Origin of the sequence: Bacillus sp. MMSF_3353, assembly GCF_030733445.1 — a bacterium.
Lineage (GTDB): Bacteria > Bacillota > Bacilli > Bacillales > Bacillaceae_G > Bacillus_A > Bacillus_A wiedmannii.
The window spans coordinates 1-57,671 of the sequence record NZ_JASHJA010000011.1 but is presented as its reverse complement, the minus strand read 5'-3'; the positions used below and the strand labels follow the sequence as shown (position 1 = coordinate 57,671).

Annotated in this window: 46 protein-coding genes, 4 pseudogenes and 1 riboswitch (1 of these 51 running past the window's edge); of the genes and pseudogenes, 40 read left to right on the top strand and 10 right to left on the bottom strand. The window is 33.8% G+C overall.

All coding sequences use genetic code 11. The annotated features are described in order from the left end of the window. The 5 genes in view from ilvB to ilvA are tightly spaced (at most 46 nt apart) and all read left to right on the top strand, a layout consistent with a single transcriptional unit that may run on beyond the window. Positions 1–539 carry the final stretch of an acetolactate synthase large subunit gene (gene ilvB / locus RBB48_RS20615; protein ID WP_087983032.1) on the top strand. The gene continues 1,174 nt to the left of window position 1, outside the view, so 539 of the gene's 1,713 nt are visible here — the last part of the coding sequence; its start codon lies beyond the left edge, outside the window; the stop codon is at positions 537–539. Then, complete coding sequence (locus RBB48_RS20610; RefSeq protein ID WP_000019914.1) at positions 536–766, top strand: ACT domain-containing protein; 231 nt, start codon at positions 536–538, stop codon at positions 764–766. Before ilvB ends, RBB48_RS20610 begins: the two co-directional genes overlap by 4 nt. A gap of 14 nt (positions 767–780) precedes the next feature. Continuing rightward, positions 781–1,788, top strand: a complete 1,008-nt coding sequence (gene ilvC / locus RBB48_RS20605; RefSeq protein ID WP_088062991.1) for a ketol-acid reductoisomerase — start codon at positions 781–783, stop codon at positions 1,786–1,788. 46 nt (positions 1,789–1,834) lie between these two features. Further along, entirely contained in the window at positions 1,835–3,508 is a 1,674-nt protein-coding gene (ilvD, locus tag RBB48_RS20600; protein WP_046959077.1) for a dihydroxy-acid dehydratase, read from the top strand. Positions 3,509–3,539: 31 nt separating this feature from the next. Then, entirely contained in the window at positions 3,540–4,802 is a 1,263-nt protein-coding gene (gene ilvA / locus RBB48_RS20595; protein ID WP_046959078.1) for a threonine ammonia-lyase IlvA, read from the top strand. 79 nt (positions 4,803–4,881) lie between these two features. Here the strand turns inward: ilvA and RBB48_RS20590 are convergent, their stop codons facing one another. Together RBB48_RS20590 and RBB48_RS20585 are read right to left on the bottom strand one after the other, a co-directional pair. Then, positions 4,882–5,109, bottom strand: coding sequence for a hypothetical protein (locus RBB48_RS20590; protein ID WP_088062992.1), 228 nt, complete (start codon positions 5,107–5,109; stop codon positions 4,882–4,884). 52 nt (positions 5,110–5,161) lie between these two features. Beyond that, positions 5,162–6,265 carry a CapA family protein gene (locus RBB48_RS20585; protein WP_088062993.1) on the bottom strand — a complete coding sequence of 368 codons (1,104 nt, stop codon included), beginning with the start codon at positions 6,263–6,265 and terminating at the stop codon, positions 5,162–5,164. Between the two features lie 211 nt (positions 6,266–6,476). Between RBB48_RS20585 and RBB48_RS20580 the strand changes: the two genes are divergently transcribed. The 3 genes from RBB48_RS20580 (at position 6,477) to RBB48_RS20570 (ending at position 9,445) form a co-directional block, all read left to right on the top strand. Beyond that, the gene (locus tag RBB48_RS20580) at positions 6,477–7,193 is read left to right on the top strand and encodes a DUF554 domain-containing protein (RefSeq protein WP_046955070.1); all 717 of its coding nucleotides are present in this window, start codon (positions 6,477–6,479) and stop codon (positions 7,191–7,193) included. Positions 7,194–7,211: 18 nt separating this feature from the next. Further along, the gene (locus tag RBB48_RS20575) at positions 7,212–8,063 is read left to right on the top strand and encodes a GNAT family N-acetyltransferase (protein ID WP_098133632.1); all 852 of its coding nucleotides are present in this window, start codon (positions 7,212–7,214) and stop codon (positions 8,061–8,063) included. Positions 8,064–8,230: 167 nt separating this feature from the next. After that, positions 8,231–9,445 (top strand): multidrug efflux MFS transporter, encoded by a 1,215-nt coding sequence (locus RBB48_RS20570; RefSeq protein WP_060489966.1) that lies wholly within the window; start codon positions 8,231–8,233, stop codon positions 9,443–9,445. A gap of 53 nt (positions 9,446–9,498) precedes the next feature. Here RBB48_RS20570 and RBB48_RS20565 read toward each other — a convergent pair whose 3' ends face one another. Then, a complete protein-coding gene (locus RBB48_RS20565) occupies positions 9,499–10,260 on the bottom strand; it encodes a DODA-type extradiol aromatic ring-opening family dioxygenase (protein WP_306008006.1) in 762 nt (253 codons plus the stop codon). A 204-nt stretch (positions 10,261–10,464) separates the two neighbouring features. Between RBB48_RS20565 and RBB48_RS20560 the strand changes: the two genes are divergently transcribed. From RBB48_RS20560 to RBB48_RS20505, 12 genes and pseudogenes are all read left to right on the top strand, one after another. Beyond that, a complete protein-coding gene (locus RBB48_RS20560; protein WP_088062995.1) occupies positions 10,465–11,388 on the top strand; it encodes an alpha/beta hydrolase in 924 nt (307 codons plus the stop codon). 55 nt (positions 11,389–11,443) lie between these two features. Then, positions 11,444–12,049, top strand: coding sequence for a pentapeptide repeat-containing protein (locus RBB48_RS20555; RefSeq protein ID WP_088062996.1), 606 nt, complete (start codon positions 11,444–11,446; stop codon positions 12,047–12,049). 81 nt (positions 12,050–12,130) lie between these two features. Continuing rightward, on the top strand, positions 12,131–12,775 hold the full coding sequence (locus tag RBB48_RS20550; protein ID WP_000389701.1) for a LytTR family DNA-binding domain-containing protein: 645 nt from the start codon (positions 12,131–12,133) through the stop codon (positions 12,773–12,775). Between the two features lie 127 nt (positions 12,776–12,902). Then, positions 12,903–14,417, top strand: coding sequence for a succinyl-CoA:acetate CoA-transferase ScpC (scpC, locus tag RBB48_RS20545; RefSeq protein WP_088062997.1), 1,515 nt, complete (start codon positions 12,903–12,905; stop codon positions 14,415–14,417). A gap of 211 nt (positions 14,418–14,628) precedes the next feature. Continuing rightward, positions 14,629–15,072, top strand: coding sequence for a GNAT family N-acetyltransferase (locus RBB48_RS20540; protein WP_088062998.1), 444 nt, complete (start codon positions 14,629–14,631; stop codon positions 15,070–15,072). A 27-nt stretch (positions 15,073–15,099) separates the two neighbouring features. Continuing rightward, positions 15,100–15,459, top strand: a complete 360-nt coding sequence (locus RBB48_RS20535; RefSeq protein WP_088062999.1) for a YunG family protein — start codon at positions 15,100–15,102, stop codon at positions 15,457–15,459. Positions 15,460–15,512: 53 nt separating this feature from the next. Continuing rightward, positions 15,513–16,838: a bifunctional S-methyl-5'-thioadenosine deaminase/S-adenosylhomocysteine deaminase gene (locus RBB48_RS20530; RefSeq protein WP_141542720.1), complete on the top strand. Its 1,326-nt coding sequence runs from the start codon at positions 15,513–15,515 to the stop codon at positions 16,836–16,838. Between the two features lie 154 nt (positions 16,839–16,992). Next, positions 16,993–18,621, top strand: a complete 1,629-nt coding sequence (locus tag RBB48_RS20525) for a peptide ABC transporter substrate-binding protein (RefSeq protein WP_088063001.1) — start codon at positions 16,993–16,995, stop codon at positions 18,619–18,621. A 428-nt stretch (positions 18,622–19,049) separates the two neighbouring features. After that, a complete protein-coding gene (locus tag RBB48_RS20520) occupies positions 19,050–19,259 on the top strand; it encodes a hypothetical protein (RefSeq protein ID WP_087983012.1) in 210 nt (69 codons plus the stop codon). 59 nt (positions 19,260–19,318) lie between these two features. Continuing rightward, the gene (locus RBB48_RS20515; protein ID WP_088063002.1) at positions 19,319–19,699 is read left to right on the top strand and encodes a BA_1872 family lipoprotein; all 381 of its coding nucleotides are present in this window, start codon (positions 19,319–19,321) and stop codon (positions 19,697–19,699) included. Positions 19,700–20,007: 308 nt separating this feature from the next. Further along, positions 20,008–22,053: pseudogene (locus RBB48_RS20510) on the top strand (class I SAM-dependent methyltransferase). A 79-nt stretch (positions 22,054–22,132) separates the two neighbouring features. After that, positions 22,133–22,537, top strand: a pseudogene (locus RBB48_RS20505) (SPASM domain-containing protein); the annotation flags it as partial. Between the two features lie 160 nt (positions 22,538–22,697). Here the strand turns inward: RBB48_RS20505 and RBB48_RS20500 are convergent. Continuing rightward, a complete protein-coding gene (locus RBB48_RS20500; RefSeq protein ID WP_087983009.1) occupies positions 22,698–23,228 on the bottom strand; it encodes a GNAT family N-acetyltransferase in 531 nt (176 codons plus the stop codon). 142 nt (positions 23,229–23,370) lie between these two features. Between RBB48_RS20500 and RBB48_RS20495 the strand changes: the two genes are divergently transcribed. From RBB48_RS20495 to RBB48_RS20485, 3 genes are all read left to right on the top strand, one after another. Further along, on the top strand, positions 23,371–24,069 hold the full coding sequence (locus RBB48_RS20495) for a response regulator transcription factor (RefSeq protein ID WP_088063004.1): 699 nt from the start codon (positions 23,371–23,373) through the stop codon (positions 24,067–24,069). Next, positions 24,059–25,126, top strand: a complete 1,068-nt coding sequence (locus RBB48_RS20490) for a sensor histidine kinase (RefSeq protein ID WP_141542721.1) — start codon at positions 24,059–24,061, stop codon at positions 25,124–25,126. The genes RBB48_RS20495 and RBB48_RS20490 overlap by 11 nt, the downstream gene beginning before the upstream one ends. 82 nt (positions 25,127–25,208) lie before the next feature. Continuing rightward, entirely contained in the window at positions 25,209–26,150 is a 942-nt protein-coding gene (locus tag RBB48_RS20485) for a M23 family metallopeptidase (RefSeq protein WP_088063006.1), read from the top strand. Here RBB48_RS20485 and RBB48_RS20480 read toward each other — a convergent pair. Beyond that, positions 26,107–27,402, bottom strand: coding sequence for an Nramp family divalent metal transporter (locus RBB48_RS20480; protein ID WP_001030662.1), 1,296 nt, complete (start codon positions 27,400–27,402; stop codon positions 26,107–26,109). The two genes, RBB48_RS20485 and RBB48_RS20480, sit on opposite strands and share 44 nt — an antisense overlap. Before the next feature lie 491 nt (positions 27,403–27,893). Between RBB48_RS20480 and trhO the strand changes: the two genes are divergently transcribed. Continuing rightward, on the top strand, positions 27,894–28,853 hold the full coding sequence (trhO, locus tag RBB48_RS20475) for an oxygen-dependent tRNA uridine(34) hydroxylase TrhO (RefSeq protein ID WP_000246241.1): 960 nt from the start codon (positions 27,894–27,896) through the stop codon (positions 28,851–28,853). 208 nt (positions 28,854–29,061) lie between these two features. Here the strand turns inward: trhO and RBB48_RS20470 are convergent, their stop codons facing one another. Next, positions 29,062–30,537 (bottom strand): hypothetical protein, encoded by a 1,476-nt coding sequence (locus RBB48_RS20470; protein WP_306008005.1) that lies wholly within the window; start codon positions 30,535–30,537, stop codon positions 29,062–29,064. Positions 30,538–30,712: 175 nt separating this feature from the next. On the opposite strand from RBB48_RS20470, the gene panE reads away from it, so the two are divergent. Continuing rightward, a complete protein-coding gene (gene panE / locus RBB48_RS20465) occupies positions 30,713–31,657 on the top strand; it encodes a 2-dehydropantoate 2-reductase (RefSeq protein ID WP_088063009.1) in 945 nt (314 codons plus the stop codon). Between the two features lie 54 nt (positions 31,658–31,711). Here the strand turns inward: panE and RBB48_RS20460 are convergent, their stop codons facing one another. Then, positions 31,712–31,840: a hypothetical protein gene (locus tag RBB48_RS20460; RefSeq protein ID WP_000031869.1), complete on the bottom strand. Its 129-nt coding sequence runs from the start codon at positions 31,838–31,840 to the stop codon at positions 31,712–31,714. A gap of 139 nt (positions 31,841–31,979) precedes the next feature. Continuing rightward, positions 31,980–32,126, top strand: a riboswitch (cyclic di-AMP (ydaO/yuaA leader). Between the two features lie 144 nt (positions 32,127–32,270). Here RBB48_RS20460 and RBB48_RS20455 point away from each other — a divergent pair. From RBB48_RS20455 to nheC, 4 genes are all read left to right on the top strand, one after another. Then, a complete protein-coding gene (locus RBB48_RS20455) occupies positions 32,271–34,097 on the top strand; it encodes an APC family permease (protein WP_088082839.1) in 1,827 nt (608 codons plus the stop codon). A 593-nt stretch (positions 34,098–34,690) separates the two neighbouring features. Further along, on the top strand, positions 34,691–35,851 hold the full coding sequence (gene nheA, locus RBB48_RS20450) for a non-hemolytic enterotoxin NHE subunit A (protein ID WP_046959101.1): 1,161 nt from the start codon (positions 34,691–34,693) through the stop codon (positions 35,849–35,851). Positions 35,852–35,882: 31 nt separating this feature from the next. Continuing rightward, positions 35,883–37,091 carry a non-hemolytic enterotoxin NHE subunit B gene (nheB, locus tag RBB48_RS20445; protein WP_087982994.1) on the top strand — a complete coding sequence of 403 codons (1,209 nt, stop codon included), beginning with the start codon at positions 35,883–35,885 and terminating at the stop codon, positions 37,089–37,091. A 107-nt stretch (positions 37,092–37,198) separates the two neighbouring features. Then, positions 37,199–38,278: a non-hemolytic enterotoxin NHE subunit C gene (gene nheC / locus RBB48_RS20440; protein ID WP_061673168.1), complete on the top strand. Its 1,080-nt coding sequence runs from the start codon at positions 37,199–37,201 to the stop codon at positions 38,276–38,278. Between the two features lie 501 nt (positions 38,279–38,779). Here nheC and RBB48_RS20435 read toward each other — a convergent pair. Next, entirely contained in the window at positions 38,780–39,307 is a 528-nt protein-coding gene (locus tag RBB48_RS20435) for a hypothetical protein (RefSeq protein WP_088063012.1), read from the bottom strand. Between the two features lie 1,249 nt (positions 39,308–40,556). On the opposite strand from RBB48_RS20435, the gene RBB48_RS20430 reads away from it, so the two are divergent. From RBB48_RS20430 to RBB48_RS20420, 3 genes are all read left to right on the top strand, one after another. Next, complete coding sequence (locus RBB48_RS20430) at positions 40,557–40,691, top strand: hypothetical protein (RefSeq protein ID WP_255288423.1); 135 nt, start codon at positions 40,557–40,559, stop codon at positions 40,689–40,691. Between the two features lie 682 nt (positions 40,692–41,373). Further along, positions 41,374–42,039: an aquaporin gene (locus RBB48_RS20425; RefSeq protein ID WP_088063013.1), complete on the top strand. Its 666-nt coding sequence runs from the start codon at positions 41,374–41,376 to the stop codon at positions 42,037–42,039. A gap of 1,700 nt (positions 42,040–43,739) precedes the next feature. After that, on the top strand, positions 43,740–44,537 hold the full coding sequence (locus RBB48_RS20420; protein ID WP_088063015.1) for a cell wall hydrolase: 798 nt from the start codon (positions 43,740–43,742) through the stop codon (positions 44,535–44,537). A gap of 175 nt (positions 44,538–44,712) precedes the next feature. Here RBB48_RS20420 and RBB48_RS20415 read toward each other — a convergent pair whose 3' ends face one another. Continuing rightward, positions 44,713–46,134: an AcpB/EbpR/MafR family transcriptional regulator gene (locus tag RBB48_RS20415; protein WP_088063016.1), complete on the bottom strand. Its 1,422-nt coding sequence runs from the start codon at positions 46,132–46,134 to the stop codon at positions 44,713–44,715. Between the two features lie 620 nt (positions 46,135–46,754). Here RBB48_RS20415 and RBB48_RS31700 point away from each other — a divergent pair. From RBB48_RS31700 to RBB48_RS20370, 8 genes and pseudogenes are all read left to right on the top strand, one after another. Further along, positions 46,755–47,758: pseudogene (locus RBB48_RS31700) on the top strand (MBL fold metallo-hydrolase). Between the two features lie 151 nt (positions 47,759–47,909). After that, a pseudogene (locus tag RBB48_RS20400) lies at positions 47,910–48,146 on the top strand (sortase); the annotation flags it as partial. Between the two features lie 759 nt (positions 48,147–48,905). After that, positions 48,906–49,358 (top strand): hypothetical protein, encoded by a 453-nt coding sequence (locus tag RBB48_RS20395; RefSeq protein ID WP_088063017.1) that lies wholly within the window; start codon positions 48,906–48,908, stop codon positions 49,356–49,358. 790 nt (positions 49,359–50,148) lie between these two features. Next, a complete protein-coding gene (locus RBB48_RS20390) occupies positions 50,149–51,447 on the top strand; it encodes a hypothetical protein (protein WP_088063018.1) in 1,299 nt (432 codons plus the stop codon). A 170-nt stretch (positions 51,448–51,617) separates the two neighbouring features. Then, positions 51,618–52,805 carry a M20 family metallopeptidase gene (locus RBB48_RS20385; protein WP_088063019.1) on the top strand — a complete coding sequence of 396 codons (1,188 nt, stop codon included), beginning with the start codon at positions 51,618–51,620 and terminating at the stop codon, positions 52,803–52,805. A gap of 12 nt (positions 52,806–52,817) precedes the next feature. Further along, the gene (locus tag RBB48_RS20380) at positions 52,818–53,018 is read left to right on the top strand and encodes a DUF3311 domain-containing protein (RefSeq protein WP_088063020.1); all 201 of its coding nucleotides are present in this window, start codon (positions 52,818–52,820) and stop codon (positions 53,016–53,018) included. Next, positions 53,015–54,502, top strand: a complete 1,488-nt coding sequence (locus RBB48_RS20375) for a sodium:solute symporter family protein (protein ID WP_215559029.1) — start codon at positions 53,015–53,017, stop codon at positions 54,500–54,502. Before RBB48_RS20380 ends, RBB48_RS20375 begins: the two co-directional genes overlap by 4 nt. 938 nt (positions 54,503–55,440) lie before the next feature. Next, the gene (locus RBB48_RS20370) at positions 55,441–56,067 is read left to right on the top strand and encodes a LysE family translocator (protein WP_306008004.1); all 627 of its coding nucleotides are present in this window, start codon (positions 55,441–55,443) and stop codon (positions 56,065–56,067) included. 568 nt (positions 56,068–56,635) lie between these two features. Here the strand turns inward: RBB48_RS20370 and RBB48_RS20365 are convergent. Next, on the bottom strand, positions 56,636–57,289 hold the full coding sequence (locus tag RBB48_RS20365) for a CPBP family intramembrane glutamic endopeptidase (protein ID WP_088063023.1): 654 nt from the start codon (positions 57,287–57,289) through the stop codon (positions 56,636–56,638). Positions 57,290–57,671: the final 382 nt, after the last annotated feature.

Below are 57,671 nucleotides of genomic sequence, written 5' to 3'. Positions count from 1 at the left end.
TTACGACAGAAGTAGGACAGCATCAAATGTGGGCTGCTCATTTTTATAAAGCGAAAAACCCACGGACGTTTCTAACATCTGGCGGACTAGGAACGATGGGATTTGGTTTCCCAGCGGCAGTTGGTGCTCAGCTTGCGAAAGAAGAAGAACTCGTCATTTGTATTGCGGGCGATGCTTCTTTTCAAATGAACATTCAAGAATTACAAACAATTGCTGAAAATAATATTCCTGTAAAAGTATTTATTATAAATAATAAATTTTTAGGGATGGTAAGGCAATGGCAAGAGATGTTTTATGAAAATCGTTTATCAGAGTCAAAAATCGGATCACCAGATTTTGTGAAAGTGGCAGAAGCTTATGGAGTGAAGGGATTAAGGGCGACAAATTCAACAGAGGCGAAACAAGTGATGTTAGAAGCATTTGCTCATGATGGTCCTGTCGTAGTTGATTTTTGTGTAGAAGAAGGTGAAAACGTATTTCCGATGGTTCCGCCAAACAAAGGGAATAACGAAATGATTATGAAGAGGTGGGAAGAATGAGTCATACTTTTTCACTCGTTATTCATAACGAGCCAAGCGTCTTATTACGTATAAGTGGGATTTTTGCTCGGCGTGGTTATTATATTTCTTCTTTACATTTAAACGAAAGAGATACTAGTGGCGTTTCTGAAATGAAACTCACAGCAGTTTGTACTGAAAATGAAGCGACATTACTTGTCGGTCAGTTGAAAAAATTAATTGATGTACTGCAAGTAAATAAATTATAAGGAGTGTATGGAATATGAAAACGTATTATGAGAAAGATGCAAAATTAGAGTTATTACAAGGGAAAACAGTTGTGGTAATTGGTTATGGATCTCAAGGTCATGCGCAGGCGCAAAATTTACGTGATTCTGGTGTGGAAGTTGTAGTCGGTGTTCGACCTGGTAAGTCTTTTGAAGTAGCAAAAGCAGATGGGTTTGAAGTAATGTCTGTTTCAGAAGCGGTTCGAACCGCGCAAGTTGTACAAATGCTATTACCGGATGAACAGCAAGCACATGTGTATAGAGCAGAAGTAGAAGAGAATCTCCGTGAAGGACAAATGTTACTTTTCTCACATGGATTTAATATTCACTTCGGACAAATTAATCCGCCAAGTTACGTAGATGTAGCAATGGTCGCGCCAAAAAGTCCAGGTCATCTCGTTCGCCGTGTATTTCAAGAAGGAAATGGTGTTCCGGCATTAGTCGCTGTACATCAAGATGCAACAGGCACGGCATTAAGTGTAGCGCTTGCGTATGCAAAAGGTGTAGGTTGTACACGTGCAGGTGTAATTGAAACGACATTCCAAGAAGAAACAGAAACAGATTTGTTTGGTGAGCAAGCGGTACTTTGCGGCGGGGTAACTGCACTTGTGAAAGCTGGTTTTGAAACGTTAACAGAAGGCGGATATCGTCCTGAAATTGCATACTTTGAATGTTTGCATGAATTAAAGTTAATTGTTGATTTAATGTACGAAGGTGGTTTAACGAACATGCGCCATTCTATTTCAGATACGGCTGAGTTTGGAGATTATGTAACAGGATCGAGAATTGTTACAGATGAAACGAAGAAAGAAATGAAACGTGTTCTTACAGAAATTCAGCAAGGTGAATTCGCGAAGAAATGGATTTTAGAAAATCAAGCTGGGCGTCCAACGTATAATGCCATGAAAAAAGCAGAGAAAAATCATCAGTTAGAAAAAGTGGGGGCAGAGCTTCGTGAAATGATGAGCTGGATTCATGCACCGAAAGAATTAGTAAAGAAATAGAGAAAGAGATTGTAAGTGAAAAATACGTAAGAGGGGATTTGACAAGATGAGAAGTGACATGATTAAAAAAGGTTTTGATAAAGCACCGCACCGTAGTTTATTAAAAGCAACTGGTTTGAAAGATGAAGATTTTGATAAACCGTTTATAGCTATCTGTAATTCTTTTATTGAAATTATTCCAGGTCATAAGCACTTAAATGAGTTTGGAAAACTTGTTAAAGAAGCAGTGCGTGCAGCAGGTATGGTTCCATTTGAATTTAATACAATTGGAGTAGATGACGGTATTGCGATGGGGCATATCGGTATGCGTTATTCGCTTCCGAGTCGTGAAATCATTGCAGATTCAGTAGAAACGGTTGTAAATGCACATTGGTTTGATGGCATGATTTGTATTCCAAACTGTGACAAAATTACCCCCGGTATGATGATGGCTGCACTTCGTATTAACATTCCAACTGTTTTTGTTTCAGGTGGACCGATGGCAGCTGGGAAGACTTCTAAAGGGGAGGTTGTCGATTTAAGTTCTGTTTTCGAAGGAGTAGGAGCTTATCAATCTGGGAAAATTTCAGAAGAAGAATTAAAGGATATTGAAGATCATGGCTGTCCATCTTGTGGTTCTTGTTCTGGTATGTTTACAGCGAACTCTATGAACTGTTTATGTGAAGTATTAGGTTTAGCTCTTCCTGGTAACGGAAGTATTTTAGCTATTGATCCAAGACGTGAAGAATTAATTAAACAAGCAGCAGAGAAATTAAAGATTTTAATTGAAAGAGATATTAAACCGAGAGACATTGTAACGGAAGAAGCAATTGATGATGCGTTCGCGCTTGATATGGCGATGGGCGGTTCAACAAATACAGTGTTGCACACATTGGCGCTCGCACAAGAAGCGGGTTTAGATTACGATATGAACCGCATTGATGCCGTTTCAAGACGTGTACCACATTTATGTAAAGTAAGTCCTGCCTCCAATTGGCATATGGAGGATATTGATCGAGCAGGCGGAATTAGTGCAATTTTGAAAGAGATGAGCCGAAAAGAAGGGGTGCTTCATTTAGACCGTATTACTGCTACTGGGCAAACATTAAGAGAAAACATTGCTCATGCAGAGATTAAAGATAGGGAAGTTATTCATTCTCTCGAAAACCCTCATAGTGAAGAAGGGGGATTACGTATATTAAAAGGAAACCTTGCGAAAGATGGGGCAGTTATTAAAAGTGGGGCAACAGAAGTAAAACGATTTGAAGGACCTTGCGTTATTTTTAATTCACAAGATGAGGCACTTGCGGGCATTATGCTTGGAAAGGTTAAGAAAGGCGATGTAGTTGTTATTCGCTATGAAGGACCAAGAGGCGGTCCTGGTATGCCGGAAATGTTAGCACCAACGTCAGCGATTGCTGGTATGGGATTAGGTGCAGATGTTGCGCTATTAACGGATGGACGTTTTTCTGGAGCTTCACGTGGTATTTCGGTAGGGCATATTTCGCCAGAAGCAGCTGCGGGGGGAACGATTGCACTTCTCAAGCAAGGGGATATCGTTTGTATCGATGTTGAGGAAAGATTGTTAGAAGTAAGAGTTAGTGATGAAGAATTAGATAAGCGTAAAAAAGAATGGAAACGACCAGAACCGAAAGTGAAAACTGGCTGGCTTGGACGTTATGCGCAGATGGTAACATCGGCAAATACAGGTGCAGTTCTAAAAATCCCGGATTTTGATTGAGCCAATTTAAAAGAGATAAGGATGATATATAATGGTGCAGAAGGTAAAGGAGAGAGTGAAAATTGAAGATATCTTAATGGCACATAATTGCATGAAAGATATCGTTATTAAAACACCGTTACAACGTGATACAGTTCTATCTGAGAAATATGATTGTGACGTTTATGTAAAACGAGAAGACTTACAATTGATTCGCTCTTTCAAAATTCGTGGTGCGTACAATTTAATTCAAAGTTTATCGAAAGAACAATTACAAAACGGTGTTGTTTGTGCAAGTGCTGGTAATCATGCGCAAGGAGTTGCTTATACGTGTAATTTATTGAAGATTCCGTCGAAAATCTTCATGCCAACAACGACACCTAAACAAAAAGTATCGCAAGTACAATTTTTCGGTAGTGATTTTGCAGAAATTGTATTAGTTGGTGATACATTTGATAGCTCTTTCCAAGAAGCACAGCGCTATTGTGAAGAAAATAGAATGACGTTTGTTCATCCGTTTGATGATCCGCATGTAGTTGCTGGTCAAGGAACAGTGGCAGTTGAAATTATGCATGATATGGAGAAACCAGTGGATTATATCTTTACAGCAATTGGAGGCGGTGGGTTAGCATCAGGTGTTGGTACATATGTAAAAGGTGTTAGTCCTGCTACAAAGGTCATTGGCGTAGAGCCAATGGGAGCTGCATCTATGAAAGAGGCTTTTCTTCAAAACGAAAATGTCGCGTTAGAGAAAATAGATAGTTTTGTTGATGGGGCAGCTGTCAAAAAGGTAGGAAAGTTAACATTTGAAACTTGTAAAGATGTAATTGATGATATTGTTTTAGTACCAGAAGGAAAGGTTTGTACGACGATTTTAGAACTGTATAAGAAAAATGCAATTGTAGCTGAACCGGCTGGTGCACTATCTATTGCAGCGCTTGATTTATATAGAGATGAAATAAAAGGTAAAACAGTTGTATGTACGCTAAGTGGTGGAAATAATGATATTGATAGAATGCAAGAAATGAAAGAACGTTCGCTCATTTACGAAGGGTTAAAGCATTATTTTATCATTGAATTCCCGCAGCGTTCAGGTGCGCTAAGAGAGTTTCTTGATAAGGGATTAGGGCCAGAAGATGATATTACTCGTTTTGAATACATTAAGAAACATAATAAAGAAAATGGCCCAGCACTAGTCGGAGTAGAGTTGAAACATAAAGAAGATTATGAGCAATTAATTACTCGTTTTAAAGAAAATAATATTCAATTTATGGAGCTTAATAAAAATCCTATTTTGTTTGATTTGCTTATTTAATAGAAGGAAAGAGTTAGCATCCAAATAAAAAAGATAGATGCAAACAGCGGAAATGCTGCTTGTATCTATCTTTTTATAATTACACTATATACTTTCCATATTCAAGTAGGATAAAGCTAGTTAACCAAAAGAGTATCGCAATGCGAATGATTACATACATAATAAATTCAAAGGTAGTAAGTTTTCGTTCACGTTTTATTTTTTTTAGAAGTTTAACAGAAAAAAATGAACATAAAAGTAGAACGGCTATAGATATTTTATAAATATTCTCTAACAAACTTACATTTTCTAATAAGTCTTTCAGCATGTTCATCACCTATTCTGTAAAGTATGTTACAGAGAAATAAATCTTGCGCTGTCTAGTTTCGTTTGTTTTTTATGTTCCCTGTATCATCAATTTCTACATCAGTTGAAATCGTTTGTAAATACTGTAGAGCTTTTTTCTTTTCTTCCTCATTTACAGGGGAAACTTGGTTGTTGCGAATGATGTAAGGATTGAATGACATTTGGACATCCTTTCCTTTAAAAGTTAAAGTTAATACGCCAGTTTCGGCGCTTTTCCCGCTTACATAACTTGGGAATAAAAAGTTACCTAATGAATAAGCGATAGGAACGTTATTATAATACTCAAATCCTTGTAACCAATGCGGGTGACTCCCGACAATCGCGTCAGCTCCTGCTTCAACCATTTTAGGTACATATTGTTTTTGGTATTCTACCGGACGATTTGATTTTTCAACGCCCCAATGCATATAGATGATTAAATAGTCTGCATCTTTCTTTTGCTCTTTAATTGTTTTTGTTACAAGATTTAAATCATATCCGTTCGCAACGCCAGGTTTATTGTCACCAGCTACCCAATTCGTATCAGGCATAAATCGAACGAAGGAAAGAAATTTGAACTTTTTCCCTTTTACAGTCATTTCTCGTGCAGTATATGCATCCTTTGCATTCTTTCCGGCTCCAATGTAAGGGAACTTTAATTTTTCAACGTGAGAAATCGTGTCTAATAATCCATCTTGCCCATAATCAAGTGTATGGTTATTCCCAATATTTACGATGTCATATCCCGTGTTTTTAATAGCTTTTAGTGTAGATGGATCACTTTTAATCCAAAACAGTTGTCCAGGAGCTTTCTTTTCTCTCGTTGTAAATGCTGACTCTAAATTAACGAAAGAAATATCAGCTTTTGTTATTTCTTCTTTTACATGTTGGAATGGATAATCAGCCCCGTTTTTTTCGATTACAGGACGTAATTGCCAATCTAACATTGTATCACCAGAGAAGGTGAGTGTGATTTCCTTGTCTTCTATTTTCTTTTCACTTGTTGAAGCTGTTTTACTAGATTTGTTTTGCAAATCGGGTTTGTCTTTCGCTTTTGAAATAAAAGAGTAGTTAACTAATAAAACAATTGGTGTAATGCAAAAGGCTATTAACAGAAATCGTTTTAGTAAAGTTTTCATAAATACCTTCCCTTTTGAGTTTATACCGCAATTTGTGGGCAATAAAACTCGCGCTAGTTAAAGTTTCACTTTATGTATAACTACAAATGCAGTTTATGTAGTGAAAACATTTGTTAATATTCTCAATATTAAGTTAACATATAGATAACCTGTAAATCAATGTATAAACCAAAATATAGAAATAAAGAATTCGAAGGGTGAAGAACGAGAGATGGTTATATTAGGAGCAGTTGTAAATGGGATTTGTATTATATTTGGTACTTTACTAGGAAAATTATTTAGTAGAATTCCAGAAAGTATGAAGGGAACAATTATGCATGCAATCGGTTTAGCAGTTACTGTGCTTGGACTTCAAATGGCATTGAAAAGTGAAAATTTTCTTGTTGTCATTTTAAGTTTAGTTATTGGTACCGTCATCGGGGAATGGCTACAACTAGAGGAAAAGTTAAAGCTGTTAGGAGATTGGCTAGAAAATAAAGTTGGATCGAAAGGGAAAGGGAGCATATCAGAAGGGTTTGTAACAGCTACTTTAATTTTTGCAATTGGTGCGATGGGCATACTTGGTGCACTCGACAGTGGGATTCGCGGAAATCATGATATTTTATTTACAAAGGCGATTATCGATGGGTTTATTTCTATTATATTAACGACAACTTTAGGAATTGGCGTAGTATTTTCGGCGATTCCAGTTATTTTATATGAAGGAGGGATTGCGGTTTTTGCAACACAAATTAATAGTTTGGTCCCGAAAGAATTAATGAATCAATTTATAGTGGAAATGACAGCTACAGGTGGTATTATGATAGCCGCTATTGGATTGAACTTACTTGGTATTATTAAAATTAAAGTGGCAAATTTACTGCCAGGTATATTGGTAGTTGGAATAATTGTTTCACTTATTTACGGTTACGGTTTAATAGTAAAGTAGTAGGGGATGGATATATATATGGAGGAATTTCAATATACAAAACGTGTGCATAACATATTGAAGATTGCAGCAGAAGAGGCGGAAAATAATATTATTCAATCAATTCATCTGTTTATCGGAATGAGTAAAGAAGGCACTGGAGTTTGTAGCGAGTTGTATATGTATTTGTTTCGTAACTTGGGTACGGATTTTTTAGAAAAATTTTCAATACGAAAACAATACGATTCACCGTATCAAGAGTATAAAAAAATAGGACAATATAAGGTATCTTATAAGGTGCTAGAAATTTTACAAATAGCGAAGAAACGTATGGAACGTTTCCAGCAAGTAATAATAAATGAAGGGCATGTTATATATGCGCTATTCCGCACGGATACGTTTATTGGAAATGCACAAATACAAAAAGATATATTACGTATTATAGCTGAGCCAAGAGATTTAGCGGTCGATCTAAAATATTTTGTTCCTACTTATAATCATTTAATTTGTACTGTTAGAAAGGCTAGCCCTTCTGATTTTGAAAAATTAGCAAGTTTTGTTAATGAGGAATTTGGTGAACGTTGGTTACATTCAATAGAGTATGGATTTCGTACATATAAAGAAAATTTACCTATTTATATAGCAGAACAAGAAGAAGTGATAGTGGGTTTCGCTTGTTATGATGTAGTGAGAGGAAAGAAGGGATTGTTTGGTCCAATGGGCACAGCGAAACAAAATCGCGTGAAAGGTGTAGGTAAGGAATTGTTACATCGTTGTTTACATAGTATGAAGCAAGAAGGATATGAATACGCAATTATTGGACAAGCAGGTCCGATTGAGTTTTATGAGCGAAATTGTGATGCGTGTTTAATACCGTTAGAGAATAAGTAACCAACTCCATATATGGGAGTTGGTTTTTTTATGAAAATAATGTAGAGATGTAGTGATTTTTACTAGAAAATAGCGGGTTTTGTAGTAAATCTTACAAATAAAGCAAATTACTAAACTTTTTACAAGAAAGGGTGTAGAATGGGTATCTAAAGAAAGAAGGTGTGAAAATGGCCAACTGGAAACGAAATTTAATGATTTGTTGGCTAGGTTGTTTTACCACTGCAGCCGGTATGAGTTTAGTAATTCCTTTTTTATCTTTTTATATTGAGGAATTAGGGGTGACTGGCACTTCTAGCATTGCACAGTGGTCAGGACTTGCATTTGGTATAACATTTTTAATGGGTGCGATCGTATCACCAATATGGGGAAAGCTTGGTGATATACATGGACGGAAATTGATGTTGATTCGTGCGAGCCTTGGTATGGCGATTATTATGACGCTTATGGGGTTTGTAACGGATGTGTATCAACTAGTCGCACTAAGGTTTTTGATGGGAGCAGTATCTGGTTTCCTTTCAACGGCGATGACATTTATTGCAGCAGAAACTCCGAAAGAGCATTCAGGTTGGGCAATTTCCACAATTTCAACTGGGGGCGTGAGCGGTTCTTTACTTGGCCCGTTACTTGGAGGATACTTGTCTGAGTTAATTGGAATGCGCCATGTTTTTCTTGTTACAGGAGCTTTTTTATTCCTTTCTTTTCTCATCGTTTTTTTCTTCCTACATGAAGAGAATCACTCCGCTCAAGCAAAAAAAGCACAACCGAAAAAAGTATGGACGATGGTTCCAGCAAAGCATTTAATTATTAGTTTATTTGTAACAACATTTATTATTCAACTTGCGAACATGTCAATTCAACCTATTATTACATTGTATGTAAAGAATTTAGAAGGCCCAGGAACGGCTCATATTGAAATGATTGCAGGCGCAGTCATGTCTGCGACAGGTTTAGCTATTATTATGGCAGCTCCTAAGTTAGGGAGATTATCAGATCGTATTGGACCTCAAAAAACGTTAGTTGTGGCGTTGTTTGCGGCAGGAATTATTTTTATTCCGCAAGCATTTGTAACCTCGGCTTGGCAACTATTAATTCTTCGCTTTTTATTAGGTATTGCACAAGCAGGACTATTACCTTCCGTACAAACTCTACTAAAACAACATACACCAACCCATGTAACGGGAAGAATATTTGGGTATAATCAATCGTTTCAGTTTTTAGGAAATATGATTGGACCAGTACTTGGTGGACAAATTGCAGCACATGCGGGCTTCCAATATGTTTTCTTTTCTACTTCATCACTATTATTTATTGCGTGCATTTGGGTTTATTTTCACAATAAGAACGAAGAGGTATCAGAGAAACGACATTTGGAAGTTAGTTAACTAAGTGAATGAAAAAGAAAAAGGATGAAGCGACGATTGCTTCATCCTTTTCTTTAAAATTGAAGACAAAGATAACTTAATGTACCAAGCTCGTAACTGCGGTGAATGACTTCACCGTTATTTTCACCGCTTCCCATAGCGATAAATAAAGGAACAAAATGCTCTGCTCTTGGTACTGCTAATTGTGCATGAGGGGCATTGTTCTCCCAATTAAATAATGCATCTTTATCAGTAGTCTGCATATGTTTAATAATCCAATCATCAAATTCAATTGCCCATTGTTCGGGTGTAGTTTGATTCCATTTTAAAGCTCGTAAGTTATGAACGGTAACACCGCTCCCGATTATTAAAATATCTTCTTGTCCAAGTCCTTTAAGTGCTTCTCCAATCTTAAATTGCTCTTTTGCAGGAAGGAATGGATTGACTGAAATTTGGACGACAGGAATATTTGCTTCTGGATACATACGGTGCAAGAGTGTCCATGAGCCATGATCTAAACCTCTCGTCATATTATGATGGACTGGAATACCTTTGTTTTTAAATTTTGTTTCTAACATAGATGCAATGTTAGAAGAGCCTTTCGCACGATATTTGATTTCGTATAACTCAGGAGGAAAACCTCCAAAATCATAAATTGTTTCATATTCGTTATCTGATGAAGAAATCGTTAATACTTCGCTTTCCCAGTGAGCGGTGAAAATAACAATTGCTTTCGGTTTGTATGTTTCGCCAAGAGTTTTTAAAAACCTTGTATAGTCTGTATCTTGAATAGCAAGCATCGGTGATCCGTGTGCTAAAAATAATGATGGCATCATAATAGAAACCTCCCCAAAATATAATAATTACTTTATGTAAGTAACTATATAATTTTATTTTCTGTTCGTCAATATATTAGTTTAAGAGCTAATTGGAAAAGTGGGTCATTTGTCATAATGAAGGCAATTGCATATAATACATAATAAGAATAATGAATGGATATTCATTTTTTGATATACATAATAGAGTTGGGGGCTGACGAAATGAACGTACAAGAAAGTTTCGTTACGGCATTGGATGGATCGGAAATTTATTTACGTAAGTGGCTACCAGAAAGAGATCCGCGAGGGATTATTCAAATTGCACATGGTATGACAGAACATGCAGGTGTTTATACAGACTTTATTGCTGCGTTATTAAAAGCAGGGTATGGTGTTTATGCACATGATCATAAAGGTCATGGGAAAACAGTGAAAAGAGAAGAAGATTATGGTCATTTTAAACCAAATGTAGGTTGGAATGAGGCTGTGTCTGATGTTATTTTTGTATCAGAAACGATAAGAAAAGAGCAGACATGCCCGTTATTTTTACTTGGCCATAGCATGGGTTCTTTTTTATCAAGACGTGCTGTACAACTGAAAGGTGAATTATATGATGGATTCCTTATTTCAGGAACTGGTGGAAATCCAGGGTTATTAGGAAGTATCGGTCATAAAGTAGCGACAATTGAGATGAAATTACGCGGAGAAAAAACGAAAAGTCCTATGTTAAACTTTTTATCATTCGGAAATTTCAATTCGCACTTTAAACCAAATCGTACGAAATTTGATTGGTTATCTTCAGATAATAATCAAGTTGATAAATATATTGCGGATCCGTTATGTGGATTCATTTGTACGACGAGTTTTTATCGTGAATTGTTTTCTGGTGTATTAGAAGTAAATAAGCTAGAAGAGTTCAAAAAAACACCGAAAAACCTTCCAATACATATTTTTTCAGGAGATCGTGATCCTGTTGGGGATATGGGGAAAGGTGTAAAAGAAGTATATGAAAACTATAAAAAATGTGATGTGAAAGATGTAACACTGCGTTTATATGAAAATGGAAGACATGAAATGTTCCATGAAGTAAATCGAGATGAAGTATTTCAAGATTTGATTTCTTGGTTAGATAAGCATATTGTATGAGAAGGAACCTCACTTTTTTGAAGTGAGGTTTCTTTAAGGAGATGGAGGAGTAGTTATGTGTGAATTTGTAAATAAAGAATATGTAGAAATAGATTTTCAAGATGTTTTGATTAAAGAAGAGAAATTGAAAAATTGTACGTTCATAAAATGCCGTTTTAGAGGGATAGATGCATCGGAAGTTTCTACTGAAAATTGTAATTTCATAGAATGTGATTTTACCGGTGCTCTTTTTAACGCTTCTATCCATAAAGGAACTACATTTGCGAATTGTAAGTTTGTTGGTGCGAATTTATTCGTATCGAAGTTTGAAGAATGTAAAATGACCGGCTCTGATTTTGAAGAAGCGAATTTAGACGGAATAACTATCATATCGGGTGATTGGTCATATACGAATTTAAGGTTCGCGAACTTAAGTAAACAAATGTTAAAGGGAATACGTTTAATTGAAGCGGACCTATATGAATGTAATTTAGAAAAAGCAGATTTACGTGACGCGGATTTAACCGGTGCACAATTAGGTAAGGCGAAACTTAGTGGTGCAAATTTAAAAGGGGCGATAGTTGATAGAATTGATTTTACAAGTTTTGATTTGAAAAATGTAAAATTAGATATAACACAGGCAGTTGCAGTAGCAAGATGTTATGGGGCTAAGGTGAACTAAATAGTTTGTAAAACCGTTCAAAATGCTGAACGGTTTTTTAAATCATAATAGTAGTATAATAGTAAATGAGGTGTTCATACTATGGAAGATAAAACGTTAGGTATACTACTAGATGTAGTTGGGGAATTATTTTCAGATGAAATATCAATTGCCGTTTCGAATACGAAAGAATATATTTACTATCGGCCAAGTAAACGAATTGATTTAAAGATTAGCGCCGGGGATCCTATTAAGGAAGGGACGATTGCTCATAAAGCAATGGTAACGAAGCAAAAAGCCTCTGAGTTTATTAACCGAGATGTTTTCGGTATTCCTTATCATGGAATGGCCGTACCATTTTCAAATAATGGAAAGATTGAAGGTTGCGTGACGGCGATTTATCCCGCTTTAACGGATGGAAAGTCAGTCGTTACTTTAAAAACAACAGACGGATGGGTTCCAGTTCCTTTTTCAAAGGTCATGTATTTAGAAGCTAAAGATAAAAAGACGTATGTGAATTCAGAAGAGTTAACAGGAACACATAAGTACTCGCTACAAGAATTCGAATACTTGTTGCCGAAAGATTCCTTTATTAGATGCCACCGTTCCTTTATTGTAAATGTTAATCATATTAAAGCGATTTACCCTGATACGCATTCTACTTTTGTACTTTCTATGGATAACGGAGAGAGGGTACCAGTGAGTCAGTCATACGCTAGCTATTTTCGTAAGCTTCTAGGATTCTAAATTTTTCTGCTTTAGAACCTAGATTCGCTGTTTTGTCTGAATTTTCGGCATTGTGTAAGAAAATCCCTATTTTGATGGTGTTAATGTGTAAAATAATTATGAATATTCATTGGGAGAGGGATTACATATGGAGAATAATTTAGATAGAATTAGGGATCAACGATTAAAAGATCGAGTAGTTACACCTGAAGAAGCAGCTTCATGGATTGAAAGTGGAATGACTTTAGGATTAAGTGGATTTACACGTGCTGGTGATGTAAAAGCAGTCCCATTTGCACTTGTAAACCGAGTTAAGAATGATAAATCTTTTAAAGTAAATGTTTATACAGGGGCTTCCTTAGGTTCGGATGTAGATAAATTATTTGCTGAGGCAGGAATTTTAGGGAAAAGATTGCCTTTCCAAGCAGATGCAACTATGCGAAAAGGAATTAATAACGGAGACTTTTTATTTGTGGATCAGCACTTATCTCATACAGCAGAGTTACTTCGTGCTGACGTTATGGATATAGATTTCGCTATCTTGGAAGCGGTTGCGATTACTGAAGATGGAATGATTATTCCAACCACTTCAATTGGAAATTCCTTAGCATTCTCCTTAAATGCTAAGTCTATTATTATTGAAATGAATATGGCTCAATCTACGCAATTAGAGGGGCTACATGATTTATATGAACCAGGTAAACAAGGGGAAAGACTCCCTATTCCGCTCGTAAAAACGGATGATCGAATTGGAACAATCGGTATCCCAATTGATGCTGAAAAAGTGAAGGGAATTGTGTTTACGAATCAACTGGATTCGCCATCGACAATTGTTCCTCCAGATGAAGAAACTGTTATTATGGCACAGCATTTAATAGAGTTCCTTCGAGAAGAGGTTAAAGTAGGCCGATTAACAAATCGTTTAGCACCGTTACAATCTGGAATTGGTTCAGTTGCTAATGCAGTATTGCACGGCATGCTAGATTCGGAGTTTGAAGATTTAGAAGTATATTCTGAAGTTTTACAAGATGCGGTCTTTGATCTAATGGATGCTGGGAAAGTCAATTTTGCTTCCTGCTGCTCCATCACGCTTTCTGAAGAGAAAATGCAACAAGTATTTTCTAACTTTGAAAAATATCGTGACAAATTAATGATGCGCCCGCAAGAGATTTCTAATCATCCTGAAATCATTCGTCGCCTTGGATTAATCTCGATTAATACTGCTTTAGAATTAGATATATACGGAAATGTTAATTCTACTCATGTTTTAGGTACAAAAATGATGAATGGTATTGGTGGTTCGGGTGATTTTGCGAGAAATGCACGCCTAGCTATTTTTGTTACTAAATCGATTGCAAAAGGTGGCAACATATCAAGCATCGTTCCTTTCGTTTCTCATGTAGACCATACTGAACATGATGTAGATGTTATCGTCACTGAACAGGGGTATGCTGACTTAAGAGGGCTTGCGCCAAGAGAAAGAGTGGAACTAATTATTGAGAATTGCGTACATCCAATGTATCGTGAACAGCTACGAGCTTATTACGAGGAAGCAAGAACAAGAGGTGGACAAACTCCTCATATTTTAGAAAAAGCTTTTTCTTGGCATACAAACTATGCTAAAAATGGAACAATGCTTGAAGCGGTAGTAGAAACTGTTTAGAAGTGCAAAAATGATTCTTAATATAATATGCCATAAAGGTTAAAAGAAAAAGAACGCCAATTTTCAGGAATGGCGTTTTTTTCTTTTAAAAAATTGTTACCTATTATGAGGAATTATAAAAGTAATCTCTTATTTACGGAAATAAGAGGTTTTTTTAATTACTTTTCGAATCATTTTAATAGTTATATATCAAAGGTGAGGAGAAAGAATCATGAAGATAAGAAATGCGTTATTAAGTGAAGCAAATGAATTAAGTGAACTTGCACTACATTCAAAAGCAACGTGGAACTATAGCGAAGCATTCATACTTGCTTGTAAGGAAGAGTTAACAATTACTGATGAGTACATAAAAAATAATTTTGTATATGTTTTAGAAAACGATAATACGAAGATTGGTTTTTTCTCATTTTTACGTAATGATAACGCTCTTGATTTCTTGTACATTCATCCTCGTTACAAAGGAAAAGGGTACGGGAAAATACTTTGGGAGTATGTATTAGAAAAAGCAAATGAGCTAGGAATAAAAAGTTTTACAATTGATAGTGATCCGAATGCAAAAGGGTTTTACTTGAAGATGGGAGCAAAGTTAATAGGAGAGACACCATCAACGGTTTTTGAGGATCGTTTACTGCCTCTTTTGCAACATGATGTGTAAAACAATTAATAGTAGGAGAAGATTAGAATGGATGATGTAAAGATAAAGAGGATATATGAAGCACTAGTAAAATCATGGTCGATTGAAACAAGTTTAAAGTGGACTATTGAGAATCCGGCAAAGGGACAGTGTGGTATAACGGCTTTAGTCGTTCAAGATATATACGGAGGAAAAATCAAAAAGACAAAAGTAGGGGAGGTGTGGCATTTTTATAACTGTATAGTTGGACAAAGGTTTGATTTTACAGGGACTCAGTTCAATGGAAGATTGAATTATTTGGATGTGGAATCAAATCGAGAAGAAGCATTTGCAGATACAAATGAAAAACAATATAGCATTTTGAAGGAAAAGATAATGAAAGAATTCAAATTATCTTTTGACTCTTAATCTTTAATAAGTTACTATAATGGTGGTAACTTATTAAAGGGAACTTCATAGAGTTGAAAGGGGAAATACTTTTGAAAACAACTTATGTAAACGCTACAATCGTAACGATGAATGAACAAAATGAAGTGATAGAAAATGGATATATCATTGTAGAAAATGATCAAATTATAGATGTAAAGAGCGGAGAATTCGCTAATGATTTTGAAGTAGATGAAGTAATTGATATGAAAGGAAAGTGGGTTTTACCAGGGCTTGTAAATACACATACACATGTTGTAATGAGTCTCTTAAGAGGTATTGGCGATGATATGTTATTACAGCCATGGCTTGAGACGAGAATTTGGCCACTTGAAAGTCAGTTTACGCCAGAGCTTGCGGTCGCTAGCACGGAATTAGGATTACTTGAAATGGTGAAAAGTGGTACAACATCATTCTCTGATATGTTTAATCCAATTGGAGTAGATCAAGATGCAATTATGGAAACGGTATCAAAGAGTGGAATTCGAGCTGCAGTTTCAAGAACTTTATTTAGCTTCGGAACGAAAGAGGATGAAAAGAAAGCAATTGAAGAAGCTGAAAAATATGTGAAGCGTTACTATAATGAAAGTGGTATGTTAACCACGATGGTTGCACCGCATAGTCCATATACATGTTCCACAGAACTGTTAGAAGAATGCGCACGAATTGCAGTAGAAAATCAAACGATGGTTCATATTCATCTTTCGGAAACAGAGCGTGAAGTACGTGATATTGAAGCACAGTACGGAAAACGTCCAGTAGAATATGCAGCAAGTTGCGGGTTGTTTAAACGCCCAACAGTTATTGCACACGGTGTAGTATTAAATGAAAATGAACGTGCATTTTTAGCAGAACATGATGTTCGAGTAGCTCATAACCCGAATAGTAATTTAAAACTAGGATCTGGTATAGCGAATGTAAAAGCAATGTTAGAAGCAGGAATGAAAGTAGGAATTGCAACAGATAGTGTGGCATCTAACAACAATTTAGATATGTTTGAAGAAATGCGTATAGCAACATTATTACAAAAAGGCATTCATCAAGATGCAACAGCACTACCAGTTGAAACAGCTCTTACACTTGCGACTAAAGGAGCTGCTGAAGTAATCGGCATGAAACAAACAGGATCACTTGAGGTCGGAAAGTGTGCCGATTTTATCACAATTGATCCATCTAATAAGCCGCATTTACAACCAGCAGATGAAGTGTTATCGCACCTTGTATATGCTGCTAGTGGAAAAGATGTAAGTGATGTAATTATTAACGGAAAACGTGTCGTTTGGAATGGCGAATGTAAAACGTTAGATGAAGAGCGTATTATATTTGAAGCGAGTCGTTATAAACGAGGTTTGCAAAGATAGGTAATTATATGTAGTTGAAAAAGCTATCCTTTTTTAAAAGGATAGCTTTTTTCTTGGACGAATAAATATTCAAAAGAATGTCGCATCTTTCTGTTAGTATTTCTGCTATAATATATTACGCTTTATAATATATTATACTTAAGGAGAACAACTCATGAAGCTAAAAAAGAGCCATTTAATGGTAATGGCACTTGTTACATCTTTATTATTAACAGCTTGTAATAATAAAGCGAATAAAAGTGACACAGAGGCAAAAAAACAAGTATTACATGTAACGGTATCGGAAGAAATCCCTTCTCTTGATACTGCGAAAACGATGGATGGTACATCAGCACATGTTATGCAAAACATATTTGAAGGGTTGTATGTATTAGATGATCAAGATCAGCCTATTCCAGCAGTAGCAAAATCGTTTAAAAGAAGTGAAGATGGTAAAAAATATACATTTGATTTGCGTAAAGATGCAAAATGGTCAAATGGAGACAGTGTGACAGCAAATGATTTTATGTTTGCGTGGAAACGTGCAATTAAACCTGAAACAGCGTCTCAATATGCGTACATGCTCTTTCATGTGAAAAATGCGAAAGAGATAAATAAGGGAACAATGCCTCTTGATGAACTTGGGGTTAAAGTTATAAATGATTATAAGTTAGAAGTGGAACTCGAACAGCCAATTCCGTATTTTTTACAGTTGTTAGCACTGCCGATTTACTTGCCACAGCATGAGTCATTTTTGAAAGAACAAGGAAAGAATTATGCATTGGAACCTAGTAATCTCATATATAACGGCCCATTTGTATTAGAGAAATGGAAGCATGAACAAGAGTTTCAATTAAAGAAGAATGCTACATATTGGGATGAAAAGAAAGTGAAATTAGACGAGATAAACTTTCAAATTGTAAAGGATACAATGACCGCTGTTAATTTATACGAAGCTGGTAATTTGGATCGAGTGCCTATTAATTCTCAATTTGTAGACAAGTATAAAGGAAGTAAGGAATTACATATGTCGAGCGAACCTGCAATTGCTATGCTACGTTTTAATGAAAAAAATAGTGCGTTAGCAAATAAGAAAGTGCGTCAAGCTATTTCATTCGCGTTAAATAAAGAGGATTTCGTTGCTCATTTTATTAATAACGGAGCAAAACCTGCAAGTGTACTTGTACCAGTTGGTCATGTAAATGAAGAGACTGGTAAAGATTTTAGAAAAGAAAATGGAGATCTTTCTCCATATGATTTGCAAAATGCGAAAAAGATTTGGGAAGAAGCGAAAAAAGAGCTTGGAGTAGAACAAGTAAATCTCGAGTTTTTAACATTTGAACAAGATAATGCAAAACGTATGGCAGAATATATAAAAGGTGACTTAGAAAAGCATTTGCAGGGACTCGCAATCCAAATTAAACAACAGCCATTTAAGCAAAAATTACAGTTAGAACAAACAGGAGATTACGATATATCTATGGCAAATTGGGGACCGGATTATAAAGACCCAATTAGTTATTTAGAACTCTTTACGACGGATAATCAGAATAACAAAATGAACTATTCTAATCGACACTACGATGAATTAATAAAGAAAGCGAAAAGCGATCTAGTACTAGATCAGAAGAAAAGATGGGAAGTTCTGCAAGAGGCTGAGCGTATTCTGCTAGAGGATGCTGCAGTTGCACCGCTTTATCAAATGGGATCAGCTTACGTACAAAAGGATTATGTAAAAGGAATTGAGAAGCATCAATTTGGTGGTGTTTATACTTATAAGACTGCTTATATTGCTAATGAATAAATAAAAAAACCTTACTTTTAAAAAGTAAGGTTTTTTTAAGAGTACATGGAATAAGGGAATACAGTACAAAGAAGCATACAAACAATCTCTTGTTGTAATTATGTTTGTTTTTAATTATATAAAAAATAATAGATTATATATTTTGTCATTGATATACTTAAAAGGTAATTAAGGTATTAAGATGAATTGATAGAGATATTTGTGTAGAATTATTTGAGTATTGTAAAAAAAGAGGGTCTTAAGTGTGTGATTTGAGCGGGGCTTTTTCTAAATGAATGAATTGGTATGTATAATACTTGGGCGATATTAATTTGGGAATCTCGGGGGATTCTTTGAAGCTAGAAAAAGTAGAGTCAAATTCCATGTACTATTAGGTCCTGGTGTAGGTTTATGGGGATTTGGTTTAAGGAATAAAGGGGATAATTAGTATGAATAAGAAAGTAAAAAGATTTAAATATTTTATGGTTGTATTAGCCTGTATTGCAATTTTTGGCACAATCTTACCTAATGCATTAGATCCAAATGAAACATTAGCAGGTAAAATTTCAATTGTAGTTTTTGGTACAATGGGAGCTTGTTTACTATTCTCTATTATGTATTTTATTGTAAAAAAAGCTATTTTAAGAGGTGGGAAATAAGATGGGACAAAATTTAGAGTTAGAATTTTAATTCATGTACATAAAAAAGGAGAATTTTTATGAAATTACTACGTTTATTTATGGTTCTCACTCTTGTTGTATTGTTAAGTGCATGCAATACAGCAACACAAGTCACAAAGGTTCAAAAAAATGGCGAAACGACTTTAAAAATTGGTTCGTTGCAAGGGTATTACGATGTGCAAACGGTTAAAGCTGAAAAAGGAAAAGTGGAAATTCCTTATGAAGCAGCCGTTGAGGAAGGTACAATTTTATTGCAAGTTACAAAAGATGATAAGGTTATTTATGAAGAAGAAGTTACTTCTCAAAAAGAAGGTCTGCTTTCTTTTGAAGCGCCAAAATCCGGATCATATGATTTAATTGTACGAGTGAAGGGTGAAAAAGAGAAAGCAAAAGAAATTCAAATACATACTAAGCTATGAAAAAACGGCAAGTGGAGTGCACCCGCTTGCCGTTTCCATTTTCGGTTGATTCTATCGCAACATATGTTTATCAATGTAAGAAGTGATCCGCTGAGTCCTACTGTTTATTCCGCCGAAATTCCTGATGAAGTTACAATAAGAGATGAATAAAAGAATGTGTTACAAACCTGATAACTCTTTTTTACAAGAGCAAAAGACTGGGTTTGAAGCGTTTGTATTTGAAAGAGTTCTAGATGGTAAAGGGGGACATAGGGTGATGATCTTTTTAAAGAAGGTGTCTCAGACTTTACTACAGATATTGATTATATATGGGGGTAAATAAGTTGAAAAACATTGAGATTCTAAATAAATACATTGAAGGGTTTTCCGATACTCTCCCTACGTGGTTAAAGTATTTAATTGAGGCAGAGGAGATACATTAAAACTATGAGAATGTACAAGTACTTGAAACATTAAAAACAGATGCGGTGTTGTACTATGTACACCGTACGCTGCAAGTGTTAGATGAATTGCCTATAGATGAAGAAGCGTATCGTATTATTGAAAAGGTACTAACGTATAGTGAGCTTGCAAAGGTAGGCTCTTTAAAACAGCGGGAGCAATGGAAGAAAAACGGGATTAATCTATTCGTACATAACGAGGGTTCTGCTGATATCTTTAGTGATATTCAGTTTATTGAACGTGTGGAGACAAACTTAAACTCTACTGAGTATTTGTTTATTCGAGATTTAATTAGAACACATGGATTAATCGGGCAGTATATCCGCGGGGAGGCTCGTTTGGACTCTCATGTTGATTTAATTAACACATATAAAGAAGAATACGGAGACGTTAGGTTAAAGGAGATTCTATACTATCTTAACCAATGCATTATTGAAGGCGTATCAAAAGCTTTGTGGAGTGAAGTGAAGAACGATGTGAAGATTACAATTGATGGCCTGTTTGATGGTTATATGGAGCCATTTACTTCTCGCATACATAGACTCACGCCAAAACATAAGGAGTCAGTATTTGAAAAAGATATAATTATGGGAAGCGAGAAGAGAGACGTTCAAATATTTTTATCTAATAAGGATTTGTGGTATGTAGAACCGTCTATGCATGCTCTTAGTTTTGAGGATATTTGGACAGTTTTTATTATGTTAAAGAACGAGATAGGATCTAGAAAAGTTCAGCATATACATTTCGAGAAATTGATGCAGCAGTTGCACTATGATTTCAAAGGCGAGAAAAAGGACAACGTGTATCGTAAGCGGGTTATTGAGAAATATCTACGGGAGTACCGTGAGAACGAGAAGCCGAATACAACGCATGTTTCTTTTAAGGCTAAAGTCGATGAAGATATGAAGACTGCGTATGTGTCGTTTCAGTTTTCCGCTGTAGGTGAGGCGTTAATTACCTTCTGTGTAGAGGCAGAAAAGATAGATATGATGCATGCTCGGGCAAATGTGCTGCTGTTTGATTTCTTCGGGTTACGTAAGGATGCATATGATAGATTCCATAACGAAGAAGTGTATCTGGAGCATATGAATAGTTCGGCTGATGATAAACGAATTATTCTTGATTATATAAGGGGAGATACGATTGTAGATGTCGGAGCCGGTGGTGGTGTCATGTTAGACATGATCGAAGAAGAGACCGAGGACAAACGAATCTATGGTATCGATATTTCTGAAAATGTGATTGATACGTTGAAAAAGAAGAAGCAGAACGAGGGGCGTTCTTGGGATGTCATTAAAGGGGATGCAATCAACTTAAGCAGCTCGTTTGAAAAAGAATCGGTTGATACGATTGTATATTCTTCTATTCTTCATGAGCTGTTCTCTTATATCGAGTATGAAGGTAAGAAATTCAATCATGAAGTAATTAAAAAGGGGCTAAAGAGTGCTTACGAAGTGTTAAAGCCAGGAGGTCGTATTATCATTCGTGATGGCATCATGACCGAAGATAAAACGTTAATGCGTGTGATTCGTTTTAAAGATGCAGGCGGAATGAAGTTCTTAGAGCAGTATGTCCGTGAATTTAAGGGACGTATAATCCAGTATGAGATACTTGCAGACGATACAGTCAAAATGCCTGTTAACGATGCAATGGAGTTCTTATATACGTATACATGGGGCGAGGATTCCTTCGTTCATGAGGTGCAAGAGCAGTTTGGAATATTTACGCCAAACGAATATAAGGATTTCGTAAAGGGTATCTTTGGAGATAAAATAAACATCGTTCAAGCTATGAACTATTTACAGGATGGATATACACAACATCTTAGCGAGAAAATCGAGTTTAAAGATGAGTCTGGGAGTGCTGTTGCGCTACCGGATAGTACGTTTTTTATAGTTTTAGAAAAGAGGTAATGATGTTGAAAAACTTTAAGAATCTTTAGCTAAAGGGCGTGTTCTCTTAATTTTATACTGAGAAACAAGTCAGTTATTAAAAAATCAGGTAATTCAATATCAGGGTGTATTGATAAATGGAAATATAGGGCGAAATGATGAGCTTGGGCGTGCTCCAAAAGGGGTGAATGATGGAAACGGTTTTGTATTTATTTCTCATATTGGAGATGTATATCCAAGTGGGTTATTGCCGATTAAAACCGGGAATATTAGAACAAAATCGCTAGCTGAAATCTATCGAAACTCCCCTGTTTTTCAAAACCTTCGTAATCCTGACAATTATAAAGGAAAATGTGGTGTTTGTGAGTTTCGATATGTTTGTGGGGGATCTCGTTCTAGAACATATGCAATAACGGGAGATTATATGGAAAGCGAACCTTTCTGTGTATACATTCCAAAAGCATTGCGAAAACAGAAAAAGAACGTAAAAAAGGGATATGAGTAAGAATATGCTCATGCCCCTTTTTAAAATTATATAATTTATTGTACTTCGCATCAGTCGTATGATGATCTAAGAAATGAATAACACTCGGTTTCCCATCTTTCGTTAAAGATCCACTATCCTGATTTATTATGCTGAAACGAGTTTTTACGCATAATTTCTATTAAACCGATTTTAATAAAGAATAAAAATTCGTGTCATAGGGGATATCATCTTGATACATATAATTTTTTAGAACGCCTTCTTTTTCAAATCCTAATTTTAATAGCACTTTATTTGAAGCTTCATTTTCAAGAAATACAATTGCCCCAATACGCTTTAAGTGAATGGTATGGAAACCGTATGATATAACCTCAGAAACAGCTTCAGTCGCATATCCTTTTCCCCAGTATTCAGGGAAAAAGGCATAACTTAAATTGGCCCGTTTATGCTCAGAAGACCAATCGTGAAAACCGATGGTACCAATGAGTTCTTTCTTGTTTTTTAATTCAATTCCCCACTTTATACCGCTTCTTGCATTGTAACTCAGTTTAAAGTTATGAATGACTTGTTTCACTTGATCAACATCTTGTAATGGTTTTTGGCCATAATAGCGCAGTACGTCAGTATTAGAGAAGCATTGTAGTATACTCGGTGCATCTTCTTCGGTAAGTTCTCTTAAAATGAGTCGGTCGGTTTTCAATATAGGAAACATGCTTTCACTCCATTTCTTTTGAAACTAGAATGTATTGTTATTATATAATCTAGTCTGAAAATAAAGATTATTCAAGGGTAAAGTATGTTTTTGATTTGTGATAAAATTGATTGTGGAATATATTTCAAAAAGAGGTTTGTATATGGAGAAAAACTCAATTTTAATTGTAGATGATGATCAAGATATTGTTCGATTTGTTAACGCGAATTTAATGCAAGAAGGTTTTAAAGTTTTAAGTGCTCATAACGGAGAAGAGGCTTTAGAAATCATAAATAATAACAGTATTCAACTTGCTATTTTGGATATTATGATGCCAAAAATGGATGGGATAGAATTGTGCAGAAGGATTAGAGAGAAACATAGTTTACCAATTATGTTCTTAAGCGCAAAATCATCGGATGTAGATAAAGTAATTGGATTTAGTACTGGCGCAGATGATTATATTGTGAAACCGTTTAGTACAATTGAATTTATAGCGAGAGTGAAGGCTCAATTAAGAAGGTATACATATTTCAATCAAAATACTGTCCAAGTAATAGAAAAGAAAATAAACATTAGGGGTTTAGAAATAGATGAAGTGTCTAGAACAGTAATGTTATATGGAGAAACAATCAATCTTACGAAAACTGAATATGATATTTTGTACTTAATGGCAGCTGCAAAGAATCGTGTGTTCACTATTGAAGAAATATATGAAAGCGTTTGGAAAGAAAGAGCCTATGAAAGTAATAATACAGTAATGGTTCATATCGCAAGATTAAGAAATAAAATTGAAGAGAATCCAAAAGAACCGAAGTTTATACAGAATGTTTGGGGAGTCGGATATAAAATTGAAGATTAAATCATTACAAGGTATTAGAGCTAAGTTTTTTATCACATTCATATGTAGCATCTTATTAGCAACTGTAAGTATAATAGCGTTTCAAATTGTAATTGGAAATATATATAGTCATGTTACTGCGTTAGAAGAAAAATATTCACTTTTATATGTAATAGCTTTTTTAATTATTACTACAATATACTTTGCATTCATGACAAGAACAATGATGAAAAGGTTATCTGAAATAAATAAGAACGTGAAAGAAATAAGTAATGGTAATTTGGAGATACATATACCTATTTCAAAAAATGACGAGATTGGTGAATTAGCAGCGAATGTTAATAGAATGGCTAAAAGTTTAAAAGAGTCTATCGAAAATGAAAAAAAATCACAGGAAATGAAAACTGAAATGATTAGTAATATTTCTCATGACTTACGAACACCTGTAACATCTCTAATCGGTTACGCGGACCTGTTAGGAAGTCAGCTTCATACAAATAGAGAAGAATGTGAACAGTATGTAAGTATATTAAAGCGAAAAAGTTATGAATTAAAAAATCAAGTAGATGATTTATTAGATTATTGTCAAATAAATTATAGGGAGATTGAATTACATAAAAGTGTAGTAAATATGAAAGCGTTCAGTGAACAAATCATGATTGATTTTGTGCCACAACTAGATGATGCCGATATGAGCTTTCGTATTAAAGGTGATAACGAGTTACATGTGGAAATGGATGTGGCGCTTATGGTGAGGCTGTTCGAAAATGTAATTAGTAATAGTATTATGTACGGGAAAGACGGAAAGGAGCTTTTAATTCAAGTTTCTAAAAGCGACATGAATGTTGAAATAGAAATTAAAAATTTTGGACAATGCATTCCGAATGAGAATCTTCCTTACGTTTTTGAGAAGTTTTATCGTGGTGAAAAATCACGTAGCTCTCATACGGGTGGCAAAGGAATGGGACTTGCAATTGCGAGAAGTATAGCAGAGCTTCATAAAGGGGATATCACTGTGCGCAGTAACGAGAAAGAAACTGTTTTCACTATCGTTTTACCGCATTATAAAGAATTGTAAGAAAGTCGTAAGTATTTCTTTTATATGTCGTAATTTTCACTTCGTATCATGTAGAACAAAGATATGAGAGTGAGGATACATTATGTGGAAGAAGTATGTATTAGTAATTTTAGTTGCGTTTTTAATTATAAGTTGGAGTGTAGTTTATTTAGCTAAAGGTGTTATATCAGTCATTTTTTGGTGGAGTATACAAGTCTTTAGCATAGTATCACTCTTTATTTTGATAGGGGTAACGTTACTATTTGTGTGGAAAGGCATTTTCAGACAGCGAATAGATAGAGAGCTACTCTTCATCGTTCTTTTCTCTATAATTGGAGCTTGGCCCTTAGGGTGGTTTGCTAACATAGGGGGACTTGCTTACCCAGCAGATGTACATTCTATGAGTCCTAAGGTAGTCGTTCGTTTTCCTTTGAATGAACGAGCATTAATAGGTTGGGGCGGTGATCGGTTAGAAACAAACTATCACGTTATAAAACCAAATGAAAGGTGGGCATATGATATTCTCATTCCGCCTGCTGAAGTGAAAAGTCGTAAGTTAGGAGATTATGGAATATATGGAGCGAAAGTAATGGCACCAGCTTCTGGAACAGTTGTATCCATCAATAATGATGAAAAAGATGTAGTTCCGGGAGAGGATAATTTTGAGTCAATGGCGGGGAATCATATTTATTTGCAACTAGATGAATCAGGGACATTTTTGATTCTTGCCCATTTAAAAAAAGGATCAATTAAAGTGAGGGAAGGCCAACATGTAAATGAAGGAGATGTACTTGCTCAAGTTGGTAACTCAGGAAGTTCAAGTGAGCCGCATTTACATATTCATCATCAAAGGCAGGATCCATCCAAGGTGAGCATATTTCTTTCGGAAGGATTACCACTTTACTTTCGAACTGAAAAAGGTACGATAATGCCAGAAAGAGGTACATACATAAGTGGTAATGAAAAAAGGTATTCCAGTTTTATTGGAATACCTTTTCTCATTACCCTACAAATGTTTGATAAAGTAAGAAAATATTTAAAATGATAACAAGTGCAGCGATGATCCAAGCGATAAAGGTTGTTATGCGGTGATTAACGAGCGCACCCATAATTTTTTTATTGCTTGTAAACATAATAAGTGGCACTAATGCAAAAGCAATACCGAATGATAAGACGACTTGGCTCATGACTAGTGCGTAAGTTGGATTTACACCTAAAGCGATAATAACTAATGGTGGAATCATTGTAATGAAACGTCGTAAATATAACGGAATATGCATTCGAATGAAACCTTGCATAATAATATCACCTGACATTGTACCGACAGACGAGCTAGATAGTCCTGCTGATAAGAGCCCAATTCCAAATAAAGCAGCTGATACAGGGCCGACTAAAGTACTGAACTGGTTAAAAGCAACATCGAGATCTTCGACATGTAAGCCGTTTTTAAAGAATAGTGCAGCCGCAACAATTAACATACTTGCATTAATTGCTCCAGCGATAACCATTGCGATAATGATATCAATAAACTCGAAACGGAAAATTTTTTTCTTTTGTTCATCAGTTGTTCCGACCACGCGGCGTTGTGTCAATGCAGAATGTAAATAGATTGCATGTGGCATAACTGTCGCACCTAATATCCCTGCTGCAAGTAATATACTGTCTACACCTTGGAATTTTGGAATAAATAGTCCTGAAAGAAGGGGACTTAATTCTGGTTTTGCATAAAAAACTTGAATCCCAAATGCTATTACTACGATAAAAATCATCCCTGTAATAATAGCTTCTAGTGGGCGAAATCCTCTGCGTTGAAACTCAAGAATAATAAATGATCCGACTGCTGTAATTAAAGCAGCTGGTAACATCGGAATTCCAAATAATAAATACAATCCGAGTGCTGCCCCGATAAATTCCGCTAAATCTGTAGCCATAATAACGAGTTCACCTTGAATCCATAAGCCAATAGACACAGGTTTTGGAAAGTGTTCGCGAGCAATTTCAGGTAAATTATTTCCCGTAGCAATTCCTAATTTAGCTGATAAAGTTTGAATTAATACTGCCATTAAGTTAGACGCGAATATAACCCATAATAGTAAATATCCATATTGTGAACCAGCTGCGATATTTGTAGCAAAGTTACCAGGGTCAATATAAGCTACGGATGCGATAAAAGCGGGTCCTAAAAACGGTAACAGTCTTTTCCACCCTTTCGTTTCTCCACTTAAAGCTAAGTGTGCTGATTGAACAGTTGTACTTTGAGAAGGGACTTGTTCATCTTTTGATATATCTTTATTCATAGTAGTTTTCCCCTTTGAAATGTTAACTTGATGAAATTATTGTAAGTATTCTTATTGTTTATTTCAATACATTTAAATGTATCAGATGATATTTTTATTTGAACACAAATGTTTCCTTAGTGCAAATTATATGCCTTGCTGCAATGGATGGTGTTGTGTTATAAAAAAATGGGAGTTTATGGTGTGATTACATGGGGAAACATAATGAATTAAAGGGCTAATTTTGAAATTTATGTGAACATAGAGCCTATATTACAGCATATTAATTGATGGAAATGAAATTGTATGATATATAATATATTGGGATTACAACATAACCATAGTGTTTTGTGATGTAATCTTGTTTTTATTTTCGTTAACTTATAGAAAAAATTGTAAATAGAAGAAAATAGGCTAAGTACAATTTAGTATGTATTTTCTTATTATATATGTTTTGATATGAACGTTAACTTATACATGATTTTAAAATTTAGATAGGTGGTAGAAATAAATTGGCAACTACAAAACCATATAGAGTATTACTATATTACATGTACACAACAATTGAAAATCCAGAAGAATTTGCTGAACAGCATTTAGAATTTTGTAAATCACTTGAGTTAAAAGGAAGAATTCTTGTAGCGACAGAAGGAATTAACGGAACTTGTTCTGGAACTGTTGAGCAAACAGAGAAATACATGGAAGCAATGAACAATGATCCACGTTTTGCTGGAATCGTTTTTAAAATTGATGAGGCAGATGAACATGCATTTAAGAAAATGCACGTACGCCCTCGTCCAGAGTTAGTTACACTTCGTCTAGAAGACGACATTAATCCGAAAGAAATAACTGGTAAATATTTAGAGCCAACAGAATTCTATGAGGCAATGAAACAAGAAGATACAGTTATCATTGATGCACGAAATGATTATGAGTTTGATCTAGGTCACTTTAAAGGTGCGATTAAACCGGATATTGAATCATTCCGTGAGTTGCCAGATTGGATTAGAGAAAACAAAGAAACACTTGAAGGTAAAAAGATTTTAACATACTGTACAGGCGGAATTCGTTGTGAGAAGTTTTCTGGTTGGTTAGTTCGTGAAGGTTACGAAGATGTAGGTCAGCTTCACGGCGGTATTGTAACGTACGGAAAAGACCCAGAAGTACAAGGTGAGCTTTGGGATGGACAATGTTACGTGTTCGATGAGCGTATCTCTGTACCAGTAAACCAAAAAGAGCATGTTATCGTTGGTAAAGACCACTTTACAGGTGAACCTTGTGAGCGCTATGTAAACTGTGCAAATCCAGAATGTAATAAGAAAATTTTATGTTCTGAAGAAAACGAAGCGAAACATTTACGTGCATGTTCTCATGAATGTCGTGTACACCCACGTAATCGTTATATCGTTCAACACGAATTAACTGAAGAGCAAGTAGCTGCTGCATTAGAGAAAATCGAAGCAGGGAAGTAAGCTAAATTATTGTAATAAAAAAGTACTCCAAATTTTATTTTGGAGTACTTTTTTTACTATGTGTTTTTTATCAGTTTTTGTCGGTAAGTCGATATATCTTAAAAATCGCTGATATAATTTGAGTTGCGCCGATATATTCGAAAAATCGCTGATAAAAATTTCATTTACTGAAGCGTACCACATATTTGTAATTTGAAAATAACTTTCTTTACTTCCTATCATCTTTCTCTTTAACAGCAGAAAGTACAGTTTGTTTTACCCATGATTTTCTTCGTTTATGTTGTAGACTCCATTGGTATAAACTTTGCGCACCTAAAATAAGTGAAATGACTATGCCGCTAATTGCTATTAAAAGCGCGAAAAATTCAAGTGGAGACGAGATTTTGTTTGAATCGGTGTTTCTTAAAAGATCAATCATAGTAAACCCTAACATTTGGCCTACTACAGAGTAGAGCGTTAAAATTAATAGTAAAAGGCTATCTTTTTTAGAAGCGACATTTTCTTGATATTTAAACAAACTATCAAGATTTTGTTTTGCATTCGAGTATAGTACTTCAATGTTAAATAGATTTCTTAAGCGGAAGAAAATATCTTCACTCTGTGATTGGGATACTAACTCTAAAGAGAAGTAATTTGCTGTAAATGAATTGATTGAATAAATTAATTTCTCTATTTCATTTGTATCTTGTTCAATGTTAAGTTCAGCATAAGCGTTTGCCATTTTTAATAAAACAACTTTATGAAATAGATTTAATAACAAAGCGTAATAAAACTCCCCGTACATTTGACTAGCAAGTTTAGCGATTGCTTGCTCACCTTCATTTGTTATACATGTAAAAATATGTTCTTCCATAACAAAGTGGCGATTAGGAGCCCATCTTTGATAAGAATGTTTTGTTAAATAATCTTGAATATAAGGGATGTTATTTGCGCTAATATACGGATTGCCATCGTCTGTTAATCCGGAAAGACTGGAAGTTCGGTATACATCGATTATATGAAGGTCTGACTCTTTATTCACGGATAATAAAGTTTGTACATACATTCTTTGGTCTTCAAAGAAAGGAAAGGTTTGAAAGTAAGAGCTCCGCAATCTCTTTTTCTCAAAGAAGTCTGTTACACCATGAAATAAATCACCGAATATAAGTTTTTCCACTTGTGAGTATTGTTTTCCGTTACATTCAATACAAATAGTCTCGTTTGTATCATTTTTAGTCTCAAGTACACGGAAGCGGGCGGCGAATTCGATTGCTTCTGATAATGTCATGTTTGGAGCGGTTTCTACTTCTGTCCGAATTGTTAAGAAGCCAAGCTCATAAGGGCAAAGTGTTACATCAATAGAATGAATCTTGAATGGAACAGAAATCAAATTTGTTGTTAAATGTCCAGTTAAGTTAAGGTCTTTAGAATAGCGTTGTAATCCTTTTTGATGCTCTGAGTGAGGAAATAGAATTTTATTTGTAAATGAAAGATAGTATGCTTCCATATTTTGATGTGAAACTTGAAACTTTCCGTAGTATGTATTTTCATTTTCAAGATGATCGAGTCGAAAAGGACGGAAATCATTTTTCTGTAAGAAAGGGAACATATTTTGTTCATATCCAGTTTTAAAAGAAAACGGGAATATAAATTGAAATATAGCTGTTGTCACATCTTTTTCCTCGATTGTTTGTATTGCCTCCATTTACATTGTTTCCTTTCCATATATGCTATAAAAACAACATACCCAAATTTATTTGAAAATAACCACTGTTTTATACTCGATTAAGAATGAAAATTCAGCTTATTTAGTAGGGGACATGTATAATGTTATGTATATTAAATGTTATAAAATTGTATTTTGAAAAGGGGGATGTTGTATGCGTATTTTAGTATTAGGAGCTGGTGGCGTCGGAGGCTTTTTTGGAGGTCGATTAGTCGAAAAAGGAGAAGATGTTACGTTTCTTGTCCGCAGTAAAAGAAAACAGCAATTAGAGGAAAGGGGACTTGTTATTCGTAGTGTTAACGGGGATTTTTCCTTCCAACCGAAATTAATAACGAAAGAAGATCGAACTTCTCCGTTTGACGTTATTTTATTTTCAACAAAAGCGTATCACTTAAACGAGGCGATTCAAGATTTGAAGCCGTTTGTAGGTGAAAATACTGTCATCATTCCATTGTTAAATGGTATTGCTCATTTATCACTATTACAAAAGGAATTCGGCGTGGAAAAAGTAATTGGCGGTTTATGCTTTATCGAGACGACGTTAAACGATCAAGGAGAGATTGTACAAACGAGTGTTGCCAACAGACTTGTATTTGGAGAAATGAAGTCTCAAGATTCAGAGAGAATAAAGCATATTTCTAAAGCATTTGCAGGTACGAAATCTAGTTTTGTTTTAAGTGAAAATATTATGCAAGATATGTGGCATAAATATTTATTTATTACTGTAATGTCGGGTGTGACGACATTAATGCGTGCAGCGATAGGACCGATTCGCGAAAGTGAAGGTGGACGCGATTTTATCCAAAACTTATTTGAAGAATGTGTGCAAATCATGAGATCTATGAAAGCTCCAGTTAAGGATGGAATTGCCCAAGAACATATGAAAAAAATTGATAAAATTTCGTATGATATGAAGTCATCGATGCAGCGTGATATGGAAAAAGGTTCGTTCGTTGAAGGCGAGCACATACAAGGATACTTACTAGATGTAGCGGAACAATTTTCTATAGAAGCACCATTATTAGGGGCAGTATATCAAAATTTGAAAGTGTATGAAGAAATGACCTTTAACAGATCAGCAATACAATTGGATGTATGAAAAAATAAAAAAGAAAGCAATATATAAGTGTATTGCTTTCTTTTTTATGACAAATTATTTATTTCTTTTCGTTCTATCTGTCAAATTTATTTCCTGTTCACGTTTACCGTATAATTGATTAATTTCATTTGCTAATGCATCTAAATAGGAATCGGAAAAAATAGGCTTCTTTTCTTTAGACATATGAGTCTCCTTTATCGATTTTTTAGTATTCATTATGTATATTTACCAGCGGATTATGCGCAATCATTTAAATTTTTTCTTTTTAAAAATTTTTGTTTACATTTTGAAAATAAAGGAGTATTATAATCCACAGTTTCAATTTTCTAAATCGCTGAAACCGCATGGTGCGGGGGACCCGTTCTTATGGATTAGTACTTAATCCAATGGGGTGAATCCTTGAAAAAGGTAGGGCTACTCATAGGCCCGAATCCGACAGCTAACCTCGTAAGCGTTATATTGAGAAGGAAGGTGGAGCTTGTGCGACAAAAAAAATAATGTCTACAAGTCTATTTCGTTATGGCTTGTAGACATTTTTTGTTTTCTGAAGAAATCGTTTACCCGCTGTAACTAGCAGAAAAGTTCGTACAAAATTATTGGAGAGTGGACAGCAGTGGTTTCATCAATCAAAAGGTTTTTAATTGGAAGGCCGTTAAAATCAACTGAGTTAGGAGAGCAAAAGCTTAATAAAACGAAGGCGTTAGCTATTTTATCTTCTGACGCATTGTCATCGGTCGCATACGGACCAGAGCAAATATTAATCGCACTAGCAGGCCTAGGAGCAGTAGCTTATTGGTATTCTATTCCTATCGCTGTTGGGGTATTAGTATTATTGACAGCCCTTATTTTATCTTATCGACAAATTATTTTTGCTTATCCGCACGGCGGGGGCGCATACGTAGTATCAAAAGAAAATTTAGGGATGAATCCAGGGCTAATAGCTGGAGGATCTTTATTAGTCGATTATATTTTAACTGTTGCAGTAAGTGTATCAGCAGGTACAGATGCGCTTACATCAGCTTTCCCTAGTTTACATGCACATAATGTAATCATTGCGATTATATTTGTTATATTGATTACTATTTTAAATTTAAGAGGGGTAACGGAATCAGCTTCCGTTTTAGCATATCCTGTTTATTTATTCGTTTTAGCACTATTTATATTAATTGGTGTAGGTATTTATAATATTATAACTGGTCAAGTTTCACCGACATTACATTCACCGATTGGAACACCAGTTGCAGGAATTAGTTTGTTTTTACTGTTACGAGCATTTGCTTCAGGAAGCTCTGCTTTAACGGGTGTTGAGGCAATATCTAACGCAATTCCAAACTTTAAGGATCCTGCACCTAACAATGCAGCGAAAACATTGCTCGCAATGGGTGCATTACTTGCAGTTTTATTTTCAGGAATTGTTTTCTTAGCTTATTATTACGGAATTAATCCAAGTAAGGAAGTAACAGTTGTTTCACAAATTGCTGAACAAACTTTTGGACGTAATTTCATGTACTATTTTATACAGGGTACAACTGCTTTAATATTAATTCTTGCTGCTAACACAGGGTATTCTGCATTCCCGCTATTAGCAGTTAACCTTGCAAAAGACAAATTCATACCGAGAATGTTTACGATTAGAGGAGACCGCCTAGGTTACTCAAACGGTATTATTATACTTGGAATTGCTTCGATTATTTTAATTGTAGCTTTCCAAGGGCAAACAGAACATTTAATTCCGTTATATGCAGTAGGCGTATTTATTCCGTTTACACTCTCTCAAACGGGGATGGTATTAAAATGGCTTCGTGAAAAACCTGAAGGATGGGCTTTGAGATTAACGGTCAATTTAATTGGTGCAGTCATTAGTTTTATTGTAATGAGTATGTTCTTTTTAACTAAGTTCGCACAAGTTTGGTCAATCCTTATTTTCTTACCTGCCATCATCTTCTTGTTCCATAGAATTAAGAAGCATTACGATGCAGTGGGTGATCAATTAAGTTTAAAAACTTGTGAGCCACTTGTTCCAATTGAGGGAAATGTAATTGTTGTTCCTGTAGCTGGTATGACGCATGTAGTAGAAAATTCATTGAACTATGCGAAGGCTCTTTCAGCAGATCAAGTTATTGCTGTATATGTTGCTTTTGACAGAGAAGAGGAAAAGAAATTTGAAGAGAAATGGAAGAAGTGGCAACCTGAAGTAAGGCTTGTTACCTTACATTCTCATTATAGAAGTATTATTCAGCCACTAACAAAGTTTATTGATACAGTACAATATAAAGCGAGTGAGTCAAATTACCGAGTTACTGTAGTTATACCACAGTTCATTCCGAAAAAAGGTTGGCATAACATTCTTCATAATCAGTCTAGTTTACTCATTCGTGCGTATTTACTCTATAAAAGAAATGTTGTTATTACGACAGTTCCATATCATTTGAAAAAGTAAGAAGATTTTTTAAGGATAGCTTTACGAAAGTGAAGCTATCCTTTTTGTGTATACACTATGCATAATTGCATACGGGTCTGGAAGATATATCAATATAATTTTTGTATCTATGAATAAGTAGAGGTTTTTGTTGTGATATATGGATATTTCAATTGAAAAAGTGAAGTGGATTATATTTTGAAATAAGGACAGGAAAGCTTGAAAATAAAGGGAATGAAAATACTTCTTTACGTTATATAAATAGCTGTGTTTAAATGACCTTACAGTACAAAACTTACATGAAAACAAAACGGAATTTCATATTTACGTACGTTATTTAGTTTAAAATGAATAATATTTTTATGTAATATATTCACTGTGTGAATGTGAGAATGGCTATAAAATAGAAATTTTATACAATATTATTCATACTAATCACATATGAAATGTTTTATAACAATAAGTAAGTACTGTAGCAATAAAAGTTGGGAGAGGTGGTTCGTACATGGATCGCGGTGAGAACGTTCTCTATTTTAACCATCTCAAACTATATGCAAGAAAATAGAATAATAAAATGCGATAGTAATAGTTGCTAATACATAGGAGGAGTTAAAGTGAAAAAGACTTTAATTACAGGGTTATTGGTTACAGCAGTATCTACGAGTTGTTTTATTCCTGTAAGCGCTTACGCTAAGGAAGGGCAAACAGAAGTGAAAACAGTATATGCACAAAATGTAATTGCTCCAAATACATTATCCAATTCAATTAGAATGTTAGGATCACAGTCACCGCTTATACAAGCATATGGACTAGTGATTTTACAGCAGCCAGACATTAAGGTGAATGCGATGAGTAGTTTGACGAATCATCAAAAGTTTGCAAAGGCAAATGTAAGAGAGTGGATTGATGAATATAATCCGAAGCTAATCGATTTAAATCAAGAGATGATGAGATATAGTACTAGATTTAATAGTTATTATAGTAAGCTCTATGAACTAGCAGGAAACGTCAATGAAGATGAACAGGCAAAAGCAGATTTTACAAATGCATATGGAAAATTACAATTGCAAGTACAAAGCATCCAAGAGAGTATGGAGCAAGATTTATTAGAGTTAAATCGATTTAAAACGGTATTAGACAAAGATAGTAGCAACTTATCACTTAAAGCTGATGAAGCAATAAAAACACTGCAAGGATCAAGTGGAGATATTGTGAAATTAAGAGAAGATATTAAAAGAATTCAAGGAGAAATCCAAGCGGAATTAACGACTATTTTGAATAGACCTCAAGAAATTATTAAAGGTTCTATTAATATCGGTAAACAAGTATTTACAATTACAAATCAAACTGCGCAAACGAAAACAATTGATTTCGTTTCTATCGGTACTTTAAGTAATGAAATTGTAAATGCTGCAGATAGTCAAACGAGAGAAGCAGCTCTTCGCATTCAGCAAAAGCAAAAAGAGCTACTACCACTTATTCAAAAGTTATCACAAACTGAAGCAGAGGCGACACAAATTACATTCGTTGAAGATCAAGTAAGTAGCTTTACAGAACTAATCGATCGTCAAATTACAACTTTAGAAACGTTATTAACGGATTGGAAAGTTTTAAACAATAATATGATCCAAATTCAAAAGAATGTTGAAGAAGGCACATATACAGATAGTAGTTTACTTCAAAAACATTTCAATCAAATTAAAAAAGTAAGTGATGAAATGAATAAACAAACGAATCAATTTGAAGATTACGTTACAAACGTTGAAGTACATTAAAAATAAGTAACGATATAGGGAGAGAAGAAAAATGACAAAAAAACCTTATAAAGTAATGGCTCTATCAGCACTTATGGCAGTATTTGCAGCAGGAAATATCATGCCAGCTCATACGTATGCAGCTGAAAGTACAGTGAAACAAGCTCCAATTCATGCGGTAGCAAAAGCTTATAATGACTATGAAGAATACTCATTAGGACCAGAAGGCCTAAAAGATGCAATGGAAAGAACAGGTTCAAACGCTTTAGTAATGGATCTGTACGCTTTAACAATTATTAAACAAGGGAATGTTAACTTTGGTAATGTATCCTCTGTTGATACGGCTTTAAAAGGGAAAGTAATTCAGCACCAGGATACAGCTAGAGGAAATGCGAAACAATGGTTAGATGTATTAAAGCCGCAGCTTATTTCAACGAATCAAAATATCATTAACTACAATACGAAATTCCAAAACTATTATGATACGTTAGTTGCTGCGGTGGATTCGAAGGATAAAGCGACTCTTACGAAAGGGTTAACTAGATTATCAAGTAGTATTAATGAAAATAAAGCGCAAGTAGATCAGTTAGTAGAAGACTTAAAAAAATTCCGAAACAAAATGACGTCCGATACGCAAAACTTTAAAGGTGATGCAAATCAAATTACATCTATATTAGCTAGTCAAGATGCTGGAATTCCGCTTCTGCAAAATCAAATTACAACGTACAATGAAGCAATTAGTAAATATAATGCAATTATTATCGGTTCATCTGTTGCAACAGCACTAGGACCAATTGCAATTATCGGTGGTGCAGTAGTTATTGCTACAGGTGCAGGAACGCCGCTAGGAGTCGCATTAATTGCAGGTGGTGCCGCAGCTGTAGGCGGTGGTACAGCTGGAATCGTATTAGCGAAGAAAGAACTTGATAATGCACAAGCTGAAATTCAAAAAATAACAGGACAAGTTACAACTGCTCAATTAGAAGTAGCTGGGTTAACGAACATTAAAACACAAACGGAGTATTTAACAAATACAATTGATACTGCAATTACAGCGTTGCAAAACATTTCAAACCAATGGTACACAATGGGATCAAAATACAATTCTTTACTTCAAAATGTAGATTCAATTAGTCCAAACGACCTTGTTTTCATTAAAGAAGATTTAAACATTGCGAAAGATAGCTGGAAAAACATTAAAGACTATGCAGAAAAGATTTATGCTGAAGATATTAAAGTAGTAGATACGAAAAAAGCATAATCGGATACGAATCGTTAGAGCGTTAAGTATTGATGAGTGATTTGAAGCTCCTGTTCAGTTGTGAGCAGGAGCTTTTTATACCCTTATAAAGAAAATAGGTGAAAAGTATGCAGAAACGATTTTATAAAAAATGTCTTTTAACGTTAATGATTGCTGGAGTGGCAACGAGTAACGCATTTCCTTTACATCCTTTTGCAGCAGAACAAAACGTAAAAACATTGCAAGAAAGTGCGGAAAATTATTCGCTAGGGCCAGCTGGATTCCAAGATGTTATGGCGCAAACGACATCGAGCATATTTGCAATGGATTCATATGCAAAATTAATTCAAAATCAGCAAGAGACTGATTTGAGTAAAATAAGTTCCATTAATAGTGAGTTTAAAGGAAATATGATTCAGCACCAAAGAGATGCAAAAATTAACGCAGCGTATTGGTTAAATTATATGAAGCCTCAAATTATGAAAACAGATCAAAATATTATTAATTACAATAATACTTTTCAAGCGTATTATAATAGCATGCTAGTAGCGATTGAACAAAAGGATAGTGGAAAATTAAAAGCGGATTTAGAAAAGTTGTATGCGGATATTGTAAAGAATCAAAATGAGGTAGATGTATTATTAGGGGATTTGAAAGCTTTTCGCGATAGAATGGCGAAAGACACAAATAGTTTTAAAGAGGATACAAATCAATTAACAGCAATTTTAGCAAGTACGAATGCTGGCATTCCAGCTCTAGAGCAACAAATAAATACATATAACGATTCAATCAAAAAGAGTAATGATATGGTCATTGCTGGTGGCGTACTTTGCGTAGCACTAATAACATGTCTTGCTGGCGGACCGATGATTGCGATTGCGAAAAAAGATATCGCAAATGCAGAAAGAGAAATCTCCAATTTAAAAGATAGAATTTCTGGCGCACAAGCTGAAGTGGCAATATTGACAGATGTAAAAAATAAAACAACAAATATGACTGAAACAATTGATGCAGCAATTACAGCATTGCAAAATATATCAAATCAATGGTATACAGTAGGGGCAAAGTATAATAATTTACTGCAAAACGTAAAAGGAATCAGCCCTGAAGAATTTACCTTCATAAAAGAAGATTTACATACAGCGAAAGATAGCTGGAAAGATGTAAAAGATTATACAGAAAAATTACATGAAGGCGTGGCGAAGTAAACAGTGGACTAGTTCCGCTGTTTATTTTTTTATCCTGTTTTTTGTGAGAGTTGGACTTGTAATTTGATATATAAATTTTCTGTGTTTTTTATCTATGTTATTAATAACATTTAGACAAATTGATACTAATAACATAGATGAATTTCTGATGGGGTACCATCAGAAAAATGGGGATTTACAACGCTAAGTCCATTTTTAAGCCGATCCCCTCATTTTTAACCATGTTAAGAAAGTTTCAATGGTCTTAAAGAATGTAACGAGATCATTTTTTGAATTAAAATGGTATTCTCCAAGTAAATTAAAGAGTAATTATTAAACAAAGTAAAGGTAGAAGTTGAAATAAGTAAATTGTTTTCAATCTTATAAAATATATTATTTTTGTATAAAAATAATATATTTTATAGCTCTTTTTTATTATTAGTGTAATACCCTAATCATTTGCAGCAGAATAGGGAAAAAAGATACCCTAAGGTGCCTTCCTCCGAATTGATATTAACCATGTTAAATGCTTGCCGGTGCATCGATTGAAACATTGATAGTAGTAGGACTTCCGAAAATAGAGATTTTTACAGCATCAACTACTATCTCATTGCTATCTTTATTTGATTCATTTCCTTCAACCATTCTATCTAGTTTGTCTGACCATGTTAACCCTGTAGCTTTTATCATGGCTTTAACAGTGTCTAGGTCTGGAGCGCCATTATATAAAATACTGTTAATTGTTTTATCATCTCTTCTCAGGCTCACACTAACCCATTTAGCTTCTGATGTACTATCTTCAGCTTTTGTGTAATAAAAACGATGAGTTTCAGTGCTTTCTTCATATTCAAGATTAAAAGGTAGTATTTGAATACCTTGATTAACTGAATCGTCTTTAATATTGTTGTAGTTTTGCAGATATTGATCTGTAGTCATATCCTGAAATGCTAATTTCCCTTTTGGTTTTGTTTCATCCTTTTTGTATGTAGGTTCAGATGACTTTGATTCAGTTGTAGTTTTCTCATCTGGGTTACAAGCAACCATCCCCATAAGTAATGCGCTAAAAGTTAATGCTGTAAGTAATTTTTTTTCATTATTATGCTCCTTCGTTTACAGATGACTTTCAACCAGCTTTTTAGCTTCCTTGTGAAAAATACGGCATTTTCTTCTCTTGTTACTTCTAATTTAGTTCTTTTTGTACCCGATTTACTAATCAATTCGAAGTGAATATAACCGTTAGTTAGTGACTTAGGTTTCTTAAATTTGATTTTCTTAATATCCTGGTATTATATCTCTACAATCCTCTTGCTAATGTCCAACACTTCTGAAGATTTGAAAGCGATTTGTTCATTATCGACGATTAAAACCCAGTTATAAGTCCTGAATTATTTCATCTTTATATCTCTCAAATAAAATATTTAAAGTAAGTATAACAAATTAAGGTCATCCATTTTGTTATACATTTTTCCTTTGTAAAGCGTAAAAAAGTAATGAATAGAACGATTGGATTATAAGAAGGCAATATCCAAAGTAATGTGAGATGCGTATGTTAATAATTTTTAATTTGAAAGTCTAGTTGCATCTTACGTTAAGGACGTTCTTTTGCAGTTATAACTATCTTGTTAGAAAATAGGGTCTAAGCTTCAGATGACAAGAATGGAAGTCATTCAAATAGAAACGAATCCTGTAATAAAACATTTAGTCAAAAAAGTGAATTCCAGTATGAGTTCTGATGTCTGCACTAAAAGTAAAAATCATAAAATCCGTTTAAGAAATTATGTGTAAAAGGAATAAACGGTGGTTATCCGACATGTCCTATCTGCTACAGCACAGAATAAGAAAAACCTATCATTGAATCAGAAAATGAACGATTGAAGAAAAAATGATAACAGTTTGCTCAATATGCTACGTTAATCCGACTGTTAGAAGGATTGAAATGAAAATATTGTCCGATTTAATAAAAGTGGTTGGCAAGCATTATGGATATCGAAAAAATATAGGGGAAGTACATTAGAAAATAGCAGATGGGGAATTCGGTATAGAAATCGATGTACTTGAAAAAATAGAAGTGCATTTAGTAAGACAGCCAACAGGTTAAAAGATTGGACTTTCTGATAAATGATTGTTATATACCTTTAACAAACTACATTTAAGCATTGCTCGCCATAACAACTTAGCTTTTTCAGTAGCTTAGATATTAGAACGTAATTTCGAGGTTGTAATAAGAAAGGGTGACGATTACGCGTGTAACGGAACAGGGGTAACTCAAAACGGTATTGGAGTGGATAGTAGGTATCCATTGGGATCATGTGCTTGCGAAGCAGGTGGTCGCCAGTCCCATAGAAGACGAGTACATGAAGAAATCGCTGCATTAACCATGGGGCAGGCAGATAAGAAGAAAATTATATCTCGTTCAATGGGGTTAGGGACATGAAACAACTAACACTGAAAGGTAATTAAACAAAAGCTTTATTTGAATTAGTTTTATTAATAAAAAAGAGCCGTATTACGGATCTTCTTAAAAAATTTATTAATCATTTGTTTTCTAACTAAAACAAAAACCCCAATTATATACTTTTCAGGAAAGTTAACGGAAGGTGACATTAATTGAATTAAAATTTGTATTTATCATTTGAATTAACCTTTACTGTTTCTATAAGTTCATGTTGTATACTGAAATTCGGTAGTAACAATAGAAATAGGAAATCAGACAAAAACAGTAATCTATGTAGAACCAGAGGTTACTTATGAATTTTTTACTATTCTTAAATATGAGAAGTTTATTATAGGTAATGTAGATTAATTAGTGGAATAGGTATTGGTAACGATAGGATAAAAAAGTCAAAATAAATAATTTTCGTTATAATTTTACCGCTTAACCGGAAAAAATGTAGCGAAAATACTATTTTGTGTTTGTTATAATTTAATTGAGTTTTTTATGAACTGTATTGTATTTATTCAAGTTCAGTATCTTATTCACTGTGTTTTAAAAAGCATTCACTTGTAATAAAAGTGAATGCTTTTTAATTTGTAGTTCTATTAAAGAGAACTTAATTAGCATGAAACGATTTAAAACCCTATAAAATCGTTTCATGCATATTTAAAGGAGGAAAATCATGATAAACAAAGCAATTGCTGAATGTATTGGTACATTTGTATTGGTACTATTTGGAACTGGAACAGCTGTAATAGGTGGAGGAGTGGAAGGAATCGGTATTTTAGGAATTGCGATGGCCTTTGGATTATCAATTGTTGCTATGGCATATAGCATTGGAACAATTTCTGGTTGCCATGTTAATCCTGCGGTATCTATTGCCATGTTTATAAATAAACGAATGACGGCTAAGGAGCTTGCGTATTATATAGTAGCACAAATCTTAGGTGCTTTATTAGGAACTGTAACCTTAGTAACCATTTTAAAATCATCGGGAATGACATTAAGTAACTTAGGTCAGAATAGTTTTGGAAATTTAGGGGCATCGGGTTCATTCATAGTTGAATTCGTGTTAACATTTGTCTTTATTTTAGTTATTATCGCTGTAACTGGTAACAAGGGGATTACTAATTTAGCTGGAATTGTAATTGGTCTTACTTTAGTGTTAGTGCACTTATTAGGTATCTCATTAACAGGAACTTCTGTTAATCCTGCACGTAGTTTTGCACCAGCATTATTTGCTGGTGGAGAAGCTATTTCTCAATTATGGGTATTCATTATTGCTCCAACCTTAGGTGGAATCGCTGCTGCTATGGTGGGGAAATCTTTATTGAATACTGAGAAATAACATTATCTATTTTTAATAAACACGTTGTCTTATAATGTGATAAAGATAGCTTGATGTGATAATTAATAGTATCCACTTCAAGTAGTAAGAGAAAACGTTATATTTTGCCATGATTTGAAAATGCCTCCAATTGGAATTGGAGGCATTTTCATTTAATATAAGAAAATATGTAGAGTCAATAAAATTCATTAATTTAGTGAGTCTTCTATATAAATACAAAAATAGCCGGTACTCGAATTGAGTATCGGTTATTTTTCCGTGTCATAATATCTATTATTGCTTTCCCATCTTTGCAATTATATTATAACTTAATGGGATTTGTTAAACGTTTTCATTTTTTCCTCTAATAAGGAAATTTAAGAAAACTTATTGAAAAGGATCTGTGTAATAATAATAACTGACAACTAAATAGGTTGTCTCCTTAAAAATTGCAAGAGCAAGATCCCTTATTGTAAACCTCTTCTGCATTCCTAGCCAGAAGAGGTTTCTTCCAATATAAATAGAGAATCTATCTTGCTTCCTCCTTTATTTTTGCTAATATGAAAAACTCAGATATTCGAAATTGATTATTATTAGAATCAATGATGTACCTTTGTGTATTATTAAAAAATGATTTAAAAAATAAGAATAATGTGATGCGAAATTTCCGTATCAAGAGAAAAATCATTAATTTTTTTGAAGAATTACTTTGATAGAATAAATATAAGAAGTTTTTCTTTGGTATTCGTCTCATGTGCCTAAAGAATTTGTATACAAAAAAACAAACATATCCAATGTATGTTTGTTTTTTTTGTAGCTAATTAAGAAATATTTTTGACTAGATTAATAATAGGTATTTAAAATAGGTTCAATACAATTAATGAGAATAGTAATGCTTGAAATATAAACATGCATTTTAACACATAAGGATAAATTTTAGGAAACCTATTTTTGCTTGTAACAGGAAATTTTATATTATTTTTAAAGTTTTTTTCATGAAATAATAGATTTAATCCTTAAGTATCTCCATGTTTTCATAGGAGATGTATACTTTCTGATTATAAGTGTTAGTTTATGAACTGTTTACTAAGAAAACTCCTCAATACTATTGAGGGGTTTTCTATTTAAAAAGCGGGATGTAAACTACTCGCCACTTAGCAAAACTTAAAGTGGGAGCTTCTCAAGTTCCGAGACGAAAGTAACCTTTCGTCTCCCTGAGCGTTACTTCGGGGTGTTCCAACCCTAGATGTTCAACGCATAGGCGCTCTTTTGGTACGGTTGATATTTTACGGAGGAACCGAATGGCTTGGTTTTCGCACTCTATTTTCTTCCTGCAACCTTCTATATCAAGTTATCAAAGAACTTCATATAGCTAATTTATCAAAAGTTTTTGGCTATGCCAAACCGAAACAATTATCCCACCTATCGTTGGGCTACGCTCTTCACATGCTTGAGGAAGGAGAATTCTTTCGGGGAATACTTTAAAAATTAAAGTCTCTATATTCACCATTTTTAATTTGAGAATTAGAACAGATTATACGGTTCTATTGAAATCTAAACGATAATAATTCATTTTAATATCATCGGCAATTCAACTATGTATATAGAAATACAAATGCAATGACTAAAATTATATGTTTTGTTACGCTATAACTAGCTTGATTTGTTTTCAGCTTAAACATAATAAAGCTTATTTGAATATTTTTAGGAGGTTTTTTTGAATGAAGTTATGTAAGGTGAAAACCTGGTTACCACTATCTGCAGCAATGATTACAATAATATCAAATCCAGTAGGGGCTGCAGCTTCAACAGTCTATACGGTTCAAAAGAATGATACTATGGAAGCGATAAGTAAACAATATGGAGTATCCGTACAATTACTTAAACAAGCTAATAGCAAAGCAAATGATCAAATTAATATTGGAGAACGTTTAACAATACCAAGATCGTCAACTGCAAACGAGTATGTTCAAAAGAATACTTCAACAGCTTCAACTAATACATATCAAGCAATTTACCAGGTGAAAAGCGGAGATACATTAAGTTCTATATCACAACAATATAAGGTTTCAATAGAGTCTATAAAACAAAACAATAAAATAGACGGAAATCATATTTTTGTCGGTCAGCACTTAAAGATCAATACTGGTATTTCATTACAAGAAGTGGACTTAATGGCTCGATTAGTAAATGCAGAAGCAGGAGGGGAACCTTATGCAGGGAAGGTTGCGGTTGCAAAGGTAGTGTTAAATCGGGTTAACACTAATGGCTTTCCAAATACAATTAAAGACGTAATTTATGAACCCATTAAAAACGGTTATGCATTTACTCCTGTTACAGACGGTAGGATTAATCAGCCTGCTACTCAGGAAGCAAGAATGGCAGTAGAAGAGGCTCTCACTTCCAAAGAAACAAATTCGGATTGGCTCTATTTCTATAATCCTCAAACATCCACTGACAAATGGATTACAACACGTCAAACTGTGGCACAAATTGGAAATCATCTGTTTGCTAAATAATAAATAATAATTGAAGTTTATTAAACTGTGACTATCTTTCATTTATATGCGTTTGCGTGTTAAAATTCATTTCATTATGTCAAGAATAAACCGACTCACTTTGTTTTTTTGCGTGAGTCGGTTTATTTGGAAGAAAATCAGGGTTTGCTACCCCATGTTGTTATGGCATGAACTTTTAATCAAATAGTAAATCATTAATATCTTGGATATCTTTTTTAGTAATAAATTGATGAATGAAATAAACCGGTGAATCATTAGGGTAAGAAGTTGTTCTATCATTGGTAATTATAAGATCGTATTTTGTTGAATTGTCTAGGTTTAAATGAATATTTATAGACTCTTCAAAGTGTGCCTTTAAAGTCATATTGGCAAGTTTTGCATACGCTGGATTTCCTGAAAAAGAAAATAATACATTCTTTCTGGAATAGGTGGAGTAAAGAATATGAATTGTGTGTTGTGCTAGGTGACTAATGTCATTTTCATTAAATTTATTCTCGTTGATGGTAGTATTCCACTTAGAAATAATAAGATGATTTGTATCATACATTTCTTTTAAGCTGGGAACTAGGTAATCTGGCTGTGTATAAAAGCAGTCCATTGAGAATTTATACTGTTTAGCAACATAAAGTTTATAAAAATAGATACATAATTCCGATTTTAAATAGTCACTTTTGATAGTATGTCTTTTATTATTAGAAATAATCATATCCACAAGCTTTAAAAAATCTTGATAATAGTTTTCGTTTTTTTTCTCAAGATATTTAAGAGTTTTGACTTTTTGTTGCGTAATACTAGTTGAACAAAGAAAGAAAGCAAGATTTAATGTGTCTATTTCGTCCTGAGGTAGGTTCACCATACAGTAATCCTCAATGATCGAAATTATTTCATTGAAACAAAGTGATTGTTCGAATGTAAAAATAACAGGGAACTTAATTTTAGTATCTGCGAAATGCTTGCCAATAATTCTCTGAATAGAGACATAAATAATTACTTTTAATAAATTAGAATCTATTTTTACATTATGCGAATTAAGAGTGTTGTTAATATTTTCCGTTAAATCGTTTGGTAGTGAAATTACATTTGTATACTGTTCTATACTAAAGAAAAAAGCTTTATAAAGAAATCTTATATTGATTTCTTCTCCGTTAATTTTAATCAAGCCTAGTTTAAATTCTAAATTATTGGGAGTTAATATAGATTTTTCAAAATCCTTTAAATTACTCCGTAATGTGGATTTATTTATATATAAAATTTGTGACCACTTTTCTAAAGAATAATACTTATTTATGAATATTTCTGTAAGGATTTTGAAAACCATACTGTCTTTTATGGATGACATAATAATTGGAGAAAGACTGTCAGTTGTTGGTTTTTGTAACATGTAGCCCCTAGATTTTTCTCCGATTATATCCCAAGTTTCAGGAAGCGAAATATTAAGTTCACTAATTTCACTTGTAATAGTCCGATTTGAACAGTTAATTTGTTTTGCCAATTCAATGGAGGATATGGATTTTTGTTCTCCACTTAGTATTTCAAGGATTTGAATTTTTCTTTTTGCAGATTTGTTATAAATTAAGCTTGATACAAGTATATTCATAGATTGTCTCTCCTAAAGCTATTCCTAAAAATTTACATAGCTTTACAAAATACCCTGAATTTATTTTACAAACATAAGATTGTAATGGCTAGTAAAAAATCTTCAATTTATTTATGTTGTAATTTTCGTTTTTTTTATAAATTGTCATATTTTTTATAGTGGAAATTTACAGTTAATTATACTTTTGAAATCTACAAAACTGTAATTACTTTCTTTTATGGGGAAGTGATGTGACTTTATAGAAAGAGTCGCTGAGATTGTGATTCAGAACTGTTTATCTTTTGTGTTGTGTATGTCCTATCATTAAACTGCTTGAAATACCTGATTAGGGGATACGTGAAAAAGAAAGATTTAGAAGAGAAAGGTAATATTAAGTTGCTGTAATGCTTTAGAAAACAATTGTAATTCATCAGAAATCGATAAACTCATACAAAAAACGCGACTCTTTCTGTATATTTCTACAAAAAGAATCGCGTTTTTGTGTTTTATGGATACAATTTTTTAGCTTGATGGAGATGTGGTGGTACCCCATTTATGGAATGAATATGTTTGGTTATCCGGTAATATCGCTGTAAAATATGTGTTAATAATATATTATGTCTAGAAAAGGAGATTGTTTTTTGAAATATATATTAAGAAAAAAAGTTAAGGGTATTTTTATAGGGTTATTAGTATTGGTGATAATTGCTTCCATTTTTGTTTATTATAAATTTTTAACGCCTTCAGCAGATATTAAGCAATACAAGGAATATTATGCTCCAAAGACAATACAAAAAGTATTGAATCAAGGAGAGGTAAAGGTCACATTTTTAGGAACATCATCATTATTATTTGATGATGGTAATACACAATTAATGATTGATGGTTTTATTTCTAGGCCATCTTTACCAAGGATAGTGTTTAGCAGTTTAAAAACAGATGAAGATACTGTAGATAGAGTTTTTAATAGAATAGGGGTTGATAATAATAAACTTAAGGGATTGTTTATCGCACATACACATTATGATCATGCATTTGATTTAGCTTATATTGCTAAACGAACTAATATGTATATGGTTCAGAATCAACAATCAATGTAGGTCTTGGTGGTGGTATAAATAAGAAACAGATGTCTGTATACGAGATAAATAAGGCTATAGAGTTTGGTGACTTTACTATCACTGTCCTTCCGTCAAAACATTCACCAACCTTTGACGAAGGGGAAAAAATAACGAAGCCATTAAAACAACCAGCTAAAGCTTTAGATTATCATGAGGACTCTTCATATGATTTCTTAATTACACATAATAATAAAGCTTTCCTTGTTAAACCAAGTGCTAACTATATAGAAGGGGGATTAGATAATATTCAAGCTGATGTTTTATTTTTAGGAGTAGGGGGATTAGGAAAGCAGGAAAGTACGTTTCTAAATAGGTATTACGAACAAACGGTAGGAAAGGTGCAACCGAAACTTGTTATTCCAATACATTGGGATGATTTCACTAAACCATTGGCAGATACTCTGGAAGTAATGCCTAAATATGCAGATAATGTTAATAATGTATTGGATTTTATAATTCAAAGGACAAAAGCAGATAAAATTGATTTTCAAATACTTCAAGGTTTTCAAAGTATGTATTTCTAAAAGGAGGAGCGCCCATTAATAAAGAAAAAATGTTTTTAAATTTACCTTTAAAGTTTGTTAAAATAGAATTGCTTTTCAATGATGGGTAATTTGCGATATGTTACTTATTTCTTTATGTAGGGAATAACACCACTATCCTATGTGCATAGTGGTTTTGTTTAGTGAGCTATCAAAATTAAAAAAGAATGATAAAATTTATCTATATGACAACGGTACAGAATAATAACATATCGTGACGAGAATATTAAAAGTTACACCTGAACAGTGAAAAGTGATAGAAGATCATGGTAAGACAGAAGTAACTCTTGTGACATGTATATCTGTTTTAGATAATTCGAAGAGTATTATCATAACGGATGAATTGGTACAAGTAAAAAATATAAATTAGTGTAAAGGAAAGGGAAAAACCTTTCCTTTTTATTTTGAGTTTTCTCTAGATATACAGTGATCGCTTGTATGTAAAATACAAATTTTGCACAATTAATGTAAAAAAACATGTAATCAATTGAATAAATTAAAATTCTAATAATAAATTCTATTTTTGCGTATATTAACGAAAAAATAGATAAAAACTCACAGTGTGATTATGCGATAATCGATATATTAAGTTCATTTGAGTCTACAACAAGATGAAAAACATGTGAGATGTCAGCATATTCTTCTGTACGCTGAAAGGTGTTTAAATACCCTACCCTAGTGTATTTATTATACATAGCACTACTTTTGATGAAAAGCTCTGTTTATCCAAGGCAGGGCTATTTATCATTTAAGTCGATTAACTGAGTGCTTTCGTTCTATTTATACTCTTTATAAAATTTGCAATGGATCCTTATGATGGTTATTTTGTTGGAATGAAAGTGTAGAAAAAGTAAGCAACAGAAGAAACTCATTAAACATGTAAGAAATAATAGCTTTTATGATAGTCTAATGTGAGGGTCAAGGGGAAATGAATTTTAGAAACTAATGAAAAAATATGAAGTAGAATTGGATTTGTCAATGATGAGGCTTATATGCACTCAATTGGTGTAGGGAAGTTAGAATAACACCAAACTACTATAAAGATTATCCTAGATGAAAGGATAGAGGAATTTTACGGTGTGATTCACCTATTAACGTATTTATCATAAAAAGTACGAGGAGAGATATTATGGAGAAAGTATTAGATACCTTTAAAAATCGTTTAGGAAAATCAGTAGGTTCATTAATTGTAATCATTATAGGTATTGTGGCGATTTTTGGATTTCAAGAAATAAGAATAGAAACAGTAAAAGGCTTTTATAGCAGTATATTTAATGGCCGGGGAAGTTTAGACATGATGTGGACATTGGCTATAAATCTTTTAAGTTTAGTTTTTAATATTGTAATGATATGGCTATGGTTAAAAGATATATTGAAAGATAACTATGAGGATATGGATCCTACAACTGTAAGAGTTGTATCAATAATTGTAGCAATGATTCATGTTATATTTTCACTTATGTTCATTACCTATGTTTTTTCTAACTTATTGGGAATTGTGGTAGGTATTTTGATCTTCGCTGTAATTATTTGGGTACTTTATTTAGGAGTTAAAAGAAGAAGAAATAAGGACCGAAAATAATGAGGATAATTTCATTATAAGCAGTATACCAAAGAGAACCTAACCGAAACGGAAGGGTTCTTTTTGGTATCCAAAAGTAGATACCTCTATTAGGATGAATCACTTTGAATGGCCATGAGTTTGGTGAATAGATAAAGTTTATTTCATGTTTATAATCGCTATGAAATCGGTATATTAAATAAATAGAATAGCATCTAGGGCAACGGCAGGTAATGGATTTGTGATTGCTCATGGGAATAGTGCAGACGGTATTGCAAAGTTTCAGTCTGGGGATATATAATTTTAAATTTATATAAAAATGAAGAGACACATGAACTGGTTGCTTATGCAGCTGTAATTGATGGTCAGTACTTAGATGGATATGTGAAAATTAAAAAGTCTAGTAACATTTTGATATGAGAGTTAAAAAGAGCAATAGCTATACATTGCTCTTTTTTTTCTATGTATCTCTAACATATGGTGACATGAAGCGAGAGGGAGGATGATTTAGATATACGTTTTGATTAAAAACGGTATTTAGACGAATGCCTTCTTACTAATGTGCATATTTCAGAAGTATTATGTTGCTATCGAGTTAAGAGTGAGTAAGGATGTTTTAGAGTAACTATTTTATACCTCCGCATTTTCAAGAGAGAGATCTTCTGTCGGAAAATGAGAAGGTATAAAATTAGAACTTTAGGTAAGGGATAACTGCCTTATAATCGTAAGTCCTAAGTCTAAGTTTTATAGTATACTGTATGTATCCTATATAATATGAGTACATATATATGGTAAAGGCGGTGAATATAGTATGTATAAAGTTGGATTAATCGGTTTAAAAACTTCTATAGATCAGATTCTAGGCATGGTAGAAGAATACAAACATGAGTTGGAATTTACCTCTTATTCCTATGAACAAATAGAGGAAATAGAGAGAATTGTAAATGAATATACTCCTCATGTCCATGCGTGGCTTTTTTCTGGCCCGCTTCCCTATGAAATTGCAAAAAAATATATAGGCACCGATAAAATAATGGTTTATGTTCCTGCTACAGAATCAGGCTTATATAAATCTCTTTTAGAGATGATTTATGAACAGGGGAGAATTATTGAGAAACTAAGTATCGATACAATGTCTTTAAATAATATTAGTGAAGAAGCTTTATCACAGTTACATATAAAGAAGCCACAGATTTATACGAAAGTATTTGATTTGGATATTGATATGGAGGAATTATTAAATTTTCACATGGATTTATGGGAAAAAGGAAAAATATCAGGAGTCTTAACTTGTTTCCCGTCAGTATGTGATTCCCTAAGAGAGCGTGGAATTCCATCTTATAGAATGTCGATGAGTAAGATGGAAATTCGCCAGACACTCAGAATACTTTCTGAGAAAGTAAAAGCCGCCTATTTTAAAGATGCACAAATTGGTGTCGAAATCATTGAAGTTGAGTATTTTAATAAAGTTGCGGAGGAAATGAAGACTCCATATCATTTGCAATACTTGGAGATTAGATTGAAAGAAATAATGATTCAGCTTGGTGAAACAATTAACGGGTCTGTTTCAGATAAGGGCAACGGTAGATATATGATTTTTAGCTCTCGTGGTGCAATTGAAAGAGAAATACAGATGCTGCAAGATGCTATTCAGAGATTAGCGTTTGAAGCAGATACAACTGTTGCCGTTGGAATTGGTTTTGGTGAGACTGCATATTCGGCAGAAATTAATGCTTTTCGTGCAATTCAGCATTCTAAGGGAATGAAAAAGCGTGGGATTGTAATTGTTCAAGATGATGGTACAATTGTTGAATCGCCGGGTGATAAAAAAGAATTAAGTTTTACAATTCGTACCCAAAGTGAATTCCTTTTAGAGAAATTAAAAAAAGGAAATATAAGTGTGAAAACGTATAAAAAAATATCGGCTCTTATAGATAAAATGAAATGGAATTGCTTCACAACAAAGGAATTAGCGACACATCTTGAGATGACAGAACGGAATGTGAGACGTATTGTTACGGATATGTGCGAGGTTGAATTGGCACAATGTATCGGGCAAGAGACCTATGCAACACGTGGGAGACCAAGTAAAATTTATCGATTGTTATAAGCATCCATTAGGGGTGCTTATTTGTTTTGTAATTCATACAAGATTTTATTTATCTGAAAATATTGAAATTTCTTTCAATAACTAATATACTTCATTTAAGGAATTTTTTCCTTAAATACACCTAAAATAGAATTTCTAATGAAGTTTAAATTGAAAAGGAGTTGAAATACATGTCTCAAATAGAAAGAGTTCATAATTTAATTGAAAATATTCAAGGTGAAGTTGTTAGTTGGAGGAGGCATTTGCACAAATATCCGGAACTATCATTTCAAGAAGAAAATACTGCACAATTTGTTTTTGAAAAGCTACAAAGCTTTGGTAATCTAGAAATTTCACGTCCGACAAACACAAGTGTTATGGCTCGTTTAATTGGTAAGCAGCCAGGAAAGGTAATTGCATTACGGGCAGATATGGATGCGCTTCCAATTGTGGAGGAGAATGATTTTGACTTTGTGTCACAGAAGAAAGGCGTAATGCATGCTTGTGGACATGATGGACATACGGCAATGTTACTGGGTACGGCATGGGTTCTTGCACAATTAAAAAATCAAATTAAAGGGGAGATTCGTTTTATATTTCAACACGCTGAAGAACTTCCACCTGGTGGTGCTCAAGAGTTAGTACAAGCTGGTGTACTAAATGGAGTAGATATGATTGTTGGAAGTCATCTGTCGTCGGCGCTTCCTGTGGGTAAGATCGGCTTAAGTTACGGTCCAATGATGGCTGGAGCAGATACTTTTAATATTACGGTGTTAGGTGAAGGAGGACACGCATCGCAACCTGAATTAACGATTGACCCCATTGTAATTGGAACTCAAATTGTTACTAATCTCCAACATATTGTTTCGAGATATCGAGACGCTCAGGAAACACTTGTAATTTCAGTGACTCAGTTTAATGCAGGAGGTGCAATTAATGTTATTCCAGATAAGATAAGCATAGGGGGATCTGTTAGAAGTTTTAATCCAGAATTAAGAGAAAAAGTTCCAACTTTTATCGAACGAATAGTAAAGGGAATTACAGAAGCACATGGAGCTACATATGAATTCAATTATCAGTTTGGCTATGCTCCGACTATAAACGATGAAGAAGTAACAAGATTGATGGATGAGACAGTATGTGAAGTATTTAGTGAAGACAATCGAGAGATTTTAAAACCAATTATGGGGAGTGAAGATTTCTCTGCCTACCAATATATGACTCCATCATCTTATATTTTTATAGGGGCTCGTAATGAAGAAAAAGGAATTATCTATCCTCACCATCATCCCAGATTTACTATTGATGAACAAGCTTTACGATATGGAGTACAGTTATTAGTTCACGGTACTTATAAGATGTTAAACCTAGCGTATTAGGGGGATAAAAGTATGAAAATCATACATTGGCTTAGCTTTATTCCATTCTTAGGGTTTATTGTAGGGGCTTTATTTACAAATAAGGTAAATCCTTATGTTTTTGGAATGCCATTCTTCCACTTTTGGATTGTACTTTGGTCACTTATAACTACAGTTATCTTATCGATTATTTATAAAATAGATCCCACTAACCGGAAAGGGGATTCAAGATGAATATTTCAGTGTTATTCATTTTATGTTTTTTCGTCATCCCTATTTTGATTAGTATTCGTGCTAAAAAGGGGCAAGAAATGGATTTAGAGCAATGGTCGGTTGGAGGTCGTGGAATGGGAGCCCTGTTGATTTTCCTTCTGTCTGCAGGCGAAATGTATACGACCTTTACCTTTTTAGGGGCAAGTGGTTCAGCTTATGGAGAGGGGGGATCTATTTTTAGTATCATAACATATGGTTGTTTAGCAACGGTAATCTCCTACTGGACCTTTCCTGTTATTTGGAGGTATGCAAAGAAACATAAGTTAGTTTCACAGTCGGACTTTTTTGTGAAAAAATATCAAAGTCCTTATCTTGGGGTACTTGTTGCAGTTATTGGTGTAATAGCCTGTACATGCTATTTAGTACTGCAATTGAAGGGACTAGGATATATCGTTTCTGCAACATCTTACGGTGCTATATCTTCTACAACAGCTATTTGGTTTGGAGCGATAGGGGTAACTGTTTTTGTGATGGTTTCTGGTATTCATGGCTCTGCGCAAACATCGATTTTAAAGGATATTTTAATTCTTGGGATTGTCGTATTTTTAGGACTTTATTTTCCTATTCATTATTATGGTGGGATTCAACCTATGTATGAGGCAATTGAAAAAGTAAAACCGAACTTTACCATACTGCCTGAACAGGGGATGAGTATATCATGGTATATATCAACAGTAATATTAAGCTCTATTGGATTTTATATGTGGCCACATGGTTTTTCACCCATTTTTGCTGCATCAAGTGAAAAAGCATTACGAAAAAATGCAATTTTAATGCCAATGTATCAATTAATTTTACTATTTGCCTTTTTCGTTGGATTTGCTACAATCTTGCGGATGCCAGGATTAAATGGTAGTGATATTGATACTATCTTGCTGCAACTGTCTAAACAAGCTTTTGACCCATGGTTTGTTGGTGTAATTGGCGGAGCAGGAGTGTTAGCGGCACTAGTACCAAGTTCATTATTATTAATGGCAATATCAACATTGCTTGCCAAAAATATATATCAAGTATTTAATCCATCTGTAACGGAAATGCAGCTTGGCAAATTGGTAAAATACTTAGTCCCATTTATTTCTCTTGTAGGAATTTATTTGACCTTTAAAGGAGGGAATACCCTGTTTAGTCTAGCTCTAATTGCTTATAATTTCATTACACAACTGGCTCCTCCATTTTTTGCGAGTTTGATGAGAAAGAACTTTGTGACTAAACAAGGGGCATTTGCTGGGATTATTACAGGAGGGTTGTTAGTCTCAATTATGGACTTAGGAAATATTAGTATTGGTAAACTATTCCCTGGTTTTCCTCAGGTTATTAAAGATTTGAATGAAGGGATTATCGCTTTATTTGTGAATATTGTAGTTTTAGTAATAGTCAGTTTGATGACCAAAAATATTTCAAATGTTCATCGGGACAAGACAATTGTAATTGAGAGTAAGACCTAATTTGATTCTAAAGGGAATTACTGTAAAAATATAAGAAATTGACGAAAGTACAACTGATGCATGGTTACTCTTTTGTAATATTCATTTTCTGCTTAAAAGGAAAAAATATAAATATTTAAGTGGTGAAATTATGTAAAAATAAATAAGTGGGCTCATTCCACTTTTTAATAGTAACTTCATATACGGGGAAGGGTTTTCCTTTCCTTTGAGCGTACAGCAAATGAAAGGCAGTCGGGTAATATTATATTCTTCTGCTGTACGTTGAAAGGTGCGGAAACACCAGAATAAAGATTATTTATGATTTTTATAATTCCTATTTTTTAAAATCCTGTATATTCCTATATCTTAGGATGCCAGTTTTTTTGTCATTTAAGAGTAACTAATGGGTTGCTCTTTTTTGTCATAAAAGTAACTTTTAATTATATTATAGATATATAATGTAAGCTTAATGAAGCCATAAAGAGGAGATGATAAAGTTAAATAATAAAAATCAAGATATTTCTTTGGTAGCATCGAGTGCTCTTCAAGAAGTTTTAAAAGCTATTGCCGAAAGTGAAGATAACAAACTTTATTTTTAAGTGAAGACTTCGAAAATATTAAACTAGTTACAGTAATATTTGAGTAAATTTAAAAGCATCCATTCGGGTACTTTTTATTTTGGAGGAGGATGAATGATGAGTGAACAGAAGAGTGCATTATCAGTAAGGGGGGGCGTGGATACGAAATAAGCGAATGAAAGCATGTAAAGAATTTACTGCTTTGGTTAATGAATGTGTGGAAGCATTTGAAAAGTTGTTTTTTTTATATTAGAATTTCTTTATCGTTGTAAATCCGCATTTTCCTGTCGGAACTCTTGATCAAGTCTTTTAATTTTAATGTTTTAATGAAAAAAGCTATACTGTAAGTAAAATTAAAAATTGGAAAGGAAATACTAGAACATGGAAAATTATCTATTATTTATTCTTACAGCAATGCTAATCATAATAATGCCTGGTCCTGGTTTTGCACTAGTTACAAAAAACACTATCTCGCATGGTAAAAATGGTGGGATAACGACTGTTTTAGGAACGATATCTGGAATGATGATTCATACAATAATGGCTACGCTAGGACTCTCTGCCATCCTAATGAAATTTGCTATGTTATTTACATTTATAAAATATGCTGGGGCTTTTTATTTAATTTACTTAGCTGTAAAGTCAATTAAAAGTGCCTTACATAAAAAAGAAGATATGTCAGGTTCAGTAGAAATGTACTCTAAGGATATTGGGGCAATTAAAAGCTTTAGACAAGGATTTACTACGGCAATTTTAAACCCAAAAACCGCTGTGTTTTTCCTTAGTTTTTTACCCCAATTTATTGTAAGTAATCAAAATCATTTCCTACAATTTCTATTATTAGGAGTCACATTTACGACTTTGACAGCAATATGTTATTTACTTTATATCTCACTCATACGTCAATTAAGAACTTTTTTAAGAAAAGAAAGAGTGAACCGTACAATAGAGGGTATTACAGGCGCGGTATTATTAGTATTTGGAGTTAGATTGTTTTTCCAAAAATAAATATGTAAATGAAAAGAGAAATAAATAATGGTGGTTATTTATTTCTCTTTTCATTTATTCTAAAGCTACTATTTTATAATTGATTTCACACCTTCATACTAATTTTATATACATATCTAACTTGAGCCTCAAAAATGAGTTCCTTAATCACTTGATATAGTTTGCTGTATAAGAAAAAATCAAGGTAGTTTAGATACTTTAAGCAAAATTGATACTTCATCTTTTCTCTTAACTAAGCAATTTAATTTTTATGTATTATAACTTAAGGGCTGAGGAACAAATTTTTCTTCAACTACTAACTCGCTAATAAAATTCTGGATATTTTCCAAAAATGTTTACTGTAATGGGATATAAGGAGAACATATATTAGTCATGGTATTTCCTTTTTTAGTTTAATTGTGATGCAGTGGGCCCCCCTATATAAAAGAAACCGCAGTTTACATCCAAACTGCGGTATTTCGACGTACAAGGAATTTCATAAATCATTAGTCACTGTCTAAATTGTACTCCTCATTTATCAATATCTGTTTCTATTTTTTTACTTTGCAAAAGAACTAAGTCTAATTTCTTATAGAATGAAACCAAGGCAATTGTTTAATATATGTATCGCTATTACATATGCAATGGATCTTTTAGAAATAAGATAAGCCACAGTAAGTATCACCGAGCCAGGTAAATAAATAGCAATATCCGAAAGCTGGTTTGTATGAAGAAGTGTAAAAATAATGATCGAAATGATAGATGCAATAGCAGTACCAATATGATAAGAAAAACGATTTATTAATATGTGACGAAACACAATTTCTTCAAGTATTGGTCCCAGAATACCAAATATAAACAATGTAAATATAATAGGTACCTCTGCACCCGTTTCAAGAAGCTGTTCTTGGTTCTCTGGCTGACCAGTTGCTAGAAAACGCATAATAGACTGTTCCACAATTACCGTAAATAAAACCACCATAGGAATACTTACTATTTTCAAAATTGTCTTCTCTTTAAAATAAGTAAAACTTTGAATGATTTCTTTCCTAAAGAAAATTATTCCTATAATAGCAGGTACAGTAAAACCGATGGCACTAAGAACAAATTCTGATTCAACTAAATTGACATTAGCTAAAAGTGATATGCCAAATAATATGTACAAGCCAATTTGAAATGGTACAAACAGTGTAAAGATTATTAGCATAGTAAGTTCTTTTTTATTCATTTTTATAAAGTTCATTTTATTATCCTCCTAATTAAATTACCTACAATCTTTGAATTTTCTTTCTGCATTAAGTTCTCCTTCTAAATATATTTATATAAGATTCAAAACCGGACGGTTCGGTCCGGAAACTAATAATACTATAAGTTTCTAGTTTTGTTAATCCTTTTTACAAAGTATTAACAAAATCAAAATGACAAAAATACAAAATACTTATATGTGAGTTTCTTATTTACAATTAAATTTCAGTACTCATTAATTATTAACGATTTCCTTTTTAAAGAATGAAGTGATAAGGCTTTTAACCGCAAGGAATGCGGTAGATATCCTAATATATGAAGTGAAAGTGGGGGTAGTTCAAACACTTTAGCTAAACATATTAATAGAGATTATATATAAT

What these genes read in the sequence shown, in the direction of transcription:
- RBB48_RS20590 (WP_088062992.1), bottom strand. Translation starts at nt 5,109, where the DNA reads ATGCTGAAAGACTTATTAGAAAATGTAAGTTTGTTAGAGAATATTTAT.
- RBB48_RS20520 (WP_087983012.1), top strand. Translation starts at nt 19,050, where the DNA reads ATGAATAAGAAAGTAAAAAGATTTAAATATTTTATGGTTGTATTAGCC.
- RBB48_RS20390 (WP_088063018.1), top strand. Translation starts at nt 50,149, where the DNA reads ATGTATAAAGTTGGATTAATCGGTTTAAAAACTTCTATAGATCAGATT.
- RBB48_RS20560 (WP_088062995.1), top strand. Translation starts at nt 10,465, where the DNA reads ATGAACGTACAAGAAAGTTTCGTTACGGCATTGGATGGATCGGAAATT.
- ilvC (WP_088062991.1), top strand. Translation starts at nt 781, where the DNA reads ATGAAAACGTATTATGAGAAAGATGCAAAATTAGAGTTATTACAAGGG.
- RBB48_RS20550 (WP_000389701.1), top strand. Translation starts at nt 12,131, where the DNA reads ATGGAAGATAAAACGTTAGGTATACTACTAGATGTAGTTGGGGAATTA.
- ilvD (WP_046959077.1), top strand. Translation starts at nt 1,835, where the DNA reads ATGAGAAGTGACATGATTAAAAAAGGTTTTGATAAAGCACCGCACCGT.
- nheB (WP_087982994.1), top strand. Translation starts at nt 35,883, where the DNA reads ATGACAAAAAAACCTTATAAAGTAATGGCTCTATCAGCACTTATGGCA.
- nheC (WP_061673168.1), top strand. Translation starts at nt 37,199, where the DNA reads ATGCAGAAACGATTTTATAAAAAATGTCTTTTAACGTTAATGATTGCT.
- RBB48_RS20570 (WP_060489966.1), top strand. Translation starts at nt 8,231, where the DNA reads ATGGCCAACTGGAAACGAAATTTAATGATTTGTTGGCTAGGTTGTTTT.
- RBB48_RS20525 (WP_088063001.1), top strand. Translation starts at nt 16,993, where the DNA reads ATGAAGCTAAAAAAGAGCCATTTAATGGTAATGGCACTTGTTACATCT.
- RBB48_RS20495 (WP_088063004.1), top strand. Translation starts at nt 23,371, where the DNA reads ATGGAGAAAAACTCAATTTTAATTGTAGATGATGATCAAGATATTGTT.
- RBB48_RS20585 (WP_088062993.1), bottom strand. Translation starts at nt 6,265, where the DNA reads ATGAAAACTTTACTAAAACGATTTCTGTTAATAGCCTTTTGCATTACA.
- RBB48_RS20415 (WP_088063016.1), bottom strand. Translation starts at nt 46,134, where the DNA reads ATGAATATACTTGTATCAAGCTTAATTTATAACAAATCTGCAAAAAGA.
- RBB48_RS20610 (WP_000019914.1), top strand. Translation starts at nt 536, where the DNA reads ATGAGTCATACTTTTTCACTCGTTATTCATAACGAGCCAAGCGTCTTA.
- RBB48_RS20555 (WP_088062996.1), top strand. Translation starts at nt 11,444, where the DNA reads ATGTGTGAATTTGTAAATAAAGAATATGTAGAAATAGATTTTCAAGAT.
- RBB48_RS20540 (WP_088062998.1), top strand. Translation starts at nt 14,629, where the DNA reads ATGAAGATAAGAAATGCGTTATTAAGTGAAGCAAATGAATTAAGTGAA.
- RBB48_RS20420 (WP_088063015.1), top strand. Translation starts at nt 43,740, where the DNA reads ATGAAGTTATGTAAGGTGAAAACCTGGTTACCACTATCTGCAGCAATG.
- RBB48_RS20485 (WP_088063006.1), top strand. Translation starts at nt 25,209, where the DNA reads ATGTGGAAGAAGTATGTATTAGTAATTTTAGTTGCGTTTTTAATTATA.
- RBB48_RS20425 (WP_088063013.1), top strand. Translation starts at nt 41,374, where the DNA reads ATGATAAACAAAGCAATTGCTGAATGTATTGGTACATTTGTATTGGTA.
- RBB48_RS20470 (WP_306008005.1), bottom strand. Translation starts at nt 30,537, where the DNA reads ATGGAGGCAATACAAACAATCGAGGAAAAAGATGTGACAACAGCTATA.
- RBB48_RS20535 (WP_088062999.1), top strand. Translation starts at nt 15,100, where the DNA reads ATGGATGATGTAAAGATAAAGAGGATATATGAAGCACTAGTAAAATCA.
- RBB48_RS20375 (WP_215559029.1), top strand. Translation starts at nt 53,015, where the DNA reads ATGAATATTTCAGTGTTATTCATTTTATGTTTTTTCGTCATCCCTATT.
- RBB48_RS20385 (WP_088063019.1), top strand. Translation starts at nt 51,618, where the DNA reads ATGTCTCAAATAGAAAGAGTTCATAATTTAATTGAAAATATTCAAGGT.
- RBB48_RS20460 (WP_000031869.1), bottom strand. Translation starts at nt 31,840, where the DNA reads ATGTCTAAAGAAAAGAAGCCTATTTTTTCCGATTCCTATTTAGATGCA.
- panE (WP_088063009.1), top strand. Translation starts at nt 30,713, where the DNA reads ATGCGTATTTTAGTATTAGGAGCTGGTGGCGTCGGAGGCTTTTTTGGA.
- RBB48_RS20580 (WP_046955070.1), top strand. Translation starts at nt 6,477, where the DNA reads ATGGTTATATTAGGAGCAGTTGTAAATGGGATTTGTATTATATTTGGT.
- RBB48_RS20435 (WP_088063012.1), bottom strand. Translation starts at nt 39,307, where the DNA reads ATGGGGATGGTTGCTTGTAACCCAGATGAGAAAACTACAACTGAATCA.
- ilvA (WP_046959078.1), top strand. Translation starts at nt 3,540, where the DNA reads ATGGTGCAGAAGGTAAAGGAGAGAGTGAAAATTGAAGATATCTTAATG.
- RBB48_RS20500 (WP_087983009.1), bottom strand. Translation starts at nt 23,228, where the DNA reads ATGTTTCCTATATTGAAAACCGACCGACTCATTTTAAGAGAACTTACC.
- RBB48_RS20575 (WP_098133632.1), top strand. Translation starts at nt 7,212, where the DNA reads ATGGAGGAATTTCAATATACAAAACGTGTGCATAACATATTGAAGATT.
- RBB48_RS20365 (WP_088063023.1), bottom strand. Translation starts at nt 57,289, where the DNA reads ATGAACTTTATAAAAATGAATAAAAAAGAACTTACTATGCTAATAATC.
- RBB48_RS20395 (WP_088063017.1), top strand. Translation starts at nt 48,906, where the DNA reads ATGGAGAAAGTATTAGATACCTTTAAAAATCGTTTAGGAAAATCAGTA.
- RBB48_RS20380 (WP_088063020.1), top strand. Translation starts at nt 52,818, where the DNA reads ATGAAAATCATACATTGGCTTAGCTTTATTCCATTCTTAGGGTTTATT.
- RBB48_RS20370 (WP_306008004.1), top strand. Translation starts at nt 55,441, where the DNA reads ATGGAAAATTATCTATTATTTATTCTTACAGCAATGCTAATCATAATA.
- RBB48_RS20565 (WP_306008006.1), bottom strand. Translation starts at nt 10,260, where the DNA reads ATGATGCCATCATTATTTTTAGCACACGGATCACCGATGCTTGCTATT.
- RBB48_RS20480 (WP_001030662.1), bottom strand. Translation starts at nt 27,402, where the DNA reads ATGAATAAAGATATATCAAAAGATGAACAAGTCCCTTCTCAAAGTACA.
- RBB48_RS20515 (WP_088063002.1), top strand. Translation starts at nt 19,319, where the DNA reads ATGAAATTACTACGTTTATTTATGGTTCTCACTCTTGTTGTATTGTTA.
- scpC (WP_088062997.1), top strand. Translation starts at nt 12,903, where the DNA reads ATGGAGAATAATTTAGATAGAATTAGGGATCAACGATTAAAAGATCGA.